Below are 47,819 nucleotides of genomic sequence, written 5' to 3'. Positions count from 1 at the left end.
GGCTCTTCGGAATCAAGGGTGTAGCGAGGGTCTGAAACCTCCGGCCTCGAGCAGGCTCCTGGCTGTGTAGTTCGCGAGGTTGCGGAAGCCGAGCGCGGAGCCGCGGAGGTGCTCGAGTCGGCCGTTGATCGCCTCTGTCGGACCGTTGCTCGTGCCGGGCAGGTCGAAGAACGCGAGGACGTCCGCGGCGCGCTGCTTCAACGTCCGACCGAGCCGGCGAATCTCGGCCAGCATCGCGGGGACGCCGCTGCTGACGGAATCGATCACCGACCGCATCATCTCCTTCGCCTTCTTCTTGTCGGGTTCGCGGTAGGCGGCGACGATGCGCTGGTAGATGCCCCAGGTCGCTTCGACCTCGACGTGCTCCTCGACCGCGAACACCGCGTCCAGCCGTGCGGTCTGCTTCTCGGTGAGGAAGCTCACGCCGGTGTGGAGGGTGCGGCGGACCCCGTAGAGCGGGTCCCCGGCGTGACCGCGGTGCCCGAGAGTGTCCTGCTGAACCCTCTGCCGGGTCCGGTCCAGGGCGTCACCGGCGAGCCGGACGACATGGAACGGATCCATCACCGGGACCGCGTCGGGGAGTTCCTCGGACGCGGCGGTCTTGAACCCACTGAACCCATCCATCGCGACCACTTCGATCTGCTTCGACCACTCCTTGGGCCGGGCGGCGAGCCACTGCTTGAACACCGCCTTCGACCGACCCTCGACCATGTCCAGCAGCCGTGCGGGACCTGTCTTGTTGCGGGCGGGCGTGAGGTCGATGATCACGGTCACGTACTTGTCACCGAACCGGGTGTGACGCCAGACGTGCTCGTCGACGCCGATCGTGGTGACGCCGTCGAACCTGGCCGGATCGTCGATCAGCCGCCGCTTGCCCTCGGCGAGGATCGCGGTGTTCGCGGTGTGCCACGACACACCCAGGCCTGCCGCGGCGCGGGAGACGGTGAGGTGGTCGACCACGATCGCCTTCAGCGCCCACCCGACCCCGCCGCGGGAGATCTTCGCCCGCGGCGCCGCCGCGTTCGTCGTGTCCTGCCGCCAGGTGCGGCGGCAGTGGCCGCACCGGTAGCGGCGCACCCGCACCAGCAGCGTCGTGGGCCGGTGCCCGAACGGCTCGTGCGCGAGCGGACGCGTCACGGTGTCGCGCGGCACGCCCTCGGCGCCGCACTTCCGACACCACGGGTCATCGTCAACGACGCGGCACTCGAGTACCGCCCGGTCGGGCTCGATCAACTGGCCGATGGCTTCGAGGCCGAGCTCATCGAGACGGCAGAACGTGGTGAGGTCAGGGGTCGCGAACGTAGGGTGGTGCAAGTCGAGGTCTTCCGGCAGATGGGCAGTGTGAGAACTTCCATCCTGGAAGACCTCGACGTCTATCCACGAACCAGCCGCCGACCCTCGACTACACCCTCAACTGCGAAGAGCCGGTTTGACCCTGTTTCTGGCCCAAGTATTTAGACGCCAGCCATGACATCACAATCGGTGCCAGGATCGGAAGAACCTTGCTGATCAATGTTCCGCCCGCACCGCCGAGGTTGGCTGCGCCGGCTAGTTGGCTAGCCACCTGATCTTGCTGGCCCCCAAAAACGTGGCTCACAATCTTTTCGCCGTCTGTGGTGTCCACCTGTGCAGCGTCGATCTCACCGTCAGAAAGATCATTTTGGTGCTGAGTCAATGCTGACTCCAGGTTCGCTGCAGCAGAGGGATCCTGGGCATTGTTCTGCATTCCAGCGAGCAAGGTAGGTACGGCGGCCTCTACGGCAGCCTGAGCACTAGCGGAGTCCGTCCCCAGCATCTGGGCGATCTGATCGATGGGAAGCTTTCCCAGAATGTCTTCAAGCGCAGTCATAGCTACTCCTTTGGCCAGCAGATGCCAGCATTGGCGAAAACTGAACGCTGCCGTACTGGCAGCCATTGCTCTTGCATCGTAGCCCCGGCAAAGTCGTGGCGGAAGTAACTCGGCGCGGACAAACGGCTTAAAGGTGTGGTTGCCGCACCCGTCAATCGCGGTCCCTCCGCTGCGCTGCGCACATGGTTGCCAGCCACAGCGGGTAATCTTAGTGAGGTCCGCCGTCGGTCTCTGATCGGCACCGGTCTGTGCCAAAGGGTCACACCGTTGGCACATAGATGAGCTGTCACACGAGGAGCGCAGGGCACTATATATGGTTCAGATCTGGAGCGATCTCGCGGAAGTTCCCGAGGGCTACGGGCCATCGGTAGTAACCATAGGCAATTTTGACGGCGTCCATCAGGGCCATCAACAAGTCCTTGCCCAGTTAGTTGGGGTTGCTCGGGACGCGCACGCCAAGGCTGTAGCGGTAACTTTTGACCCGCATCCTTCGCAAGTGCACCGGCCGGAAAGTGCACCCGAGCTCATTATGGGTTTGGAAGACCGGCTCGAAGTACTCGCTGACAACGGACTCGACGGCGTACTGGTGATGCACTACACCCTTGAACTGGCGGCCTTAACGCCCAGTGATTTTGTTCGCTCTGTGCTCGTTGATACTTTGCACGTCTCCCATGTGGTGATTGGGCGAGACGTACGCTTTGGCAAAAATAACTCCGGTGATCTGAGCACCATGCAAGAGCTCGGAGCTGAATTCGGGTTCGACGTTGTTGTCACCACAGAATTCGGTTCCCCAGAGAGTCACGACATGCATGGGGAGGGGCGCCGCTGCTCCTCAACGTGGGTCCGCGAAGCACTTTCAGAGGGAGATGTGGCTACTGCCTCATCCGTCTTAGGACGACCGCACCGAATGCGCGGAGTGGTGGTGCACGGGGCAGCCCGCGGGCGTGAACTCGGTTTTCCCACGGCAAACCTTGCTACTGATGCGAGCGGCTACATTCCGGGTGACGGAATCTACGCGGGCTGGCTCACCGACGAGACCGGCAAAAAATGGCCGGCGGCCATATCGGTGGGTTCAAACCCCACCTTTGAAGGCGTGAGCCGGCAGGTGGAAGCTCACGTGATTGATCGTCCCGCAGAAGCGGTGGAGGACTTTAACCTCTACGGACAAGCAGTTGTCCTCGAATTCGTCACCCGGTTGCGCGGCATGGTGGCCTACCGCGGCCCTGAAGCGCTCGTGGAACAAATGCGCCTGGATGTCCAGCAGGCACGAACAGTTTTGGAGAACTGATGAGTGTCGAGAAAAATACTCGCGATTTGGACCAAGGAATCGTCAAGGATTTCAGCTCCACCATGAGCTACGGCTCCTACCTGCAACTAGGTACGCTGCTCTCAGCACAGCAACCAGTCAGCACTCCGGAGCACCATGATGAAATGCTGTTTATCATCCAGCACCAGACCACGGAGTTATGGCTCAAATTGGTTCTGCATGAATTACGCAGTGCCAAAGAACAACTGCGCCAGGACCACTTGGCCGGCGCGCTCAAGGGCATTGCCCGGGTTAAGCACATCCAAAAGACCCTGACTGAACAGTGGTCCGTCTTGGCCACGCTCACTCCCACCGAGTATTCGGAGTTCCGTGGTTTCTTGGGGAAGTCCTCGGGATTCCAGTCAGCCCAGTACCGGGCTGTTGAGTTCATTTTGGGCAACAAGAACCGGGCAATGCTAGAAGTCTTTGCTTCTGATCCGGACTCATACGCCATGCTTGAAGACCTTCTAAACTCGCCAAGCATCTATGACGAGTTTTTGGGGCACCTCCACCGCCAGGGTCACAGCATCCCTACCGCTTTGCTGGAGCGCGACGTCACCCAAGCCCATGTGTTCACGGCCGAGCTTGTCCCTGTTTTCAAAAGGATTTATGAAGACGCCAATACCTATTGGGCCGCCTACGAGGCTTGTGAAGAACTCGTGGACTTGGAAGATAACTTCCAGCTGTGGCGTTTCCGGCACTTGCGTACCGTGCAACGAACCATCGGGCTCAAAACCGGTACGGGTGGATCCAGCGGCGTCAGCTTTTTGCAAAAGGCCCTCGAACTAACCTTTTTCCCCGAGCTTTTTGCGGTCCGCACAGAGATTGGACGCTAGCCGTGCGCCAGGAACTTCAAAGCCTCAACCAAGCCGCACAGGAGTTGGATTCCGCTGACCCGCTAGCCGAGGTTCGCAAGGAGTTCATTGGCAGTGAGACGCCGTTGAGCTACCTCGACGGCAATTCCTTGGGCCGGCCCTTGCGCCGAACGGCCGAGGACATTAACGCCTTTATCCACCATTCTTGGGGCGGCAGGCTCATTCGTGGCTGGGACGAACAATGGCTCGAATTGCCTCAAGTCATTGGAGATCAGCTTGGCTCGGTGGCGCTCGGTGCAGCGCCGGGACAAACCGTCATTGCCGATTCCACCACGGTGATTTTGTACAAGCTAGTCAGGGCAGCTGTAGCGGCTACACAAAACCATGGAGCTGGAGGAGCGCCCTCGAGAACCGAGTTGGTTGTAGACACCGATAATTTCCCCACGGATCGCTATGTGATGGAAGGAATTGCCGAGGAACTCGGTATGACATTGCGGTGGATTCAAGCTGATCCGCTGAGCGGAGTGAGCCTTGAACAGGTGCAAGCGGTCGTCGGCGCCAGCACCGCCGTCGTCCTTCTTAGCCACGTTAGTTACCGTTCCGGATATATTGCTGACATGGCTGCGATCACCGCCGCCGTGCACGACGCCGGGGCACTAGTGGTGTGGGACCTATGCCATTCCGTGGGCGTACTAGAGCTTGCCCTGGACGAATGCGGGGTGGACTTCGCTGCTGGGTGCACGTACAAATACCTCAATGGTGGTCCAGGGTCGCCAGCCTTCGCGTACGTCAACCAGAGGCATTTGGCAACGCTGAAACAGCCAATCTGGGGTTGGATGGGACGCCGTGATGCCTTTGAGATGGCCCCTGGCTACCAAGCCGCCGACGGCATTCGAAGCTTCCTGAGCGGCACACCACCGGTATTTGGCATGCTTGCCGTCCGTGGAACCCTAGAGATCCTCGCTCAGGTGGGTATGCCAGCCGTGCGCGCCAAAGCCATAGAGCTGACCGAATTTGCGCTGCGCTGTTCTGAGCAGTTACTTGCCCCCTTGGGAGTTACCGTGGGCACACCCGGTGACCCAGCCCAGCGTGGTGGCCACATCACCATTAGCCACCAAGAATTTAGGGGCATGCTGGGTGGATTGTGGGAAGTCGATGTGATTCCGGATTTCCGTGCTCCGGATGCGCTGCGCATTGGACTATCACCGTTGAGCACTTCCTTTGCCGAAGTCTTGCGTGGAATGGTGGAAATCCGTGACCGACTGCACTTGCTGACTTCGACAACTTCGGGCCCCACCCTGTAAACTGGCATGTGGATCCGGCTGCAGTCCGTGGTTGCCTGATCCTGCATTTGCTATAAGCCGCTTTGGCGGTGGCAATGCAACCCGGCAGTGATCTACTGATCCGGGCCTCACGGCACAACTCTAGGAGTTATTGTGGCACTTGACGCCGCCATCAAGCAGCAGATCATGAAGGAATACGCAACGGGCGAAGCCGACACCGGCTCACCCGAGGTTCAGATTGCTGTGCTGTCCAAGCGCATCTCTGACCTGACGGAACACCTGAAGATGCACAAGCACGATCACCACACCCGCCGTGGCCTTATGGGCTTGGTAGGTCGTCGTAAGCGCATGCTGCGCTACCTGCACGACACTGACATCACGCGCTACCGTACGCTCATTGAGCGCCTCGGCCTGCGTCGCTAGTTAGACTGAGGGCGGTTCTTTCCCCATGGGGAAAGACCGCCTTCTTTCGCAGCACGGATAGCTTTCCGAGCTAGTAATTCAAAAAATCAATAGGAGTTTCAACCAGAAATCGCGCATTCGCGGTCCTCGGTAGTGATCTCCGGGAAGTGCTGGCCCGCTGGGCAGCACATAGGCCCGTGGATCTCGATCGAAGACCGGGTGTTGTACAGGCAGAACGTTCTGATCCTGGGCTGATTATGGTGGCTCCGCTAAGCAGAAACGGAGGTGACTCTCTTGGAGGGTCCCGAAATCCAGTTCTCAGAAGCCGTCATTGACAATGGCCGCTTCGGCAAGCGCGTTATTCGCTTTGAAACAGGCCGTCTTGCCAAGCAAGCAGCCGGTGCAGCAATGGTGTACATCGACGATGACACCGCGCTGCTTTCCGCAACCACCGCAGGCAAGTCCCCGCGCGAAGGGTTCGACTTCTTCCCGCTGACCGTGGACGTCGAGGAGCGTATGTACGCTGCTGGCCGTATCCCGGGCAGCTTCTTCCGCCGCGAAGGTCGCCCGTCCACGGAAGCCATTTTGGCTTGCCGTTTGATGGACCGCCCGTTGCGCCCGGCATTCGTCAAGGGCCTGCGCAACGAAGTACAGATCGTTGTTACCGTGTTGGCCATCAACCCGGACGAGCTCTACGACGTAGTAGCTATCAACGCTTCCTCGATCTCCACCCAGCTCTCCGGTTTGCCGTTCTCGGGTCCCATCGGTGGTGTTCGTGTTGCACTCGTAGCTGACGAGCAGGGTTCACAGTGGGTCGCTTTCCCCAAGCACTCTCAGCTGGAGAACTCGGTCTTCAACATGGTTGTTGCCGGCCGCGTTGCCGGTGATGACATCGCCATCATGATGGTTGAAGCCGAAGCTACTGACAATGCTTGGAACCTCATCAAGGAACAGGGCGCAACTGCTCCTACCGAAGAAGTTGTTTCTGAGGGTCTCGAAGCTGCAAAGCCGTTCATCAAGGCGCTGTGTGAAGCACAGGCAGACTTGGCTGCTCGCGCTGCCAAGCCCACCGTTGAATTCCCGGTCTTCTTGGACTACGAAGATGACGTCTTTGCCGCTGTTGAGTCCGCTGCAGCCGAAAAGCTCGCCAGCGTCTTCCAGATCGCTGACAAGCAAGAGCGGGACAACGCCTCTGACGCGCTCAAGGACGAGGTCATTTCTGGCCTAGCCGCTGAGTTCGAAGGTCGCGAGAAGGAACTCTCCGCAGCATTCCGCTCGGTCACCAAGAAGGTTGTGCGCCAGCGCATCCTCAAGGACCAGATCCGTATTGACGGCCGCGGCTTGACGGACATCCGTCAGCTCACCGCCGAGGTTGAGGTTCTGCCGCGCGTACACGGTTCGGCAATCTTCGAGCGTGGCGAAACCCAGATTATGGGCGTCACCACCTTGAACATGCTCAAGATGGAACAGCAGATCGACTCGCTGTCTCCCGTCAAGACCAAGCGCTACATGCACAACTACAACTTCCCGCCGTACTCCACCGGTGAAACCGGCCGCGTTGGTTCCCCCAAGCGCCGCGAAATCGGTCACGGTGCCTTGGCAGAGCGTGCACTTGTGCCGGTATTGCCTTCACGTGAAGAATTCCCGTACGCCATCCGTCAGGTCTCCGAGGCACTCGGATCCAACGGTTCCACCTCCATGGGTTCGGTCTGCGCCTCAACGCTGTCCTTGCTCAACGCTGGCGTTCCGCTCAAGGCACCGGTTGCCGGTATCGCAATGGGCTTGGTTTCTGACCAGGTCGACGGCGAAACTCGCTACGCTGCTTTGACTGACATCCTCGGCGCCGAAGATGCCTTCGGTGACATGGACTTCAAGGTTGCCGGTACTTCTGAATTCGTTACGGCTATCCAGTTGGACACCAAGCTGGACGGTATCCCCGCTTCGGTTTTGGCCGCCGCACTCAAGCAGGCTCGTGAAGCCCGCTTGCACATCCTCGAGGTTCTCAACGCAGCGATCGATACCCCTGACGAGCTCTCTGAGTTCGCTCCTCGTGTTATCGCAGTGAAGATCCCCGTGGACAAGATCGGCGAGGTCATTGGCCCCAAGGGCAAGATGATCAACCAGATCCAGGAAGATACCGGCGCTGACATCTCGATCGAGGACGACGGAACCGTTTACATCGGTGCCACCAATGGTCCTTCGGCAGAGGCTGCACGCTCCGCTATCAACGCGATCGCCAACCCGCAGGTTCCGGAAATTGGCGAGCGTTACCTCGGTACGGTTGTCAAGACCACCACCTTCGGTGCATTCATCTCCTTGACCCCGGGCAAGGACGGCCTGCTGCACATCTCCGAACTGCGTAAGCTCGCCGGTGGCAAGCGCGTGGATAACGTGGATGACGTTGTTGGCGTTGGTCAGAAGATCCAAGTGGAAATCACCAAGATCGATGACCGCGGAAAGCTTTCGCTCTCTCCTGTTGTTGCTGAGGAAGAAGGCGCAGCGGTTGAGACCGAGCGCGTTCACTCCGAGGACGCTGCAGAAGGCGAAGACGCGTAATACATGACAATCATTCATTTGCCGCTGACCCCTGGCCACCACGGAGAAAGCACTGACGGCTCAGCCGTTCAAGGCCACTCCAGCCTGATCCACGGAGAAGCCGGTGGCGCACAAGTGCGTCGCTCGGTCCTCCCCGGTGGAGTGCGTGTCCTCACTGAGGCCATGCCAGGTCAGAGGTCAGCGACAATTGGATTTTGGGTTGGTGTTGGCTCGCGGGACGAAGCCGCGGGCCAACACGGCTCAACCCATTTCCTTGAGCACCTGCTGTTCAAGGGCACCAAAAAGCGCACAGCGCTAGAAATTGCCTCGGCTTTTGACGAGGTTGGTGGCGAATCAAACGCAGCCACCGCGAAGGAAAGTACCTGCTACTTTGCTCGCGTTTTGGATTCTGATCTGCCCATGGCCATTGATGTTATTGCGGACATGATCACCTCCGCGGTTTTGGATCCGGAAGAGCTTGAGCAAGAGCGCGACGTCATTCTTGAAGAGATCGCCATGGATAGTGACGATCCCACCGACGTTGCTCACGAAAATTTTGTTGCAGCAGTACTCGGTGCACACCCCCTAGGACGCCCCATTGGCGGAACGCCCGAGGCCATCAAAGCGGTTGGCCGCGAGGCTGTGTGGGAGCACTACCAGCGTTACTACCGGCCGGAAGAGCTAGTTATTACTGCTGCTGGTGGCCTAGACCATGATCAACTGTGTCAACAGGTCTTGGAAGCACTGCATCAAGCCGGTTGGAAGCTTGATCCTCAGGCTGCGCCAGTAGCCCGCCGCTCCACTGAGCCCGCTACTGTGACGGGTACCGAAGGTATGCACGTTATCAAGCGCCAAGTTGAGCAGGCCAACATCATTATGGGTTGCCCTTCAATTGTGGCCACTGACAGTCGCCGCTACGTGATGAGTGTGCTCAACGCTGTTCTGGGCGGCGGAATGTCTTCACGCCTTTTCCAAGAGATCCGCGAGAAGCGCGGTTTGGTTTACTCGACGTACTCCTTTGCGTCCGCTTACGCCGACGCTGGTTACTTTGGAATGTATGCGGGTTGCTCCCCAGCAAAAGTCCGCCAGGTGATTGAGCTTCTGGGCGTTGAGCTGGATAAGCTTGCCGAGCATGGCATTACTGGCGAGGAACTCCGCAAAGCTGTGGGGCAGCTCAGTGGCGGTATTGTTTTGGCCCTAGAAGATACCGGATCACGTATGTCCCGTTTGGGGCGCGCCGAGTTGGTTTCCGGTGAGTTCCAAGACATCGAAGAAACCCTCAGCCAGATCCGGGCCGTCACCGTTGAACAGGTGCAAGAGCTGGCGCAGTGGTTGGCTAAATCGCCGCGCACTGTCACTGTGGTTGGACCGTTCGAGGAAACTGAAGACTTCGGCCTCTAAGCCGAGTAGCCCTACTTTCGCTTAGCCGCCCGCAAAGGGCGGTAAAACATCAACCGTGTCATCGGCGTCGAGCATTATCTGATGGTGACGCGTTGCCACGCCGTTGAGCAAAAAACTGCTGCGCGCAAGCACCGTAGAAAGTGCCGGAGCGTTTGGGTCCTGAACGGAACGTTCGACGCCGAGGATCGCCTTCAAGAGGCCCTCCAAGGAGGTGCCACTAGGCAATTCCAGACGTTCTTCATCCGTGCCGGCGGCAGCGCTGGCCGCGGCAAAGTATCGAATCAGCACGTGCTAACCACCAATCGCGCTCATCGAGCGGTCAGGTTGTACAAATTCAGTGTCCCCAAGGCCCGTGTGACCCATACCGTGAGCCTTGGGTTTGGACCACATAGCGTTTTGCCACACGGCAGCTACGTCCTCATCCGAGGCACCAGAACGCAAGTGGGCCATCAGGTCGGTTTCCTCGCGGGAAAACAGGCAGCTCATGATTTTCCCTTCGGCAGTGACCCGAGTGCGTCGACAATCGGCGCAGAACGGTTCGGTAACCGAGGCAATAATCCCAACGGTCCCTAGAAGATCACCACCGGTGGTATCACTAGCACCTCGACGATGCCGTACCTCATACCGTTCGGCGGGGGCGCCGTCGCGCTCTCTTGGGTCCGGGCTCAAAACAAAGTCTTGTTCTAGTCCGCCACGGATTTCAGCGGCCGTAATCATGTCCGTCCGTGTCCAGCCGTGATCTGCATCCAGAGGCATCTGCTCAATAAAACGAAGTTCATAACCACGCTCCAGTGACCACTGCAGTAGCTCAGGGGCTTGAGCGTCGTTGATCCCGCGCATCAGCACTGCATTGATTTTGATCGGGCCCAATCCTGCGTCGCTGGCAGCCTCAATCCCCGCTAATACCCGGTCCAGAACGGGCCTGCGGGTGAGTTCAGCAAAGGTTTCGGCATGAATTGAATCTAAGGAGACGTTGATTCGGCTCAGGCCAGCGGCTTTGAGCGCTACTGCTTTGCGGTCCAAACCCACAGCATTGGTAGTCAGAGAGATCGGCAACTCCGGGTGAGCGTTCCGTAAACGCGTGATAATTTCCACGAGGTCAGCGCGCACCAGCGGCTCCCCACCGGTGAGGCGCAATTCGCGCACACCCAGCATCTCCACACCGATCCGGACAAGGCGCACAATCTCATCCGCGCTGAGAACGGCCTCGCGTTTGAGCCAATCTAGGCCTTCCGCGGGCATGCAGTAGGTGCAGCGCAAATTGCATTTATCCGTGAGCGAGAGGCGCATATCAGTGGCCTTGCGGCCAAAGCGGTCAATGAGACCGGCGGAAAGCTCTCCCGCAGTGCGCTGTATGTTCATCACTTCAGGCTACGCCACTTGCTGCCAAGGTGACCGGTGTGACGAGTTCTACCGGAAACTGCCATCACAGATTCACATCCTCCCATCAGCTAGACGGAGCATAGTGTTGTTTTATGCACAAGATCCCAACCGCCCGGCTGAAAAGGTGGGCCGCCGTGTCCGGAGTGATAGCAGTGGGTGGGGGTGTTGCCGTTGGAGAGCTCGTGGCGGCGATTTTTTCGCCGTCACTCTCGCCGATCACAGCCGTAGGTGGGGCAGTGATCGATTCTTTTCCTCCTGGGGTTAAAGACTGGGCTGTTGGGCTTTTTGGCACCGCTGACAAACTTGTTTTTATTATGGTTCTTTGCGCTGTGCTGCTGGGGATGGCAGTTATCGCGGGGGTGGCCGAGTTCTCGCGCCGGTGGGCGGGGGTGGCCATTGTGGCCGTTTTTGGGGCCATTGGAATCGCGGGTGTTGCTTCACGGTCAGGAAGTAGCGCGCCCAGCCTGCTGCTACCAGTGCTCGACGCCGTGCTTGCAGCAGTGCTATTAACCTACTTTTCTCGTGCGGCACAACGGTCGGGAATGGCTCTGGGTGACGGCTCCGCTCCTGCCGTTTCTGCAGCACCAGCTCCCGCGGCAGCTACTGCTGCACGGCGGAAGTTCCTTGGTTCGCTCGCGTTTGCAACGGCAGCGGGTGCTGTGGCGGCTATTGCGGCGGGGACTGTCCGTTCAGCTGGGGCTGTAACAACATCTGCCAGAAACCTCATCCGGCTCCCTAAGCCGGCAGTAGCCGCGAAAGCACCGGCGGTGAGCGCAAATATTAACCTCCCCGGGTTAACTCCTTTGGTGACTGACAACGCTAATTTCTACCGGATAGACACTGCCTTGGTAGTGCCGTTTGTGAATCCTGATGGGTGGAAATTGCGCATCACCGGGATGGTTGATCATCAATTGGAGTTCACCCTGGACCAGATTTTGGCCATGCCGATGATCGAGCAGTACATCACTATCGCGTGTGTCTCCAACGAGGTGGGTGGGGACTTGATTGGCAATGCGCGCTGGTTAGGTGTTCCCGTTAAGAGTTTGTTGGCACAGGCCGGAGTGCAGCCGGGCGCAAACATGATTTTTTCCACGAGTGTTGACGGTTTTACAGCCAGTACTCCGCTCGAAGCTATGACGGATGGACGCGCGGCTGTCCTGGCGGTGGGCATGAATGGGGAGCCATTGCCAGCGGAGCATGGGTTTCCAGCCCGACTTATTGTGCCGGGTCTTTACGGCTTTGTCTCAGCCACCAAATGGATCAGTGAGATCAAGGTCAGTAGCTTTGGCAAAGATGTGGCCTATTGGTCCACACGTGGTTGGTCAGATCACGGGCCCATCAAAATGTCCTCGCGGATTGACACACCACGCCCGGGAGCTGTTGTTACTGCCGGGGAACTAGTCCTAGGCGGGATGGCGTGGGCTCAAGGAGACGGCGTATCTGCTGTGCAAGTCCGGGTGGATGGCGGCGAATGGATCGATGCGGTTCTTGCTACCGGCATCTCCAAAAACACTTGGGTTCAGTGGAGAGCCACCGTAACCTTGGCTGTTGGTGCACATAACGTTCAAGCGAGGGCAAAAAACGTCAGTGGGCAGTGGCAGATTGAAGCTGAGACGCCGGTAGCACCAGACGGTTCAACTGGCCTCCATACTGTCAACGTCACAGCAAAATAGAGCACAACAAGTTAGACCACCAGCAAATTTGATCATTCGAGCTGCCGGCACCCCGGCTACAGTGGAATCGAAATTATGGTGCTGAATATTTGAGAGGCTCGGTCCATGCGCACAGTCCTAGAGCACAGCACCGCCGTGCTTGAGCTTTTGAGTTCCCTTCCCAACAAGCTGGGGACTCAACAGTTGCCGCTGGTTCAGGCTTTGGGACGTGCGCTGGCAAACGACGTCCACGCGCCAGTGTCCTTGCCACCTTTTGATAACTCACAAATGGATGGGTACGCCATCCGGGCCGCGGATCTGGGCCCCGATGGTGGCCCTTTGCCCCTAGTTGCCACCATTGCGGCAGGGACGGCAGCGTCAGATTTGCCGGCAGGTTACGCGGCACCGATTATGACTGGTGCCATGATGCCACCAGGTGCTGATGCGGTGATCCCCGTGGAAGCGGCCGCCCCCAATACCTTCGATTTCCTGAACGGGACTAATGAGGGCCTCACGGTAAGCCTGCCTCCTGTTACACGTGGTGCTTTTGTGCGCGAGCGCGGTGGTGACATCTTGGCGGGGGATGTGGCGTTGCGCGCCGGAACAGCTCTGGGCGCTGCCCAATTGGGGCTCCTCGCAGGTTTAGGTATTGCCACGGTTGAGGTCACAACCCTGCCCACAGCGCTGCTTTTGGCCACGGGAGATGAAGTTGTCCAGCCCGGCGGCGAACTCAATGCAGGTCAAATCTTTGACGCCAATTCAACCCTCTTGGCCGCGTCCATGGAGGCTGCTGGAGTGAAAGTTATCCAGTTGCGCGCTAGTGCGGATAACCCCGATGCCCTGCGAGCCCACTTGGATGAGGCCTTGGATGGTGTGGAGCTGATCGTCACAAGCGGTGGGATCAGCAAGGGTGCGTTTGAAGTGGTTCGCCAAGCGATGGCGGGGGATTCCGCCGTCGTAGACTTTGTCAGCGTGGCCATGCAGCCAGGCGGGCCGCAGGGCCTAGGCACGTACCGAGGGGTTCCGTTGCTGGCTTTCCCCGGCAACCCGGTGAGTTCTTTGCTTTCCTTCGAGATGTTTCTTCGCCCGGCCCTGACCTCACTCTTTGGCTCGCCAGCGCCGCGACCTGTGGTCCGCGCCAAACTTCGCGAACCGCTCAGCTCGCCCCGGGCAAAACACCAATTGCGGCGGGCCGTCTTGCACGCGGATGGCACAGTGGCAGTTATGGGCGGGCCGGGTTCACACCTGCTGAGCGCAGCCGCTGCATCCAATGCTGTGGTTCATGTCCCGGTGGATGTTCAGGAGCTTAAGACCGGCGCCGACGTGGAAGTATGGATGTTGTGAAGCCAGCAGATTCCTCCCGAACTCCAGCAACGCAGCCGTCGTTGACGCATCTGCGTGCCGACGGCAGCGCGCACATGGTTGATGTGAGCGCCAAAGCCGCCACAACGCGCCAGGCCACCGCGCAGGCAGTGGTGAACACTACCGTCGAAGTGTTGAGCCTGCTCACCAGCGGCGGGCTTCCCAAGGGGGATGCGTTGTCCGTGGCTCGGATCGCCGGCATTATGGCAGCGAAAAAGACTCCCGAGCTGGTTCCGCTGTGCCATCCTCTGCCATTGAGCAAAGTCACTGTGGACTTTGAAACCGGCGAAACCTCGGTGACTGTTTTGGCCACCGTCAAGACCTTGGGTGTGACAGGTGTTGAGATGGAAGCGTTGACGGCCGCTAGTGTTGCAGCGCTGAGCGTTTACGACATGATCAAGGCCGTGGATAAACATGCAGTGATCACCGACATTTTGGTCCAGGCAAAAAGCGGCGGCAAAAGCGGGGATTGGAAACTATGAACAGCACCATCAGGCGCGCTGGCGTTGTGATCGCCTCCACTCGAGCTGCGAGCGGTCAGTACCAGGATCTCACCGGGCCGGTGATTGTTGACTGGCTAGTTGAGCACGGTTTTGAGATCCACGCACCAGTTGTAGTGCCCGACGGCGGGGCGGTGGGTGCTGCTCTTCGCGGACTTTTGCTAACTAAACCCTCGGTGATTATCACCAGTGGCGGCACGGGCTTGAGCCCGGATGATCAAACCCCGGAGCAAACGTTGCCTCTCATTGACCGCCAGATCCCGGGCATTATGGAGGCGCTACGAGCTGCTGGGCGTGAGAACACACCGATGGCTATGTTGAGCCGCGGCTATGCCGGAATGGCGGGGAACTGTTTTGTAGTGAATCTGCCTGGCTCCCCGCACGCAGTAATGGATGGGCTCAGTCTGTTGGACCCCGTTTTAGCGCATTTGTGTGAGCAGGTGGACGGCAGTCATGAGCACTAACGTTGCACACGCTGTTTTGTCAGCAGAGCCCATTTCCGTTGATCAGGCTAGTGCCGCCGTCGCGCATTCCACGGCTGGTGCAGTGGTTGGTTTTTCGGGTGTGGTCCGCAACCACGACGGCGGCAAAGCCGTCACACGTCTGGCGTACAGCGCCCATCCCAGCGCCGAAGCCGTGCTTGCCAAGGTTCTGGCCGAAGTGGTTGCAGAAGCCGGAGATGGAGTCCGCATTTGGGCCGCCCACCGGGTGGGCGATCTGGAGATTGGTGACACTGCTCTGGCGTGTGCTGTCTCGGCGGCGCACCGTGGCGAGGCCTTCCGTTGGTGCTCCGAATTGGTTGATCGGATCAAGGCCGAAGTGCCCATTTGGAAGCAACAATTTTTTGCGGACGGCACCCAAGAGTGGGTAGGCGTAGGGGAGTAGTTGAGCTCGACGGTAGGCTTGGAACCATGAGCAAAACGATTTCCGTGGCCCTGCTTGGTGCCTCAGGACGAATGGGTGCTGAGGCCGTTAAGGCCATCGAAGCAGCACCGGATCTGAACTTAGTTGCAAGCTTGGGGCGCAACGATTCGCTGGAGTCTATTCTGGCCAGCGGCGCCACCCACGTGGTGGACCTTACCGTCCCGGAAAGCACTGAAGCTAACGTTCGCTTCGCTGTGGAGCACGGGCTCCACGCGGTGGTTGGCACCACGGGATGGGACGCCAAGCGCTGCGATGCCCTGCGTGAATTACTGGCAGAACACCCAGAGACCGGTGTGCTCATCGCCCCGAACTTTGCTCTTGGATCGGTGTTGGCTTCAGCATTTGCAGCCAAAGCCGCGCAATACTTCGAATCAGTTGAAGTGATTGAACTACATCACCCCAACAAGGTAGACGCACCTTCTGGCACAGCCGTGCGCACCGCTCAGTTGGTGGCTGCAGCGCGTGCCGAGGCGGGGGTGGCCAAGAGCCCCGATGCCACAACCAGTGACCCTGACGGCGCACGTGGGGCCGAAGTGGATGGTATTCGGGTCCACAGTGTTCGCTTGCGCGGACTCGTGGCCCACCAAGAGGTTCTTTTAGGTTCAGCCGGAGAACAACTGACCATTCGTCACGATTCCTTTGACCGTGCCTCATTTATGCCAGGCGTCCTGCTGGGGCTTCGTGAAGTCGCAGCTCACCCCGGTCTAACCGTGGGCCTAGATGGCTACTTGGATCTGGGCCTCTGAGGCGTGAGTACTATTCTGGAAACTTTTAAACGGAACCGCACCAAAATTTGGGTAGGAGCCATCACGCTCTTGCTCGCGTTCTATCTGGTGGTGACCTTCCAACGGGCTGTGCTGTTTTTGTTGGATCCTAGCTGGATCGCCAAAGCCATTGGTCTTGCGTACCTACTGTTACCCATTGTTGGCGTTTGGGCGTTGGCTCGTGAACTAATCTTCGGTGCCCGCACCGAGCAAATGGCTCGCATCCTTGAAACAGAGGGTGGGCTGCCGGTGGATAACTTGCCGCGTACCCCCGGTGGACGAATTGTGCGAGCAGCGGCAGACGCCGAATTTGCCAAATATCAGGCAGAAGCTGAAGCAGATCCAGACAACTGGCGCTCTTGGTTCCGGCTCTCGTGCGCGTACGACGCCGCAGGGGACCGTAAGCGTGCCCGTTCGGCGATGCGTGACGCCATCAAACTCTTCCGTAACTAGCACTACCCTCGGCAGGCTCAGAGAAGATCGGGCCGAACATCAGTAATATGACACATTCGGGCATGCTTTGACGTGGATCACGTGTGCCCCATTGCCGCATCTGAGCAGATTCAAGGTAACGTTTTTTACATGGCCGAATCTAATCTCCGCACCCACACCTTTGGAACCTTGGCGACCGCAATGGTCACCCCGTTTTCCGAGGACGGAACCGTTGATTACAAACAAGCCCAAGAGCTCGCCACCAAGCTTGTCGACGACGGCTGTGACGCCCTGGTGGTTACCGGAACCACAGGCGAGACATCCACTCTGACGGATGAAGAAAACCTGGGTATGTTCCGGGCTGTTAAAGAAGCAGTTGGTTCTCGCGCCACCATTATTGCCGGTACAGGTACCAATGACACTGCACACTCCGTTCATTTGTCCCAAGAAGCGGCAAAGCTCGGTGTGGACGGTCTGCTCATTGTCACCCCTTACTACAACAAGCCCAGCCAAGCCGGTGTCAAAGCACACTTCGAGGCTGTGGCCTCGTCCACTGACCTTCCTGTGATGGTTTATGACATCCCGGGCCGTTCCTCCATTGCCATCGCTCCGGAAACAATGATCGCCTTGTCCAAGCACCAGAACATCGTGGCCGTCAAGGATGCCAAGGCTGACTTTGCCGCTGCTACCCGCGTGATGGCAGAAACGGATCTGGACTTTTACTCGGGCGACGACGGACTGACCCTGCAGTGGATGGCCCTAGGCGCCGTCGGCCTTATTGGTGTCACCACGCACGTAGCCACCGCGAAGTTCCGTCAGTTGATCGATGCGATCAACGCGAACGACCTTGCCACGGCCCGTACGCTAAATTTTGAACTGGAACCCGTGGTGCGTGCCACCATGACGCGAGTCCAGGGCGCTGTAGCCGCCAAACAGATTCTCAAGTGGCAGGGAGTCCTGCCCAACTCGGTTGTTCGATTGCCCCTCGTGGAGCCGGACGAGACTGAGACAGCAATCATCCGCGAGGACTTGGCAAGTGCCGGTTGGGTGTTGGGCGAATAGTCCAGCAGCTGGCCAGCTACTGCCTGGAAAGTAGCCAAATATGACTCAAACTGCCCTGCCTAGTCTGACGACCCCACCCAAACTCAAAAACGGCACTCTACGAATTGTGCCGCTGGGTGGTCTCGGCGAGATCGGCCGCAACATGGCTGTATTCGAGATCAACTCCAAGCTCCTGATTGTTGACTGCGGTGTGCTCTTCCCCGAGGAGACACAGCCCGGTGTTGACCTGATCCTGCCGGACTTCTCCTACATCGAAGACCGCCTCGATGACGTAGTGGGTGTTGTTCTGACTCACGGTCACGAGGACCACATCGGCGCTGTTCCGTACCTTTTGCGCCTTCGCAAAGACATCCCGCTCATCGGCTCGCAGCTGACCCTGGCCCTGATTGAGGCCAAGCTTCAAGAACACCGGATCAAGCCGTACACCTTGACCGTTGAAGAAGGCCAGATTGAACAGTTCGGTCCCTTTGAATGTGAGTTTGTAGCGGTTAACCACTCCATCCCGGATGCTCTCGCTGTGTTTATCCGCACCGAGGGTGGCACAGTGCTGCACACTGGCGACTTCAAGATGGACCAGTTGCCTCTTGATGGCCGCATCACCGATCTGCGTCACTTTGCCCGATTGGGTGAAGAAGGCGTTGACCTGTTTATGGCTGACTCCACCAACGCTGACGTTCCTGGTTTCACCACGGCCGAACGCGAGATTGGCCCCACCCTGGATCGTCTCTTCGGCGAGGCCAAAAAGCGGATCATTGTGGCATCGTTCTCTTCACACATTCACCGTGTGCAGCAAGTCCTTGACGCTGCTGCAAAGCACAACCGCTCGGTAGCCTTTGTGGGCCGTTCCATGGTCCGCAATATGCAGATCGCCGCCAAGCTGGGCTACTTGAACGTACCCAAGGGCATCTTGGTGGACCTCAAAAACGTGGACAACCTTCCAGACCACAAAGTGGTTCTGATGTCTACAGGTTCACAGGGTGAGCCCATGGCCGCACTCTCCCGTATGGCATCCGGTGAGCACCGCGTGAACGTTGGCGAGGGGGACACTGTCATCCTGGCCTCAAGCCTGATCCCGGGTAACGAGAACGCCGTCTACCGTGTTATCAACAGCCTGCTCAAGCTTGGTGCTGACGTTATTCACAAGGGCAACGCTAAGGTTCACGTCTCCGGCCACGCCGCCGCAGGAGAGCTCCTCTACTGCTACAACATCCTTGAACCGCTCAACGCTATGCCGGTCCACGGTGAAACCCGCCACCTGATTGCCAACGGCAAGATCGCCGAAGTGTCTGGTGTTCCTGCCGAGAGCGTGATCCTCGGCGACAACGGAACCGTTGTAGACCTTCGAGATCACGAGGCCAACATTGTTGGTCAGGTTGAAGTCGGGTTTGTCTACGTGGATGGATCCAGCGTTGGCGAAATCACTGATGCAGACCTCAAAGATCGTGTCATCCTCGGTGATGAAGGCTTCATTTCGGTGATCACGGTCATCAACCGGACCACCGGCCAAATCTTGTCCGGTCCGGAGATCCACGCCCGTGGTGTGGCAGAGGATGATTCGGTCTTTGACGAGATCATCCCCAAGATCAACCAGGCTCTGCAGGAGGCAGTACTCGCGCACAACGATCACACTGCGCACCAATTGCAGCAGGTTGTTCGCCGCGTTATTGGCACCTGGGTAAACCGCCGTTTGCGCCGCCGTCCGATGATCATCCCGGTGGTTCTCGAAGCATAAAACTACTCTGCGAGGAGTTCAGCTCTCCGCTTAGCTGTGGCAACACAGCCGCCCAATGGCCCTGAAATCCGCGGATTTCAGGGCCATTTCCGGTAGCGTGGCGAGTATGGCGACTCGTACTTCCTCCGCGCCAAAGGGAAATCCACGCGGCAAAACCAGCACCACCCCAGCTCGGAGCCGCTCCGGCGCCGGGGCTAAAAGCGGTGCCCCCACGGCTCGCACGCGCCAAGTGGCCGTCGTCGAACCTCAATCAAATGCACTGGTCAGAGGCATAACCGGCGCGTGGCTGGGCCTTGGCCACGTCATTGGTGCCGGTGTGCGCAGGATTGGGCATGACGTTAGCGGGATTGAACCGAGTGAACGCCGCGATGGTGCAGCCCTCTTCAACCTCGTGCTAGCTGTTTTTATCGCCACCTTTGCATGGTGGGGCTTCACCGGATGGTTTGCCGAGGCAGTTGGAAATATTGTTGAGGGCACCTTCGGCTGGATGTCACTTGTGTTGCCCTTGATACTCCTAGTCTGCGCTTTCCGGTTGTTCCGCAAGCCACAGGACGGCCGAGGGAACAACCGCATCGGCATCGGTTTTTTGGTCATGACCGTTTCGGGGACCGGAATAGCCCACATGATCGGTGGCCAACCATCTGTTGCCGATGGCTTTGCAGGATTGCGCCAAGCCGGAGGTATCCTCGGGTTCTTGGCGGCCTCGCCCTTTGCCGCGATCCATAGCGTTGTGCCGTATGTGATCTTCATTGCGCTGGCATTTACCTCGTTGCTGATTGTGACGGCTACTCCTTTTGGAGCCATTCCACGCCGTATCCGTGAGGGCTACGAGCACCTGATGGGCTTGGACTTGGAGGAGCCCAACCCGGATGAACACGATCGTAGTTACCTCGAAGAGCACAGCAATCGCGGATCCAAGGTCAAAGCTCCGCGCAAAAAGATGCGCCTCTTTGGCAGGGACCAGGACATTGACCCAGCTTTGGATGGCTACGTGGGTGATGAGGCCTTCGAGCGTGCCGTTATCGAGGAGGCTGAAGCAGCGGAAGCTGCGAAAGAGCCTCAGGTTGCGCCCGGTGTTCGCCGTCCTACCCAGGCGGAGATCGCCGTGGAGAAGATCAAAGCGGCCCAAGGGTTGGGCAAGGTCAGTTCAGCACCGGCACCTGTTGACCCGGACGCCACTGCAGCAATTCCCATTGTTCCTAGCGCAGTACCGGTGGTTCCCTCCACACCGGTGGCACCAGTGCCACCTACTCCCATTCCGCAACGCACCGAGCAACTTTCCTTGGCTGGGGACGTGACGTACACCCTGCCTGACTCAGAAATTTTGGTGCCGGGAAGTGCCCCGAAGGAACGCACCGAAGCCAACGACGCTGTTGTGGCTGCTCTCACGGACACTCTTGAGCAGTTCAACGTAGACGCCAAGGTCACCGGATTTAGCCGTGGACCAACCGTGACTCGCTACGAAATTGAGCTGGCCCCGGGCACCAAGGTGGAGCGTGTGACGGCGCTGTCCAAGAACATCTCCTATGCCGTTGCCTCAAGTGATGTTCGTATCTTGAGCCCCATCCCCGGCAAATCAGCCATTGGTATCGAGATTCCGAACACGGACCGTGAAACGGTGTCCCTGGGTGACGTGCTGCGAAGCCACAACGCGCGCCGAACTGATCACCCCATGGTGATGGGTGTGGGTAAAGACGTTGAGGGTGGTTTTGTTGTAGCCAACCTTGCCAAGATGCCGCACTTGCTGGTGGCTGGTGCTACTGGTGCAGGTAAGTCGTCCTTTGTGAATTCGATGATCACCTCGTTGCTGATGCGCGCCACACCGGACGAAGTCCGAATGGTCATGGTGGACCCCAAGCGAGTGGAACTGACAGCCTATGAAGGTGTTCCGCACCTGATCACGCCGATCATTACCAACCCCAAAAAGGCCGCCGAAGCACTCCAGTGGGTTGTGCGCGAAATGGACGCCCGGTACGACGACCTCGCCAACTACGGCTTCAAACACATTGATGACTTTAATAAGGCAGTGCGCGCAGGGAAGGTTCACCCGCCGGTGGACTCCAAACGTGTCATCCGCCCGTACCCTTACTTGCTCGTGATTGTGGATGAGCTTGCGGACTTGATGATGGTTGCGCCGCGCGACGTTGAAGATTCGATTGTTCGTATCACCCAGCTGGCGCGTGCTGCAGGTATTCACCTAGTTTTGGCTACTCAGCGCCCGTCGGTGGACGTAGTAACGGGTCTGATTAAAGCCAACGTTCCCTCCCGTATGGCTTTCGCAACCTCATCCGTCACAGACTCCCGAGTGGTCTTGGACCAGCCGGGTGCTGAGAAACTCATCGGTCAAGGTGATGCCCTGTTCTTGCCTATGGGCGCGTCCAAAGCTATGCGTGTTCAAGGCGCGTGGGTTACGGAATCGGAAATCCACCAGGTGGTTGAGCACGTTAAGGGTCAGCTGAAGGTTAGCTACCGTGAAGACGTTGCCGTCGAGACGCAAAAGAAACAGATCGACGACGACATCGGAGACGATCTGGACGTGCTCCTCCAAGCCACTGAGCTTGTGGTCACCACCCAGTTTGGTTCCACCTCGATGCTGCAACGCAAGCTCCGTGTTGGTTTTGCCAAGGCCGGACGTCTGATGGACCTGCTGGAGTCTAGGGGAGTGGTTGGTCCTTCTGAAGGTTCCAAGGCCCGGGACGTGCTGGTTAAGCCCGATGATCTGGCGGCTGTGATGGCCGCGATGCGAGGAGATGATGCTCCGGCAGCTGCTGCGGCACCTGACGCAACCACCGCCGCGCTGCAAGACAACGCCAACGCCAACCACCAAACCGGTGGCTACGGTGAGGACCTTGTGGCTCAGGATCTGGAAGCTCGCGCACAAAGCGTTCAATATTACGACGGCGCCGACGACGATGATGAGTCCGGCGAAGACGCTTGGTCACTCACCGGCCGCTAATCGGTCAGTTCCAGCCCAACAAGCAAAGGTAGCCTTGAGACGTGAGCACTAGCGAGACTTCCCCCGCAAAGATCTGGAACCTGCCGAATATTTTGACCATGCTGCGCATTGCACTGGTGCCATTTTTTGTGTGGTTCCTACTTGCCGATGCGCCGGGCGGGTCACCCATGCACGGCGGATGGCGTTGGGCGGCTGTTGTGGCGTTTGCGGTGGCCATCTACACCGATAAGTTGGACGGCGATATTGCCCGAAGTCGTGGGCTTGTGACCGACTTCGGTAAAATCGCAGATCCCATTGCGGACAAACTGCTCATTGGCTCAGCGCTGGTAGTGCTCTCGATCCTGGCTGAACTACCCTGGTGGGTCACGATCGTTATTTTGGTCCGGGAGTGGGGCATTACGGGCTTGCGCTTTTTTGTGATCCGCTACGGTGTTATCCCAGCTTCCCGCGGTGGCAAGCTTAAAACGGTTGTCCAAACCATCGCCATTTTCTTGTACATCATGCCCTTGGGCTCGATCGCATCGTGGCTCGGTGTTGTGGCGTTTATCGTGATGCTGGTGGCAGTACTGATCACCGTGTGGACTGGTGTGGAGTACGTGGTGGCAGCAATGCGTTTACGCGCTGCCGGAAAGGCAGCCGCAGCCGCCGGCCCTGCTCCTCAAACGAAGGACGGCGAAGCGTGAGTTTGAGCGCCGTAGATCAACTAGCCGCCGACGTCGTTCTTTCTGCGGTGCGTCAAAATCTGACCATCGCCACGGCGGAATCCCTCACGGCCGGCCAAGTCGCAGCGACCCTTGCCAATATTTCTGGTGCATCAGCGGCCTTTCGCGGAGGTGTGGTCGCCTACCACAACGACGTCAAGGCGAAGATCCTCGGAGTTGATTCAGAGTTACTGGCTACCGCGGGCTCCGTGGATCCGAACGTAGCGCTGGCTATGGCAGCTGGCGCCCGTGAGGCGTGCGGGGCAGATCTAGCGGTCAGCACTACAGGCGTTGCGGGGCCGGATCCACACGATGGCAAAAGTGTGGGGACAGTTTTTATAGCGGTGGCCTCGGCAACCAGCGCGGAAGTATTCGAGTACATGTTCGACGGCGACCGGGGCCAGATTCGTGCGGAAAGCACAGAGGCAGCGCTTCGGCGTCTTTTTCAGGCGCTGGATGGGGCACTAGATAACGCCTGAAACCGAGGGTAGAGTCTTTGGGAACAAATCTTGCACGCCGTTAGTTGTTACATTGTGTCGCTTCTAAGAACCGAAGCGATCTAGGATGAAACCAAGAAGTCGTACCGCAAACGAGCGGACGATGTGTCAGAGGAGCAAGACGATACAGATGGTAAAGCAGCCCGTATCCGTAAACGGCGTGGTGCGCTGGAAGGATGTGGGTTTGGCTCAGCAGACTAAAAGCGAGCAGAAGGAGCGCAAGATGGTAGTGCTACGTCACGAGATCGGTGATGTTCTCCGGGATGTCCGCCAACGTCAGGGCCGTACCCTCCGCGAAGTCTCCCACAGTGCCCGCGTGTCCTTGGGGTATTTGAGTGAGGTAGAACGCGGCCAAAAGGAAGCATCCTCGGAATTGTTGTCCTCAATCTGCACCGCACTGGATGTTCCCTTGTCCACGATGCTGCGTGAAGTGAGTGACCGTGTTGCGGTGGCCGAAGGCGTAGCTGTCCCGGACACCGTTCCTCAGGAATTCGCACGCCGCTACGGCCATGACCTCAACGCTGAACTGCGTGAGGAACTGGATAAGAACCTGGTGACGTCCGTCCGCTAACAGTTCCGGGACTTATTCGTCCCGGCTGAAGCCGTCGCGCTCGTACAAGGTGTTGAGCTTGGCCATGTGCTGAGCCAACGCCTCGAGCTCGACGACGGGCCACTCACCCAAACGCTCTCGAAACACTTCTCGCCGAGCGTCTTGTACATGGTGCATTTTCTCCTCACCGGATTCGGTGAGGCTGATGGTCTGCGCCCTGCCGTCGAGCGGGTCCGCCCGCTTAACCACCAGGCCAATCCGCTCCAAGAAAGTGATTTGCCTGCTGACGGATGGTTTTCCAACACCCAAATAGGCTGCGAGCTCAGTGAGGCGCATGGGCCCCTCTTTGCGCAAGATGGTCAACAATCCATAAGCGGCGGGGTCCATATCAGGATGAACCTGACGCGAGAGCCTGTGCGAGATGGACCTGCCTCGACGCCACAAAACACTCAGCTGTTGTTCTACTGAACGGACAATGGCGTCCCGAGCTTCATCGCTTTCACCGTTGCCAGTTGGTTCGCTTGGCGGCATACTGGCGGCGGGCGTGGATGAATTGCTCATACTCACCATTCTAAAGTGGCGTGCCGTGAGAGACTGACTCAGTGCGAATGAGTGAGTTTTGGCGATTGATGGATGACGAATTTGGTGCAGGCTACTCTCGTGTAGTGGCATCGACCATAACTCTCGCTGCTTTCCCCGGGAAGACCGCTATGGAAGCCCTCGCAGCGGGGGAGCGCCCCAAAAGTGTTTGGTTGGCAGTGTGTGACGTCCAAGACGTCCCCGCCTACCGCCGGCTCGGCCGGGACATAAAACCAAAGGATATCTAGGCCTGACCTTTGACACGCCCAGCGGATTGTTCGAATATCTGTTCGGATAGATATATGCTCCTTGAGAGAAGTTGAACCACGGACTCCGCGAGATTTTCCAAGAAATTTTCGACGTTTATCCACATAGGGAGTCTGGGCCGTTCAAATTGTCTTAGGCCGCGGATAGCTTCGGTTAGGACAGCAAATACAAGGATCGCCGCTGCGGCGCTGGTCCAGAGCAGAAAGCATTAGAGGTGGACCATGGCGGCAGCACCAGATCGTGAAAAAGCGCTTGAAGCAGCGCTTGCACAGATTGATAAGCAGTATGGCAAGGGCTCAATCATGCGGCTCGGTGATGAGATTCGTGCGCCCATTGAAGTGATCCCTACCGGTTCCATCGCCTTGGATGTGGCTCTGGGTATAGGTGGCCTGCCTCGCGGTCGTGTTGTAGAGATCTACGGCCCGGAGTCATCAGGTAAAACCACTGTGGCTCTTCACGCTGTGGCCAACGCTCAGCGCAATGGTGGAATCGCCGCATTTATTGATGCCGAGCATGCCCTAGATCCCGAATACGCTGCCAAGCTTGGTGTGGACACTGACGCACTCTTGGTCTCTCAGCCTGACACCGGCGAGCAAGCACTTGAAATCATGGACATGCTTATTGGTTCAGGTTCCTTGGACATTGTGGTCATTGACTCCGTAGCGGCCCTTGTTCCTCGCGCTGAAATCGAAGGCGAAATGGGTGACAGCCACGTTGGTCTGCAGGCCCGCTTGATGTCGCAAGCGCTGCGTAAGATCACCGGCCGTTTGAGCCAGACCAAAACCACTGCAATCTTTATCAACCAGCTGCGTGAAAAGATCGGCGTTTTCTTTGGCTCCCCGGAAACCACCACCGGTGGTAAGGCGCTGAAGTTCTACGCCTCGGTTCGCATTGACGTTCGTCGAATCCAGACCTTGAAGGAAGGCGCCGATTCGGTCGGTAACCGCACCAAGGCCAAGATCGTTAAGAACAAGATGGCCCCGCCCTTTAAGGTCGCCGAGTTCGATATCATCTATGGTTCCGGTATTTCCCGTGAGGGCGGCATCATTGATGTGGGTGTTGAGCATGGTTTGATCAAGAAGTCCGGCTCATGGTTCACCTATGACGGTGACCAGCTGGGCCAAGGTATGGAAAACTCTCGCCGCTTCTTGCGTGACAACCCCGAGCTGGCAGATGAGCTTGAGCGTTTGATCAAGGAAAAGCTGGGTGTTGGAGTGAAGCCCGTCGCTGCTGACGAGGGCAAAGACAACCCTAAGCTGAAGGCCGTTGACGGCTTCTAAGGACTGGCGAAAGCCAGTAGAGCTGGATGAAGATGCGGGCCCCGTTGCGGTAGCGCGCGCCATCGTTTTACGTCAGTTGACCGCGGCTCCTCGCAGTCGCGGTCAACTGGCTACGAAGCTTGCGCAGCGCGGTGTTCCAGAGCATGCTGCCGAGCAAGTTCTTGACCGCTTTGAAGAACTAAAACTTATTGATGACGCTGAGTTTGCGCAGTTATGGGTTCGAAGCCGTTCTGAGCATCGTTCTCTAGCCAAAGGCGCCCTTCGCCGCGAGCTTGCGGATAAAGGTATTGCTCCCGAACTCGCCGAAGAAGCACTGGGGCAACTCAGTGACGAGCAAGAAGTACAGCAAGCCAAGGAGCTGCTGACCCGCAAGCTCCGTTCAGCGAAGGCCCCGGAGGGGCGCGAGGAGCGGGACAAATTGGTTCGTAGACTTGCCTCCATGCTTGCCCGCAAAGGCTACGCTCCCGGCATGGCCTTCCAGCTCACGAATGAAGCCTTACAAGAGTGGCAAGGCAGCGAACTTTAGGCCTCAGATAAGCCGGTACCCTTAATGGGTGAGTTTGACCCAGCCTGAAACCATGACCGAATCTTCCGAAGCTACGTTTGTTCAAGCCGTGACGGATGCAGCAGCCTCCGCTGGCCAAGAGCGCCAACGCACCTATCAAGTGCGCACTTTCGGCTGCCAAATGAACGTCCACGATTCCGAGCGTATGGCCGGCCTTCTCGAAGACGCAGGTATGGTGGCCTCCACCGATGACGTGGCTGACGTTGTGGTTTTTAACACCTGTGCAGTACGCGAAAACGCTGACAACAAGCTCTACGGAAACTTAGGAATGCTGGCCTCGGTCAAGGCCGCTAACCCAGGCATGCAGATTGCCGTGGGTGGGTGCTTAGCCCAGAAAGACCGCGACACCATCTTGCGCAAAGCCCCTTGGGTAGACGCAGTATTTGGAACGCACAATGTTGGCGCCCTGCCCACGCTCTTGGAGCGGGCCCGCCACAACAACGAAGCGCAACTGGAGATCCTCGAATCCCTCGATGTTTTCCCCTCCACCTTGCCCACTAAACGTGACTCGGTCTACTCCGCGTGGGTTTCCATCTCGGTTGGCTGTAACAACACCTGCACGTTCTGCATTGTCCCTTCGCTGCGAGGCAAAGAGAAAGACCGTCGCCCCGGGGAAATCTTGGCAGAAATTCAGGCACTCGTTGATGACGGTGCCATCGAAGTCACTTTGCTGGGACAAAACGTAAACTCCTATGGCGTCGAGTTCGGTGAGCGCGATGCTTTTAGTAAGCTCTTGCGAGCCTGCGGCGAGATCGAGGGTCTAGAGCGGGTGCGCTTCACTAGTCCCCACCCGGCTGCCTTCACAGACGACGTGATTGATGCCATGGCTGAAACTCCCAACGTGATGCCGCAACTGCACATGCCGTTGCAATCGGGCTCGGACAAAATCCTCAAGGACATGCGCCGGTCCTACCGTTCCACCAAATTCTTGGGCATCTTGGACAAAGTCCGCGAGCGTATGCCTGACGCTGCCATTTCCACGGACATCATTGTGGGTTTCCCCGGAGAAACGGAAGAGGATTTCCAAGCAACTTTGGACGTTGTGGAAAAATCCCGGTTCGCCACAGCCTTCACCTTCCAGTACTCCAAACGTCCTGGAACACCTGCCGCGGAGCTCGAAAACCAGCTGCCCAAGGCAGTGGTTCAGGAGCGCTTCGAGCGCCTTACGGCCCTGCAAGACCGTATTGCTGCAGAAGAGAACGCAAAACAAGTTGGCAAGCGCGTAGAAGTTATGGTGACGGCTCACGCGGGCCGTAAGTCTGAGCAAACCCACCGCTTGACTGGCCGTTCCAAAGATCAGCGGCTTGTTCACTTCTCTGTACCGGAAGGCGCTGAACAGCCCCGTCCGGGCGATCTGGTGACAGTGACCATCACGGACGCCGCTGCCTTCCACCTGGTTGCAGATCCGGCCAACGCCTCCGAATACACTCTGCGGCGTTCCCGTGCAGGCGACGCTTGGGGCCGTTCGCAAGCAGATTCATGTGGTGTCCCGGTTGCCCCCGGTACTCCGTCAAACGCAACGCGCAAGGGCGTTTCTTTGGGAATGCCGTCGCTGCCAGCACCCCGCAAGTGAGTACAGCCGCACCAGAGGTGATTGCCGTCGTCGGACCTACCGGCTCTGGCAAGTCCGATCTTGGGGTGTCCTTGGCGCTGGAACTCGACGGCGAGGTGATTAATGCTGACGCCATGCAGTTCTACCGAGGTATGGACATCGGCACAGCCAAAATCACCATAAAAGAACGCCGAGGGGTCCCACACCACTTGCTGGACATCTTGGACATTCGCTCCGAGGCGAGTGTGGCGGACTATCAAAGCTCCGCACGCGCGATTATTGAGGACATCCATTCCCGCGGTAAGCGTGCCATCTTGGTGGGTGGATCCGGCCTCTACATCCGTGCTGCTTTGGATCATCTTGAGTTTCCTGGTCATGATCCTGAGGTCCGCAAAAGACTTGAAGCGGAACTGGAATCCGAAGGGCAAGCAGCACTGCTGGATCGCTTACGTAAGGTGGATGCGGTCTCGGCTGAACGCGTGGGCGATGCTCGGCGCATCATCCGCGCACTAGAGGTTTTTGAAATCAGCGGCCGGCCGTTCAGCTCCTACATGCCCGAACGCAACTATTTCCAAGCGGCGATACAGATTGGGCTCAACACCGAGCGCGAGCTGCTCCGCGAACGCCTTGGTGCCAGGGTCCACGCGATGGTGGATGCAGGGCTCCTCGAAGAAGTTCAGCGCCTAGATGCGCTTGGTCTGCGCGAAGGAAAAACGTCATCCCGCGCTTTGGGGTATTCACAGTTTTTGCAAGTGATCGACGGTCAACTGAGTGTGAGTGAGGCTATCGAGCAGACCATTGTGGCAACACGCCAATTTGCTCGCCGTCAATCAACCTGGTTCCGCGCTGATCCTCGTATTACTTGGCTCGACTGGCGAGATCAGAACCTTCTGGACAAGGCCCTAGCTGTAGTCTTAAGGGCATGACTTTAGAGCCGACTCCCATGACCTCAAGTACTGAGCTAGAAGCATTGCGCGGCCTTGCTTTTTCCAAAGGACATGGCACCGGCAATGACTTTGTTCTGGTCTCAGATCCTGAAGGAACTACGGAGATCTCAGCCAGCGCTGTAGCAGCACTATGCGATCGCCACATCGGGATCGGAGCGGACGGACTCATCCGGGCCGTACCCAGCGCCTTGATCACTGAAGGTCAGCAGCTCCTAGCGTCTAATCCTGCCGCCCAATGGTTTATGGACTACCGCAACGGTGATGGCTCCATCTCCGAAATGTGTGGCAACGGCGTCCGGGTATTTGTGCACTTTTTGACCGTCCAGGGCTTAGTGGAACTGGCGGTGGGGCAATCGCTCACCATTGGTACCCGGGCCGGGGTGCGCGAGGTTGTTCGCACCGCCACAGGTTACGCCGTTGACATGGGTGCTTGGAGCTTTATCGCACCCGATGAAGCTGATGCCAAGGGCATGGATGCCATGGTCACCGCACACGGTTTGGACGTGGCCCGGCCAGCCCTTTCCGTCAGTATGGGCAATCCACACACGGTAGTGGCACTTGCTGAGAACAAAGAACTCGAAGCTCTTGAACTTTTCACCGCACCAGGCGTAGATCCTGTCCCTGTTGCCGGAACCAACGTGGAATTCGTGGTTCCCGCCGAGCCGCTAGTTCACGATGGTGTAGGCCACATTTCAATGCGTGTTTTCGAACGCGGTGTGGGCGAAACACAGTCATGCGGTACCGGTGCCTGCGCAGCGGCAACGGCAATTCGTTACTGGGCCGGTGACGGCGCCCCGGATCATTGGAGCGTTAAAGTTCCCGGCGGCGTTGTAGCTGTGAAGTTCTTTGCTGTGCCAGGGGATAGCGAACACGTAGAGCTCAGCGGCCCGGCCGTGATTGTGGCTAGCGGGACAATCGCGTAACGCGTAAAACGCGGAAAGATTTCGACGTCGACGCGCGGCTAACGCTGAACTCCTCACCAAGATCATCGGCTAGCCAGCGTTGCAAGGAGTCAGCACCCAAATTTTTCTGCACCACGAGCCATGCATTGCCTTCCGGTGCCAGTCTTGGCAGCCACAAACGCAAAAGCGAGTGCAGCTCCTCTTTCCCAATCCGGATCGGGGGATTGGACCAGATGGTGTCAAAGCGAAGCTCTGGATCAACCTCATCTGGAAGGCTCGCCTGGACGTTACTCAGGCCCAACGATGCAGCATTTTCTTGGGTTAGCGTGACGCAACGGTTATTAACGTCCACTGCGTAGACCTGGGCCTCGGGGGAGTGCAATGCCAAACTCAAGGTGATGGGGCCCCAGCCACAACCAATGTCCAGCAGGTTCCCGGTGCTCGAGGGCGGTGGTACGTCAGCCAAGAAAACGGCTGTACCTTTGTCGATCGCATCGGGGCTGAAAATCCCAGAAGACGTCTGTAGATGACGCTCTTCACCGAGCAAAGTGACAGTCAATGGCTTGCGAATAAAGGGACCAGCCGGTTCGGCGCTGAAGTAATGTGCGGACTCCATAATGCGCCCACAGTATCGCCTTGGCAGTCCTTAGTGCACCTTGGGAGCGTTCACGCGGAGCGAAGACTTGCCCTAATGCTGATCAAGTGTCGGTAGAGAAGACTACGATGGAATGCACACCCCTCTAAGGAGAATATGACCAAGCAGCACGATTCCGGCATGAATTCGGCCCCTCAAGATCTCGGACCTGATGAGATTCAGGCCGTCATCGACCGGATCCTGTCCACTGGACCTAAACAGGCCATCACCGTTGAAGATGATGCCCGTTCAGTGTTCGGCACCAAGGCTCAGGCGCTTTCCGCCTCCAGCCGTGAGCACTCTGATTTTGACGGTGAACAGCAAGACCTGGCAGAGCGGCGGGCCCTGCGTCGCGTAGCCGGTCTCTCTACCGAGCTAGAAGATGTCACAGAAGTTGAATACCGCCAATTGCGTCTTGAGCGTGTGGTCTTGGCTGGCTTGTGGACCGAAGGCACACTCGCCGATGCTGAGAATTCTTTGCGTGAGCTAGCCGCCCTTGCAGAAACGGCTGGCTCTGAAGTTCTAGACGGTATTGTTCAACGCCGCAGCAAACCGGACCCCGGCACCTTTTTGGGTTCGGGTAAAGCCGTGGAGCTAAAAGACATTGTGGCAGCCACCGGTGCGGACACCGTAGTGGTTGACTCCGAACTTGCTCCTTCGCAGCGACGCGCCCTCGAGGACATCGTTAAAGTCAAAGTTATTGACAGAACTGCCCTCATTTTGGACATTTTTGCTCAGCACGCCAAGAGCCGCGAGGGTAAGGCGCAAGTTGAACTAGCGCAGCTCGAGTACTTGCTGCCGCGCCTGCGCGGCTGGGGTGACTCTATGTCCCGCCAGGCTGGTGGCCAGGTGGGTGGCGCCGGCGCAGGTATGGGCTCACGTGGTCCTGGTGAAACCAAAATTGAGTTGGACCGTCGGAAGATCCGCAACCGGATGGCCAAATTGCGCCGCCAAATTGCGGGAATGAAACCAGCTCGTGAAGCTAAGCGAGCCAACCGCAAGCGCAACGAAATCCCCTCGGTAGCCATTGCCGGCTACACCAACGCCGGTAAGTCCTCATTGCTGAACCGGCTCACTGAGGCCGGGGTATTGGTGGAGAACGCCTTGTTCGCCACCTTGGACCCTACGGTTCGTAAGGCACGTACGCCGGATGGCCTCACTTACACCCTCGCAGACACTGTTGGTTTCGTTCGCGCCCTGCCCACTCAGCTAGTTGAAGCGTTCCGTTCAACGCTTGAGGAAGTCGCTGACGCAGACCTGATACTGCACGTTGTTGATGTCTCGCACCCGGACCCGGAAGGCCAGATTGCGGCAGTTCGCACTGTGTTCAGTGAGGTTGATGCACGCAAGGTTCCAGAGATTATTGTGCTCAACAAGGCCGATGCGGCTGACCCGTTTGTTGTTGAGCGCCTACGCCAGCGCGAGCCGCGGAATGTTGTTGTCTCCGCCCGGACAGGTGAAGGAATCGACGAGCTGCTAGCCATGATTTCGGCAGCTATTCCGCGCCCCAGTGTCAGCCTAGAACTACTGATTCCGTACAGTCGTGGGGCGATGCTCAACAAGTTGCATGAATCTGATGCTGAAATTCTGCGCATTGATCACGTTGAGGATGGCACTCGAGTGAGCGTGAGAGTTCGCGAAGGTCTTGCAGCGGAGCTGGCTGAGTTCGTTATCGATGACTGATTCTTCGGGGGAGCTGATGGAAGCGAGCACAGGCGAGCAGGAAGCCATCGCTGTCCTCGATAAAGCTGTGGAAGCGATGGGCGGACAGAGCCGTCCGGGGCAGCACGAGATGGCACGTCAAGTGGTACGTGCCATTGAATCGGGGGACCACCTTTTGGTCCAGGCTGGCACCGGCACCGGTAAGTCTTTGGCGTACCTCGTGCCGCTCATTTTGCACTCCTTGGAGAGCGAAAAGCCGGCTCTGGTTTCCACCGCAACCCTCGCCCTGCAAGCACAGATCGTAGGCCGAGACTTGCCTCGCTTGCTTGAATCGATCACGGATAAGTTGTCACGGCCCGTAAAAGTCGCCTTGGTCAAGGGCCGCGCCAACTATGTCTGCCAGCACAAGCTCGACGGCGGGTTCCCCAGTGACGAGCCCAGTGAAGGCGCACTGTTTTCGCTCGGTGAGGACACCTCCGTCCCGCATCTGCCCGCCGCTAGTGGGGGCCCGGCGTCGGCCCTTGGTAAAGAAGTGGTTCGGTTACGTGAGTGGGCGCACCAGACTGAGACGGGGGACCGGGACGAACTGGTCCCGGGTGTGACGGACCGCGCATGGCGTCAGGTTTCCGTGACTTCTATGGAGTGTTTGGGCGCGCAAAAATGTCCCATGGCAGATGAGTGCTTCAGCGAATTGGCGCGCCATCGCGCTGCCGAATCAGATGTAGTGGTCACCAATCACGCAATGCTGGCCATCAACGCCTTTGAAGGTCTGGCAGTTCTCCCGGAACACGATGTTGTGGTGGTTGATGAGGCTCATGAGCTTCAGGACCGAGTGACGGGTGCTGTTTCCGGGCAGCTCTCAGCGGCCATGTCCCACGCTGCAGCTACGAGCGCGCGCAGACATACCGGTATCACCGTTGACGCGCTACACGCAGCCACTGAAGCTCTTGAGATGGCCCTTGCGGGAGTCCCCAGCGGACTCTTGCCATCTGGACTAAACGATGATCAGCTCGCGGCAGTTGAGGCGCTACGTGAAGCCAGCCGTGCGGCGCTGTCAGACTCGAAGGGTGATGGTTCTCAGTCGGCCGATGGCGGCCGGCAAATTGCCCGTTCTCGACTGATGGCCGTACTGGAGCTATCCGAGCGGCTTCTAGCTGCCAAAGAGAACCGTGAAGTGGTGTGGATCTCCCGAAACAGTTCATTTGACCCGGTGCAGGGTTACAGCCAGCCGGATGATTCGATGCCTGCCCTCATTAACGTTGCCCCGCTCAGTGTGGCTGGCCGGCTACGTGAGGGATTGTTCGCCGACCACACAGTGATTCTGACCTCCGCGACCTTGGCCATCGGATCAGCATTTGAACCCGCGGCAGGAGGACTCGGCTTGTTGGGCGACGGGGCACCGTCCTGGACTGGGATCGATGTTGGATCACCTTTCGATTACCCACGCCAAGGCATGCTGTACGTGGCAAAGCACTTACCTAAGCCCGGCCGTGGAACCTCCGCTGAGGCTTTGGATGAGCTCGAAGAACTCATCAAAGCATCAGGTGGTGGCGCTCTCTGTCTGTTTTCTTCGCGTCGTGCTGCCGAGGATGCAGCTGAGGCGCTTCGGCCGCGGATTCCCCACAGCATTTTGTGTCAGGGTGAATCAACCATGACAGCTCTTGTGAAGCAGTTTGCCGATGAACGGGACACTTGTTTGTTCGGAACCATGTCATTGTGGCAAGGCGTGGATGTTCCCGGTGATTCATGCCGGCTTGTGGTGATTGACCGGATCCCTTTCCCGCGTCCTGACGATCCACTGATGACAGCGCGTTCTCGTGCCGTGGCCCAGGCGGGCGGGAACGGGTTTATGAGCGTTTCAGCCACGCATGCAGCAGTCCGCTTAGCCCAAGGCGCTGGACGCTTGATTCGTTCAACCGGGGACAGGGGAGTTGTAGCAGTTCTTGATTCAAGGCTTGCTACGGAGCGGTATGGGGCTTTCCTTCGGGCAGCACTGCCGCCCTTTTGGTCCACCGTGGATCAAACGACAGTGCTAGCTTCGCTCAAACGCCTAGCTGTAGGAACATCCGAAGCAACGGCGCAGACAACTTAGCAGTGGGATTTGGGCCAGGCCGCGTCCTGGCTGATGGAGTTTGCTAGGAATCTAGAGAGAGCGCAGTACCGAAACTACCTTGCCCATGATGGTGGCGTGGTCGCCGAGAATGGGCTCGTATTGCGTGTTCTGAGGTAGCAACCACGTGTGCCCGTCACGCTGACGGAAGGTCTTGACGGTGGCCTCATCATCCAAGAGTGCCGCCACGATGTCTCCATTGTGGGCATCGCTTTGACGGCGGACCACCACCCAGTCACCGTCACAAATGGCGGCGTCAATCATGGAATCACCAGCTACTTTGAGCATAAAGAGCTCACCGTGGCCCACCAACTGCCGAGGCAGAGGCATAACGTCTTCAACTGATTGCTCAGCCAAGATGGGACCGCCAGCGGCAATCCGGCCAACCATGGGCACCATGGCCGCTTCCACGGAGGAGGAGAGCTCTGTAACGCTTGCCGAATGGCTCGTAGCCGCCGGGTGCGGGGAGTGGCTACTGGTGCCGGCCTGACCATTTGAGCCTGGACGATCATGCGGTCGAGATCGGTTCTGGCGCAAAACTGTTGGAGCAGTCAACTCCTCTGATTTCGGACCTACAGCGTCTTCGTTGAGGGCAAGAGGAATCAGAACTTCCATGGCGCGGGGGCGTTTCGGATCACGGCGGAGATAGCCCTGGCGTTCTAACTGGCTCAACTGGTGGGTCACGCTCGAGAGCGAGGCCAGCCCTACTATGTCACCGATTTCCCTCATGGACGGCGGGTAGCCCTTAGACGAGACCGAACGCTGAATGCACTCCAAGATGCGCTCTTGACGCGCGGTTAGAGCCTTCGCAGCGCCACGTGACGCTGGACCTTCAGACGCTTTCGGTGCCATGTGCCGTCTTCCCTCGCTGCTTCGTGTGGCCCTTTGACTTCGGTTCTCAGCAGAGGACCAAAGGGGCAAAACCAAAAATGTCAGACCCTGCTGTTGTACTGATTTTGCACTGGCCCGCTTCTCAAAGGTAAGCGAGTCGAACATAGTAATCAAACATTTGTTCTAGCGAGTCTCGACAAAATTCGTAGATAAGTGCTAAAAATGAATCAGAACATTCGAAGATGTCTTCGAGTAAAGAGCTTGTCAGGCGGTCTATTCGAACATCGTGTTCGAATACGGAGCTTGCCGTGGGCTCGCACCGAGCACACATCAAGACAGTCAGTAGCAAGGAAAGGCGCAGGACATGTCAGCAGTAATCGCAGCACCTGTCTCCCTGGGCGGTACCTCCTCTCAGCGCAAAGTTGCCGCCCCGGCCGGTGGTACAAAGCTCACCCTCACTCGGCGGGGCCGCGCCATTTTCATCGGCGCCCCACTGATGCTGTTGGCAGTTGTGGTCTTGATGTTCGCCGGAATGCTCTTGCAGCCCGCCAAGGCCTCTGAAGGGGCGGGATCCTTGCAGCCCACTTCGGCTGTTCAGGTGACTGTGCAACCCGGCCAGTCTTTGTGGTCCATTGCCGCCAAAGTTTCTCCGGAGCGGGACCCGCGCGATGTAGTGACTGAAATCCTGCAGATCAATAACTTGCGCTCGGCTGAGCTCAGTGCCGGTCAGCAAATCTTTGTGCCTAGCGCACGCTGACCGACTCTAGGCTCGTCACAGTTTCTTGGCAGCGGGTCTGCGGACTTAAACTGCTGAGGTGAGTGAGCAACTGGAACGACTTGGAAAACTGCCGCTGCGAGACAATCTTCGCGGGATCAGCCCCTATGGTGCACCCCAAATAGATGTCCCCGTTCTTCTCAACGTTAACGAGAACACTCATGGTGTCCCGGTAGACGTCCAAGAGGCTATAACCAAAGCGGTATCTGAAGCTGCAGTGTCGCTGAATCGGTACCCTGACCGTGAGTTCACCGAGCTCCGCACGGCGCTGGCTGAATATCTTGGCCATAATTTAGTAGCCGATCAAATCTGGGCTGCCAATGGTTCAAACGAAGTGCTCCAGCAAATTCTTCAAGCCTTCGGTGGCCCAGGACGGTCCGCATTGGGATTCCCTCCCACATATTCCATGTATCCGCTCCTTGCGAGTGGCACTGACACAAGCTACATCGCTGGCACACGAGAAGCGGACTACGCGTTGTCAGCTGAATCAGCCGCACAACAAGTAGCCGAACTGGCACCGAACATTGTGTTCCTGTGCTCGCCAAATAACCCCACAGGAACGGGCCTTGGTCTGGACGTTGTGGAAGCGGTTTACGAGGCCGGCGAGGCTAGTCAGACCATCGTTATTGTGGACGAGGCATATCACGAGTTCGCCCACCAGGGCACCCCCAGTGCCCTGACGCTGTTGCCCGGCCGTGAACGGCTGATTGTCTCGCGCACCATGAGTAAAGCCTTTGCTCTGGCCGGCGCGCGGATTGGTTATATGGCTGCTGCTCCCGAGGTCACCGACGCTTTGCGGCTTGTTCGATTGCCGTACCACTTGTCCGCCATTACGCAGGCAACGGCTTTGGCAGCACTGCGTCACCGGACGGCTTTGATGGCCGATGTTGAGGACATCAAGGTACAACGTGATCGGATTGTCTCCGAGCTCACCCGTATGGGGCTAACACCTGCCGCGTCGGATTCAAATTACGTATTCTTCGGTGGACTTGAGGACTCACATACCGTGTGGCAAGGGCTACTGGATGCTGGCGTGTTGGTTCGCGACGTTGGGATCGCAGGTCACTTGCGTGTCACAGCCGGAACCGAGGCCGAGACAACTGCCTTTTTGGTGAAGCTAGAAGAACTGCTGAATTCGACACCGAGCAGCAACTAATAGACTAGGGGTATCCCAAACTGGGCATCGCTCCGCGGTGCAAGGTGATGAGAACTGCCTCGCGCAACAATTTCTGTATCAAAGGACGCATCCACATGAGTGAATCTGTTTCGGCCACGGCTGATGCACGAACGGCCACGATTGAACGCAGCACGAGCGAATCATCCGTGTTCGTTTCGATCAACCTCGACGGAACAGGTAAAACGGACATCAGTACCACAGTGCCGTTCTACGACCACATGCTCACGGCTTTGGGTAAGCACTCATTGATTGACCTCACCGTTAAGGCCACCGGCGACACTCACATTGACGCGCACCACACCGTTGAAGATGTAGCGATCAGTTTCGGTGAAGCTCTGCGTATTGCACTGGGGAACAAGGCTGGAATTCGACGTTTCGGTGATGCCACAGTTCCGCTGGATGAAGCCTTGGCACACGCTGTTGTTGACGTTTCTGGCCGCCCGTACTTGGTCCACTCAGGTGAACCTGCTGGCCAGGAGTATCACCTGATCGGGGGCCACTTTACTGGCTCGCTCACGCGCCACGTTTTTGAAGCCATTACGCTTCACTCAGGAATTTGCCTGCACATGAACCTGCTCGCTGGCCGGGACCCCCACCATATTGTTGAAGCACAGTTCAAGGCATTCGCCCGCGCCCTGCGCTCAGCCGTTGAATCGGATCCCCGGGTCGAGGGCATCCCATCCACTAAGGGCCTCCTATGAGCGAACACGTCCTCAACGACGGTGCTGTGGAGGACGCTGCGCTGAGGCGTAAACCCGTCTCAGAAGCAGGCTTACCCACTGTCACGGTGCTGGATTACGGCTCTGGTAACGTCCGGTCGGCTGTGCGTGCTCTTGAAAGAGCTGGCGCTCATGTGATTCTGAGCTCCAAACCAGAAGACGTTTTGAACGCCGATGGTCTGGTGGTGCCCGGAGTTGGTGCCTTTGAGACAGTGATGAAGGAACTCAACGCTGTTGATGCAGTTCGGATGATCGGCCGCCGCGTTGCTGGTGGACGGGCAGTGCTGGCAATTTGTGTTGGCCTGCAGGTTCTTTTTGAAGCCGGTGTAGAACACGGTGTCGCCTCCACTGGAATGGGCGAATGGCCCGGAACCGTTGAATTGCTTCCAGCACCCGTAGTTCCGCACATGGGATGGAATACCGTTGACGTTCCCGAGGGGTCGGTTTTGTTCAACGGCGTGGAATCCGAGCGCTTCTACTTTGTGCACTCGTATGGAGTGCAAAAGTGGGACTTTGACGTGGTCCAGCCGTTGATGGCACCGCCCCTAGTGACTTGGTCTGAGCACGGTGCGCCCTTTATTGCTGCGGTGGAAAACGGACCTCTATGTGCTACCCAGTTCCACCCGGAAAAGTCTGGCGACGCTGGTGCGCGGCTCCTGAAGAACTGGGTCGATTCCCTCAGGAAGGTTGCCTGATGTGGTCTGTAGTTCTGATGGGCGTCGGCGGCATATTGGCCGGCGGTGGAATTTCCTTTATGCAACAGCGGAAGCCCAAATGGCTTTCGGTCTCCTTTTTTGTGCTCGCAGCCATGGCGTTGCTAGCCGCGTTCTTACTCACTCTTCCTGGAAACTGAGGTTTCGTTAATGACCAGCGCACCCATGCCCGTTCTTGAATTATTGCCCGCAGTGGACGTTGTTGACGGCCACGCGGTTCGCTTGGTGCAAGGCGAAGCCGGCAGCGAGACGAGCTACGGGACGCCCTTGGACGCCGCGCTGAACTGGCAAAATGCTGGAGCTGAATGGGTGCACCTGGTTGATCTGGACGCCGCCTTTGGCCGTGGAGACAACACAGTGCTGCTCCAAGAGCTGGTGGGAAAGCTGGACATCAAGGTTGAGCTTTCCGGCGGTCTCCGGGATGACGCGAGCCTTGAGCGTGCCATAAACCTGGGCGTGGCACGGGTTAACTTGGGTACAGCAGCGTTGGAGAACCCTGAATGGACAGCGCGGGTCATCGACCGCTATGGCGACAGGATCGCCGTCGGCCTTGACGTTCGCGGTACCACCTTGGCTGGCCGCGGTTGGACGCAAGAGGGTGGGGACATCTGGGAGGTTCTCGAACGACTAGAAGCCGCAGGCTGTGCACGTTACGTGGTCACGGACGTCACCAAAGACGGCACACTTCAAGGCCCCAACGTTGAGTTATTGCGCCAAATGGTTGCAAAAACAGCCAAGCCGGTGGTGGCTTCAGGTGGCATCTCCAGCTTGGACGATCTGCGGGTGCTCCGGGAGCTCGTTCCGGCCGGTGTTGAGGGTGCCATCGTAGGCAAGGCACTCTACTCAGATGCGTTTACGCTGCCTGAGGCACTTGACGTTGCCGGTCGCCGCTAGTCGTGGAGTCGGAGCACAAACACGGTAATCACCGGGAGCTACCGGGCCACATCGCAGCAGCACTGGCCGGCGCCGGGGGACTAACTGACTCGGCCGGTCAGCCATGGGCCGGCCGGAGTTTGGCTGGCGAAGATGCCAAGATTCACAACTTTGAGAACGACGACGGCACGGCCGATGCTGACTATCTCGCCGCTGTGGACCGACTTCAGGGTGGTCGAGGATCCGAGGCCGAGGTGGTGGCGTCGCTCGCAACAGCCCGGGTGTTTATACCGATTGTGGCTCAATTGGCCGAAGAAGCGGAACAAAGCAACGGTCTGCACGCTGACAAGCAAGCAGACATGGCAATGGTGACGCTCAAGGCGCCGGACGGTAGAACGGCAATGCCAGTTTTTACTTCAAGTGAGGCGCTTTCTGCATGGCATCCAACAGCGCGGCCTGTGGCTGCCTATGCAGCCAGGGCAGCATTGTCTGCTGTGTCGGAGGACGCTCAACTCTTGGTCATTGACCCAGGGCAGGCATTCACCTTTGTGGTGAGACGCCCGGCCCTGTGGTCACTTGCCCAACAAAGGGAATGGACGCCGTCGTACTTGGACGCTGAGGTTGAAGCATCGGTGCGTGAGGTGGCCGGCGGGTTTCCTCAGATCAGGGGCGTAGGTCTTTCCGCCGGCCACGGCGTATATACCAAGGACGCGTCTGGCGCTGTGTTGCCCGGTGGCGGAGCAGGTCCAGAACTCTGCTTAGAACTCGCGCTGGAAGATGGACTGGATGCCGCTGCGGTACAGTCGCTGGTGGCCGGGGTTCAACAGAATCTGGCCTCCAATGAGGTTTTTGCCGAACGGGTTGACTCCCTTGAATTGAAGTTGCGCCGCGCCCAAAACTAGGGATCCTTAGCCCGGGGCGGCTTGCAGTTTCCCTTGTTGTTCCATGGCAGGAACAATGGGCTTGTGAACTTTGCCCTGTATCAGAAGATTTTGGCCGTAAAACCCATTCGTCGTCTCTTCCTTGTGGGCATGATCGCCAGAATTCCGCACTCGGCAGCGGGTCTTTTGTTGACCCTTCACATCGTTCTCACCCAGCATCGAGGATTCGCGGCCGCGGGTGCTGCTGCAGCAGTGCTGACAATTGGTATTGCCGTTGGTGCGCCGTGGCGAGGACGCCGGGTGGACACCGTGGGGCTGAGGCGCGCGTTGGTGCCATCGGTCATTTCAGAGGCGATTATTTGGACGGTAGTACCCCATGTTCCATACGAGTGGGTTTTGGTGCTGGTGTTCGTTGGTGGCTTGTTGTCGCTTCCTGTTTTTAGTGTGGTGCGCCAATCGCTGGGAGTCCTAGCAAGCGGTGAGCAGCGGCGCACGGCATTCGCCTTGGACTCGATCGCCACCGAAATGGTGTTTATGATCGGCCCAGCCGCCGGGGCTGTGGTGGCCACACAATTCTCCACAGCGCTGGGACTGACCATCGTTGGGCTTGCCACCTCGCTGGCCGGACTGTTTCTGATTTGGTTCAATCCACCGACCCGTACTTCGGAGCGGGACCTGAGCCAATCTGAGGTGGAAATCAGTGAGGCTGAAGACAGTGAAGCGGCGTGCGAGGTGTTGGTTGCAACAGCACCGGCGCATGTCCAAGAGGCTGCGGGGGAGTTGATCCACTTGCCGGCGTCCAAGGCTGGAGCGCAAAAACGGGCTCGGCTGACGGGTGGCCGCCTCATGCAGAGCTTCTCCTGGTTCACAGCTGCCGTTGCCGCAGTCTTCCTAGCGGCAGCCGGAGCTGGAATGGTGCTTTCAGGTACTGACGTGGGCATCGTGGCTCTTTTGCAAGTACATAACACCGCCTCTGACATTGGTCTCGTGATGTTTTTTTGGTGCGCTGCTTCGGTGGTGGGTGGTTTGGTTTATGGTGCGATGGATAGGCCCGTTTCTCCGCTGCTGCTGTTGTTTGGTATGGCGGCGCTGACGATTCCGATGGGGTTCGCCCAGGATTCTTGGAGCTTAGCTTTGTTGTCCATCCTGCCGGGCTTTTTGTGCGCACCGGTGCTTTCGGCCGCATCAGAGAAAGTCGCCGAGCTTGTTACCGAGTCACGTAGGGGAGAAGCGATGGGCTGGTACGGGTCCGCGCTCACCGCGGGTGTGGCCTTTGGCTCACCGATCACCGGGGTTTTTATTGACCTGCAGGGGCCGTGGGTTGGCTTTGTAGCTGTGGGCTTCGTGGGTGCCGTCCTAGCACTGTGCGGAATCGCACTCCAAACACTACGACGACGACGCCGGCGCCTGAGTCACTAGGGTCACTCAGGTCGCCCGAGTGTTGGTCAGCTAGGGGGACGGCGGGTGATTCAGGGTTGCCCGGACGGGTTTGAGACGAGAATGGCTCCCAACGGTAGCGTTGGGAGCCATTCTGCTGGGGCCGCCTAGTTAACCGGGCCAGTGAACTTCTCGCCCGGACCCTTACCCGGTGCATCCGGGATCGACGAGGCCTCACGGAACGCCAATTGCAGGGACCGAAGGCCATCGCGCAAGGGACCAGCATGTTGTGATCCGATCTCGGGGGCAGCAGCTGTTACAAAACCGGCGAGGGCTGTGATCAGCTTGCGTGCCTCATCGAGGTCAACGAGTTCCTCGGCGTTTTCCTCTGCGGCCAGGCCAAGCTTCACGGCAGCTGCACTCATCAAGTGAACTGCCGCCGTCGAAATAACTTCGATGGCAGGGACTTCGGCAATGTCTCGGGCCTGTGAGGCTGCACTGGGCGCGGAGGTAGTGGTGTCTTCCGGATTACTGTCTGTAGAGCTCATAATGCTAAGCTTGTCACAGACCAACTGATGGTCGTTACCTGCGCATGGATCAAGACACGTTGTATTCGTTACATCGTCTTGTACCAAGCGCAGATAAACTAGACATTCAGTTTGCAAGCGGAGTTCTCTCCCACCCGCGTCGACCGACGTCTTTTGGTGAATAGTCACTAGAAATGAAAATAAAGGTCGCCGGGTATCTGGTCGGACGGAAGGCAAGAGTTCGCTCTTGAATTCCGGTGTGGTCTCTTTAGAGCCCCCCGCCAGCCTCGAGGCCTCTGATTGCACCCGCAATGAGAGGCCTTCTTTCGTTGTGAGGGTAAAAGTTTCAACGAATACAGGAGCTACAACATTAGCGAGCCAAGAATCAATGAGCGGATCCGCGTCCCAGAGGTGCGGCTTGTAGGGCCGGCAGGTGAGCAAGTAGGGATCGTCCGCATTGAGGATGCCCTGCGTTTGGCAGCCGAGTCGGACCTTGATCTCGTTGAAGTTGCACCTCAGGCGAAGCCTCCGGTGTGCAAGCTGATGGACTTCGGCAAGTACAAGTACGAAGCCGCAGTCAAGGCACGTGAAGCCCGGAAGAACCAGACCAACACTGTTCTGAAGGAAATCCGCTTCCGCCTCAAGATCGACACCCATGACTACGAAACCAAGCGTGGACACGCACTGCGCTTCCTCGGTGCCGGTGACAAGGTCAAGGCCATGATCCAGTTCCGCGGTCGTGAGCAGCAGCGCCCCGAGATGGGTATTCGCCTGTTGCAGCGCTTCGCTGAGGACGTCTCTGAAGTTGGCGTGGTTGAGTCCACCCCGCGCATTGATGGCCGCAACATGGTGATGGTCATCGGTCCTCTGAAGAACAAGGCCGAGGCAAAAGCTGAGGCTCGTCGCGCTGCACAGCGTGCCGAGGCTAAGGCGCAGAATGCTGCCAAGGGTGAAGGACGTGTAGACGTGGATGCAGATAACTCTGCTCCGATGACTCAGAGCCTCGCGGACCTGCTTCCTGAAGGCCTGCACCTCGGCGAGGATGCAGCCAAGCAGGCGCAGAACGATGCTGCAGAAGCACCTCAGGCGAATGTCGAAGAAGCCAAGGTTGAAGAGACCAAAGCTGAGGACGCTGCGCCGGTTGAAGAAGCCAAGGTGGAAACAGTTGCAGTAACTGCTGCTGAGAAGCCAGTCGAAAAACCGGTTGCCGCTAAGGCTGTTCCTGCCAAGAAGCCTGCTGCTAGCAAGCCTGCCTCCGCTGCAAAGCCAGCGGCAGCGGCGAAACCCGCTGCAAGCGCAAAGCCCGCGGCGGCCCCCAAACCTGCCGCAGCTGCAAAGCCTGCAGCATCCGTGAAGCCTACGGCTGCAAAGCCCACCGCTACACCCAAGCCGTCGGGAGCTGCAAAGCCTGCCGCACCGAAGCCGGCGCCTAAAAAGACCAACTAGTTCCAACGGACGGGACGGCCACCGCCTCCCTGAAGTAAGCAACCAGACGGTTTCCCGAAAAGGAAACCGCATAGTGATCCGCAGCTTGTCTGCGGCAATGTAAGGAGATCGGTTCCCATGCCGAAGATGAAGACCCACAGCGGTGCTAAGAAGCGCTTTAAGCTGACCGGTACCGGCAAGCTCAAGCGCCAGCAGGCTAACCGCCGCCACTACCTGGAGCACAAGTCCTCCCGCCTGACCCGCCGTCTGGCTGGCGACAAGATTGTTGCCAAGGGCGATGCAAAGGTCATCCGGAAGATGCTCGGCGTCTAACTTTCCCCCGAATATTGGCTGATAGCACCTACTGCATCAGCTGTTTTCTCAAAGCCTTCTCAGGCCCGCTGAATAACTTGGCGGACATCGCTTGGGATAAGAATTCTGAAGGAGTACGCACGTGGCACGTGTGAAGCGGGCGGTCAACGCCCACAAGAAGCGCCGGGTTATCCTCGAACGCGCAAAAGGTTACCGCGGACAGCGTTCACGCTTGTACCGCAAGGCGAAGGAGCAGTTGCTCCACTCGTTCGTATACAGCTACGGCGACCGTCGCAAGCGTAAGGGTGACTTCCGTCGCCTCTGGATCCAGCGCATCAACGCTGCATCCCGCGCCAACGGCTTGACCTACAACCGTCTGATCCAGGGTCTCAAGGCTGCTGAGATCGAGGTTGATCGCCGTATGCTTGCCGAGCTCGCAGTGAGCGACGCTGGTGCTTTCACCGCGTTGGTTAAGATTGCCAAGGATGCTCTCCCGGCTGACACTTCCGCACCGGCCGTCAAGGCTGAGGTTGCACCGAAGGCTGCCCCCAAGGCTGCAAAGGCACCGAAGGCTGAGAAGGCCGCTCCGGCTAAGGCTGAGGCTTCCCCCAAGAAGGAAATCGACGGCGCCATTGTTGCTGTTGACGGCCAGGAAGCTCCTGAGGGTCACTCCATCAAGGGCAACGCTGAGTCCAATAAGTACCACGTTCCCGGTTCCACCTGGTACGACGTAACTGTTGCTGAGTACTGGTTCTCCACCGTTGAAGCAGCTAAGGCTGCAGGCTTCGAGCCTGCCGGTGGCGAAGCTCGCCAGCAGATCAAGAACTAGTCGCGAAAGCCACTAAAGTTCTTATATGAACCAAAGCGGACGCCCCCAAGTATTGCCCATGACCAACCCCCGAGCTGATCGGGTACGGGATGTGGCAAAGCTTGGTGGGCGTCCGGTTCGTTTAAAGCGCGAACAGTTCCTCGTCGAGGGCCCTCAGGCCGTTCGTGAAGCCCTAGACCTTGACCGTCGGCGTCGTGACGCGGGTGCCGCGGGTGTCGTCGTCGAACTATTCGCAAGCGAGGCCTGCCTCGAGAAGCACCCCGAACTTGCCCAGGCAGCGGCCGGCGTGCCGTTACGGATCGCCACCAACGAGGTCCTTGCGGCTATGGCGGACACGGTCTCTCCTCAGGGAATTGTGGCCGTATGCCGTTTTGTGGACGTCACCTTAGACTCTGTGCTCGACGCTGGGCCCCGGCTGATTGCCGTGCTTTGCCAAGTGCGGGACCCCGGTAACGCAGGGACGGTCCTACGAGCCGCTGACGCTGCCGGAGCGGATGCTGTTATCTTGACCGCTTCGAGCGTAGATATTTACAACCCTAAAGCCGTACGCTCCACGGCAGGTTCGCTGTTTCACTTGCCAGTGGTACTCGGGACAGATGCTCACGAGCTCGCCGCAGCGTGCAAGGAGCGGGGGATTGGTGTGTTAGCTGCCGACGGTTATGGCGACGTAAACCTCGATGAGCTGCAGGATGCCAGTGCTGCACGCAGGCTAGGTGGCGTTGAGAGTAGCGGATATCAACTCGAGAAGCCCACTGCCTGGCTGTTTGGTAACGAGGCTCAGGGTTTGTCAGAGGACGAGCTTGCTCTGGCGGACCATCGTGTTGCTGTTCCCGTGTATGGGTCAGCGGAGAGTTTGAATCTTGGGACGGCAGCTACCGTTTGCGTGTATGCAAGTGCCAGGGCACAGCGTCGTTAGCCTGGCTTGCCCCTATGGGAGTGCAAGAATCCAACGTTAAATCAGAAAGCCCCCAGCGCCGAGGCGCCGGGGGCTTTCGTCATTCAGCTACTTAGGCCTTATTGCGACCAGTGACGGCGCCGTATACACCGGCAACTACTAGACCACCAATAATGGCGAAAATCCAGGTTCCCAAGTGGAAGAAGCCTTGAATAGAGCTTGCTCCGAATACGAGGCTGGACAACCAGCCACCAACAATGGCGCCAACAACGCCGAGGACCAAGCTGGTAATCCAGCCGCCACCGACTTTGCCGGGCATGATTGCCTTAACAATCGCGCCAACAATAAGACCAAGAATGATCCATCCTAGAAAACCCATAATATGCCTCCTATGAAAGGGCTCAACTGACGTTGTAACGCTAGCATCTTTTACAGGCTCTTCACGGTTCGTGGTGAATGTTCTGCCGTGGTGAATGTTCATGCCGCTGTTCTGGCGGCACTGCGCAACAGAATACGCGTTTTGTAGTTGCGTGCGTTGGTGAATCCGCGGCCTGTCCTTTTTATGTGCTTGATCGCGGTGTTGTTAGCTTCCACTTTCGCCGTTGTCGCGCCGGTGACAATGAGGACTTCAATCTCTTGCCACCACCGGCAGACCGTGCGCCAGAGCCGGTTCGTTTCCGGCTGAGCGGCGCGTTCGACCAGGGCCTGCAGGCGCTCTTTCGCGGCGGCCGCGTCGGCAAGGGATCCGGTGGCGAGCAGCGTCCGGAGCTGCTCTTTGACCAGCCATGCGGCCTGCAATTTTCCGGTGGCGTCGTCGGTTGCGAACACGGTGCTGAGCCTGTTCCGGGCCCGGTCAGAGAGTGATTCCCCGGCGCGCAGGAGCAGGCGCCGGTTGGCCCAGACCGGGTCGATGGAACGTCCCCGCCGGCCATGGACCTGCTGGGTGAGACGTTGCCGGACCTCGGTGAGCATGTCGTTGCCGAGCTTGACGAGGTGGAACGCATCGACCGAGACCGCGGTGCGAGGGAGCCACATCCGCAGGGCCTTGCGGAACGCGGCGGAAGGGTCGATCGCGACGACCTGCACGCCCAGACGCCACTGAAGCGGGCGGGCGAACAGCCATTCTCCGACGCCCTCACTGTCGCGGCCGTCCACGATCCCGAGCACCTGGCCGGTGTCCAGATCAACAATGGTCGTCATCCAGGGTTCGTAGCGTTTCCAGGCCTTGGTGGAAGGGTCGCGGAAGAACCGCACGGAACGGTAGCGGTGTTCATCGATGCCGAGCATCCGGGGTGCCAGGGCATCAACATCAGGCAGGGTCAGCGCCGCGGAATCCAGAGCCCGCTGGACCAGCCACCATGAGACACCGAACGAGGAGGCCGCTTCCGCGGCGGCCCTTCCGGATCCAATGACGGCGGCCACGAGGGCATCGCGGAGCCGGCGGGTGGACCGAGCGCGGCGCGGGACCTGGGCGGTCTCCTCGGCGAATGTCCGCCGCGGGCAAAGGTACTCATCGCAGAAGAATCTCCGCTTGGCCCAGATCACTTCGACTGGGCCGGCGACAGGGATGTCGCGCAGACGTTGTGGGCGGCGGGAATGCACGCGGGTGCTGATCACACCACAGGATGGGCAGCCGGACTCGGCAGTGGCTTCAACGCTGACCCGTCGCTGCCCGAAAGTGAGGATCTCAGTGTCTGTGACGCGGTAGTCGGGCAGGTTGAAAATGGCGGTGGCAGCATCGGGGCGCGGGGAAGTAGGCTCGATCAAGGCTCGTAGCTCCTGACTCTTGATGAATGCGTAGAGAACATCCATCACAGCAGGGCTACGAGCCCTTCAGCTTTCAAGACACGGAACCCGTTTCACCACGAACCACGGAGAGCC

Annotated in this window: 49 protein-coding genes; 39 read left to right on the top strand and 10 right to left on the bottom strand. The window is 58.4% G+C overall.

Annotated features, from left to right (window positions below):
• Nucleotides 1–12: 12 nt before the first annotated feature.
• Nucleotides 13–1,314: an ISL3 family transposase gene (locus tag ACQQCD_RS12930; RefSeq protein ID WP_364275828.1), complete on the bottom strand. Its 1,302-nt coding sequence runs from the start codon at nt 1,312–1,314 to the stop codon at nt 13–15.
• An 88-nt stretch (nt 1,315–1,402) separates the two neighbouring features.
• On the bottom strand, nt 1,403–1,849 hold the full coding sequence (locus tag ACQQCD_RS12925; RefSeq protein WP_430268754.1) for a DUF937 domain-containing protein: 447 nt from the start codon (nt 1,847–1,849) through the stop codon (nt 1,403–1,405).
• Between the two features lie 313 nt (nt 1,850–2,162).
• On the opposite strand from ACQQCD_RS12925, the gene ACQQCD_RS12920 reads away from it, so the two are divergent.
• The 6 genes from ACQQCD_RS12920 (at nt 2,163) to ACQQCD_RS12895 (ending at nt 9,591) form a co-directional block, all read left to right on the top strand.
• On the top strand, nt 2,163–3,137 hold the full coding sequence (locus tag ACQQCD_RS12920) for a bifunctional riboflavin kinase/FAD synthetase (RefSeq protein WP_430268753.1): 975 nt from the start codon (nt 2,163–2,165) through the stop codon (nt 3,135–3,137).
• Nucleotides 3,137–3,991, top strand: a complete 855-nt coding sequence (gene kynA, locus ACQQCD_RS12915) for a tryptophan 2,3-dioxygenase (protein WP_430268752.1) — start codon at nt 3,137–3,139, stop codon at nt 3,989–3,991. Before ACQQCD_RS12920 ends, kynA begins: the two co-directional genes overlap by 1 nt.
• Nucleotides 3,992–3,993: 2 nt before the next feature.
• Nucleotides 3,994–5,274, top strand: a complete 1,281-nt coding sequence (locus ACQQCD_RS12910; protein WP_430268751.1) for a kynureninase — start codon at nt 3,994–3,996, stop codon at nt 5,272–5,274.
• Between the two features lie 132 nt (nt 5,275–5,406).
• Entirely contained in the window at nt 5,407–5,676 is a 270-nt protein-coding gene (gene rpsO / locus ACQQCD_RS12905; protein WP_430268750.1) for a 30S ribosomal protein S15, read from the top strand.
• A 273-nt stretch (nt 5,677–5,949) separates the two neighbouring features.
• Nucleotides 5,950–8,211 carry a polyribonucleotide nucleotidyltransferase gene (locus ACQQCD_RS12900; RefSeq protein ID WP_430268756.1) on the top strand — a complete coding sequence of 754 codons (2,262 nt, stop codon included), beginning with the start codon at nt 5,950–5,952 and terminating at the stop codon, nt 8,209–8,211.
• Between the two features lie 3 nt (nt 8,212–8,214).
• Nucleotides 8,215–9,591: a M16 family metallopeptidase gene (locus tag ACQQCD_RS12895; RefSeq protein ID WP_430268749.1), complete on the top strand. Its 1,377-nt coding sequence runs from the start codon at nt 8,215–8,217 to the stop codon at nt 9,589–9,591.
• A gap of 21 nt (nt 9,592–9,612) precedes the next feature.
• Here ACQQCD_RS12895 and ACQQCD_RS12890 read toward each other — a convergent pair whose 3' ends face one another.
• A complete protein-coding gene (locus ACQQCD_RS12890) occupies nt 9,613–9,879 on the bottom strand; it encodes a MoaD/ThiS family protein (RefSeq protein WP_430268748.1) in 267 nt (88 codons plus the stop codon).
• 3 nt (nt 9,880–9,882) lie between these two features.
• Complete coding sequence (moaA, locus tag ACQQCD_RS12885; RefSeq protein WP_430268747.1) at nt 9,883–10,953, bottom strand: GTP 3',8-cyclase MoaA; 1,071 nt, start codon at nt 10,951–10,953, stop codon at nt 9,883–9,885.
• Between the two features lie 113 nt (nt 10,954–11,066).
• On the opposite strand from moaA, the gene ACQQCD_RS12880 reads away from it, so the two are divergent.
• The 13 genes from ACQQCD_RS12880 (at nt 11,067) to ACQQCD_RS12820 (ending at nt 24,127) form a co-directional block, all read left to right on the top strand.
• On the top strand, nt 11,067–12,647 hold the full coding sequence (locus tag ACQQCD_RS12880) for a molybdopterin-dependent oxidoreductase (RefSeq protein WP_430268746.1): 1,581 nt from the start codon (nt 11,067–11,069) through the stop codon (nt 12,645–12,647).
• A gap of 105 nt (nt 12,648–12,752) precedes the next feature.
• A complete protein-coding gene (locus ACQQCD_RS12875) occupies nt 12,753–13,970 on the top strand; it encodes a molybdopterin molybdotransferase MoeA (RefSeq protein WP_430268745.1) in 1,218 nt (405 codons plus the stop codon).
• Nucleotides 13,958–14,470, top strand: coding sequence for a cyclic pyranopterin monophosphate synthase MoaC (moaC, locus tag ACQQCD_RS12870; protein ID WP_430268744.1), 513 nt, complete (start codon nt 13,958–13,960; stop codon nt 14,468–14,470). Before ACQQCD_RS12875 ends, moaC begins: the two co-directional genes overlap by 13 nt.
• Nucleotides 14,467–14,952: a MogA/MoaB family molybdenum cofactor biosynthesis protein gene (locus tag ACQQCD_RS12865; RefSeq protein ID WP_430268743.1), complete on the top strand. Its 486-nt coding sequence runs from the start codon at nt 14,467–14,469 to the stop codon at nt 14,950–14,952. The genes moaC and ACQQCD_RS12865 overlap by 4 nt, the downstream gene beginning before the upstream one ends.
• Nucleotides 14,942–15,373: a molybdenum cofactor biosynthesis protein MoaE gene (locus ACQQCD_RS12860; protein ID WP_430268742.1), complete on the top strand. Its 432-nt coding sequence runs from the start codon at nt 14,942–14,944 to the stop codon at nt 15,371–15,373. The genes ACQQCD_RS12865 and ACQQCD_RS12860 overlap by 11 nt, the downstream gene beginning before the upstream one ends.
• A gap of 26 nt (nt 15,374–15,399) precedes the next feature.
• Nucleotides 15,400–16,158 carry a 4-hydroxy-tetrahydrodipicolinate reductase gene (gene dapB / locus ACQQCD_RS12855; RefSeq protein WP_430268741.1) on the top strand — a complete coding sequence of 253 codons (759 nt, stop codon included), beginning with the start codon at nt 15,400–15,402 and terminating at the stop codon, nt 16,156–16,158.
• Nucleotides 16,159–16,161: 3 nt separating this feature from the next.
• Entirely contained in the window at nt 16,162–16,629 is a 468-nt protein-coding gene (locus ACQQCD_RS12850; protein ID WP_430268740.1) for a hypothetical protein, read from the top strand.
• Nucleotides 16,630–16,758: 129 nt separating this feature from the next.
• Complete coding sequence (gene dapA / locus ACQQCD_RS12845) at nt 16,759–17,670, top strand: 4-hydroxy-tetrahydrodipicolinate synthase (RefSeq protein WP_430268739.1); 912 nt, start codon at nt 16,759–16,761, stop codon at nt 17,668–17,670.
• Between the two features lie 40 nt (nt 17,671–17,710).
• Nucleotides 17,711–19,402: a ribonuclease J gene (locus ACQQCD_RS12840; RefSeq protein WP_430268738.1), complete on the top strand. Its 1,692-nt coding sequence runs from the start codon at nt 17,711–17,713 to the stop codon at nt 19,400–19,402.
• Between the two features lie 106 nt (nt 19,403–19,508).
• Nucleotides 19,509–22,358: a DNA translocase FtsK gene (locus ACQQCD_RS12835; RefSeq protein ID WP_430268737.1), complete on the top strand. Its 2,850-nt coding sequence runs from the start codon at nt 19,509–19,511 to the stop codon at nt 22,356–22,358.
• Between the two features lie 41 nt (nt 22,359–22,399).
• Nucleotides 22,400–23,041, top strand: coding sequence for a CDP-diacylglycerol--glycerol-3-phosphate 3-phosphatidyltransferase (gene pgsA, locus ACQQCD_RS12830; protein WP_430268736.1), 642 nt, complete (start codon nt 22,400–22,402; stop codon nt 23,039–23,041).
• Nucleotides 23,038–23,538 (top strand): CinA family protein, encoded by a 501-nt coding sequence (locus ACQQCD_RS12825; RefSeq protein WP_430268735.1) that lies wholly within the window; start codon nt 23,038–23,040, stop codon nt 23,536–23,538. Before pgsA ends, ACQQCD_RS12825 begins: the two co-directional genes overlap by 4 nt.
• 148 nt (nt 23,539–23,686) lie before the next feature.
• Entirely contained in the window at nt 23,687–24,127 is a 441-nt protein-coding gene (locus ACQQCD_RS12820) for a helix-turn-helix domain-containing protein (protein ID WP_430268734.1), read from the top strand.
• Between the two features lie 12 nt (nt 24,128–24,139).
• On the opposite strand, the gene ACQQCD_RS12815 is transcribed toward ACQQCD_RS12820, so the two are convergent.
• The gene (locus ACQQCD_RS12815) at nt 24,140–24,667 is read right to left on the bottom strand and encodes a MarR family winged helix-turn-helix transcriptional regulator (protein ID WP_430268733.1); all 528 of its coding nucleotides are present in this window, start codon (nt 24,665–24,667) and stop codon (nt 24,140–24,142) included.
• Between the two features lie 41 nt (nt 24,668–24,708).
• Between ACQQCD_RS12815 and ACQQCD_RS12810 the strand changes: the two genes are divergently transcribed.
• From ACQQCD_RS12810 to dapF, 6 genes are all read left to right on the top strand, one after another.
• Entirely contained in the window at nt 24,709–24,933 is a 225-nt protein-coding gene (locus ACQQCD_RS12810) for a DUF3046 domain-containing protein (RefSeq protein ID WP_430268732.1), read from the top strand.
• A gap of 240 nt (nt 24,934–25,173) precedes the next feature.
• Nucleotides 25,174–26,232: a recombinase RecA gene (gene recA, locus ACQQCD_RS12805; protein WP_430268731.1), complete on the top strand. Its 1,059-nt coding sequence runs from the start codon at nt 25,174–25,176 to the stop codon at nt 26,230–26,232.
• Nucleotides 26,219–26,758 (top strand): regulatory protein RecX, encoded by a 540-nt coding sequence (locus ACQQCD_RS12800; RefSeq protein ID WP_430268730.1) that lies wholly within the window; start codon nt 26,219–26,221, stop codon nt 26,756–26,758. The genes recA and ACQQCD_RS12800 overlap by 14 nt, the downstream gene beginning before the upstream one ends.
• Before the next feature lie 52 nt (nt 26,759–26,810).
• The gene (gene miaB, locus ACQQCD_RS12795) at nt 26,811–28,370 is read left to right on the top strand and encodes a tRNA (N6-isopentenyl adenosine(37)-C2)-methylthiotransferase MiaB (RefSeq protein WP_430268729.1); all 1,560 of its coding nucleotides are present in this window, start codon (nt 26,811–26,813) and stop codon (nt 28,368–28,370) included.
• Complete coding sequence (gene miaA, locus ACQQCD_RS12790; RefSeq protein WP_430268728.1) at nt 28,367–29,275, top strand: tRNA (adenosine(37)-N6)-dimethylallyltransferase MiaA; 909 nt, start codon at nt 28,367–28,369, stop codon at nt 29,273–29,275. The genes miaB and miaA overlap by 4 nt, the downstream gene beginning before the upstream one ends.
• A complete protein-coding gene (gene dapF, locus ACQQCD_RS12785; RefSeq protein ID WP_430268727.1) occupies nt 29,272–30,219 on the top strand; it encodes a diaminopimelate epimerase in 948 nt (315 codons plus the stop codon). The genes miaA and dapF overlap by 4 nt, the downstream gene beginning before the upstream one ends.
• Here the strand turns inward: dapF and ACQQCD_RS12780 are convergent.
• Entirely contained in the window at nt 30,200–30,814 is a 615-nt protein-coding gene (locus ACQQCD_RS12780) for a class I SAM-dependent methyltransferase (protein ID WP_430268726.1), read from the bottom strand. The two genes, dapF and ACQQCD_RS12780, sit on opposite strands and share 20 nt — an antisense overlap.
• A gap of 135 nt (nt 30,815–30,949) precedes the next feature.
• Between ACQQCD_RS12780 and hflX the strand changes: the two genes are divergently transcribed.
• Nucleotides 30,950–32,515 carry a GTPase HflX gene (gene hflX, locus ACQQCD_RS12775; RefSeq protein ID WP_430268725.1) on the top strand — a complete coding sequence of 522 codons (1,566 nt, stop codon included), beginning with the start codon at nt 30,950–30,952 and terminating at the stop codon, nt 32,513–32,515.
• Between the two features lie 16 nt (nt 32,516–32,531).
• Entirely contained in the window at nt 32,532–34,586 is a 2,055-nt protein-coding gene (locus ACQQCD_RS12770) for an ATP-dependent DNA helicase (protein ID WP_430268755.1), read from the top strand.
• 51 nt (nt 34,587–34,637) lie between these two features.
• Here ACQQCD_RS12770 and lexA read toward each other — a convergent pair whose 3' ends face one another.
• Nucleotides 34,638–35,456, bottom strand: coding sequence for a transcriptional repressor LexA (gene lexA, locus ACQQCD_RS12765; protein ID WP_430268724.1), 819 nt, complete (start codon nt 35,454–35,456; stop codon nt 34,638–34,640).
• Nucleotides 35,457–35,799: 343 nt separating this feature from the next.
• Here lexA and ACQQCD_RS12760 point away from each other — a divergent pair, with 343 nt between their 5' ends.
• The 8 genes from ACQQCD_RS12760 (at nt 35,800) to ACQQCD_RS12725 (ending at nt 41,992) form a co-directional block, all read left to right on the top strand.
• Entirely contained in the window at nt 35,800–36,192 is a 393-nt protein-coding gene (locus ACQQCD_RS12760; protein WP_430268723.1) for a LysM peptidoglycan-binding domain-containing protein, read from the top strand.
• A gap of 58 nt (nt 36,193–36,250) precedes the next feature.
• Nucleotides 36,251–37,366, top strand: coding sequence for a histidinol-phosphate transaminase (locus ACQQCD_RS12755; protein ID WP_430268722.1), 1,116 nt, complete (start codon nt 36,251–36,253; stop codon nt 37,364–37,366).
• Between the two features lie 95 nt (nt 37,367–37,461).
• Entirely contained in the window at nt 37,462–38,088 is a 627-nt protein-coding gene (gene hisB, locus ACQQCD_RS12750; protein WP_430268721.1) for an imidazoleglycerol-phosphate dehydratase HisB, read from the top strand.
• Complete coding sequence (gene hisH, locus ACQQCD_RS12745) at nt 38,085–38,801, top strand: imidazole glycerol phosphate synthase subunit HisH (protein ID WP_430268720.1); 717 nt, start codon at nt 38,085–38,087, stop codon at nt 38,799–38,801. Before hisB ends, hisH begins: the two co-directional genes overlap by 4 nt.
• Nucleotides 38,801–38,959: a hypothetical protein gene (locus ACQQCD_RS12740; RefSeq protein ID WP_430268719.1), complete on the top strand. Its 159-nt coding sequence runs from the start codon at nt 38,801–38,803 to the stop codon at nt 38,957–38,959. Before hisH ends, ACQQCD_RS12740 begins: the two co-directional genes overlap by 1 nt.
• 10 nt (nt 38,960–38,969) lie before the next feature.
• Nucleotides 38,970–39,713, top strand: a complete 744-nt coding sequence (gene priA, locus ACQQCD_RS12735; protein WP_430268718.1) for a bifunctional 1-(5-phosphoribosyl)-5-((5-phosphoribosylamino)methylideneamino)imidazole-4-carboxamide isomerase/phosphoribosylanthranilate isomerase PriA — start codon at nt 38,970–38,972, stop codon at nt 39,711–39,713.
• Nucleotides 39,714–39,715: 2 nt separating this feature from the next.
• Entirely contained in the window at nt 39,716–40,594 is an 879-nt protein-coding gene (locus ACQQCD_RS12730) for an SseB family protein (RefSeq protein WP_430268717.1), read from the top strand.
• Between the two features lie 63 nt (nt 40,595–40,657).
• A complete protein-coding gene (locus ACQQCD_RS12725; RefSeq protein ID WP_430268716.1) occupies nt 40,658–41,992 on the top strand; it encodes an MFS transporter in 1,335 nt (444 codons plus the stop codon).
• 125 nt (nt 41,993–42,117) lie between these two features.
• Here the strand turns inward: ACQQCD_RS12725 and ACQQCD_RS12720 are convergent, their stop codons facing one another.
• Nucleotides 42,118–42,498, bottom strand: coding sequence for a DUF1844 domain-containing protein (locus ACQQCD_RS12720; RefSeq protein WP_430268715.1), 381 nt, complete (start codon nt 42,496–42,498; stop codon nt 42,118–42,120).
• A 390-nt stretch (nt 42,499–42,888) separates the two neighbouring features.
• Between ACQQCD_RS12720 and infC the strand changes: the two genes are divergently transcribed.
• The 4 genes from infC to ACQQCD_RS12700 all read left to right on the top strand — a co-directional run bounded on the left by infC (nt 42,889) and on the right by ACQQCD_RS12700 (nt 45,959).
• A complete protein-coding gene (infC, locus tag ACQQCD_RS12715; RefSeq protein WP_430268714.1) occupies nt 42,889–43,923 on the top strand; it encodes a translation initiation factor IF-3 in 1,035 nt (344 codons plus the stop codon).
• 117 nt (nt 43,924–44,040) lie between these two features.
• Entirely contained in the window at nt 44,041–44,235 is a 195-nt protein-coding gene (rpmI, locus tag ACQQCD_RS12710; RefSeq protein WP_430268713.1) for a 50S ribosomal protein L35, read from the top strand.
• Nucleotides 44,236–44,356: 121 nt separating this feature from the next.
• A complete protein-coding gene (gene rplT / locus ACQQCD_RS12705; RefSeq protein WP_430268712.1) occupies nt 44,357–45,043 on the top strand; it encodes a 50S ribosomal protein L20 in 687 nt (228 codons plus the stop codon).
• Between the two features lie 25 nt (nt 45,044–45,068).
• Nucleotides 45,069–45,959, top strand: coding sequence for a TrmH family RNA methyltransferase (locus ACQQCD_RS12700; protein ID WP_430268711.1), 891 nt, complete (start codon nt 45,069–45,071; stop codon nt 45,957–45,959).
• A 91-nt stretch (nt 45,960–46,050) separates the two neighbouring features.
• On the opposite strand, the gene ACQQCD_RS12695 is transcribed toward ACQQCD_RS12700, so the two are convergent.
• Nucleotides 46,051–46,317: a GlsB/YeaQ/YmgE family stress response membrane protein gene (locus ACQQCD_RS12695; RefSeq protein WP_430268710.1), complete on the bottom strand. Its 267-nt coding sequence runs from the start codon at nt 46,315–46,317 to the stop codon at nt 46,051–46,053.
• A 98-nt stretch (nt 46,318–46,415) separates the two neighbouring features.
• A complete protein-coding gene (locus ACQQCD_RS12690) occupies nt 46,416–47,705 on the bottom strand; it encodes an ISL3 family transposase (protein ID WP_430268232.1) in 1,290 nt (429 codons plus the stop codon).
• Between the last annotated feature and the right edge of the window lie 114 nt (nt 47,706–47,819).

The sequence above is a fragment of the Pseudarthrobacter sp. J1763 genome (assembly GCF_050490295.1).
Classification (GTDB): domain Bacteria; phylum Actinomycetota; class Actinomycetes; order Actinomycetales; family Micrococcaceae; genus JBNPEO01.
The sequence above is the reverse complement of the archived record's forward strand: the minus strand, read 5'-3'. Positions and strand labels throughout refer to the sequence as shown.

What these genes read in the sequence shown, in the direction of transcription:
- ACQQCD_RS12925 (WP_430268754.1), bottom strand. Translation starts at nt 1,849, where the DNA reads ATGACTGCGCTTGAAGACATTCTGGGAAAGCTTCCCATCGATCAGATC.
- ACQQCD_RS12920 (WP_430268753.1), top strand. Translation starts at nt 2,163, where the DNA reads ATGGTTCAGATCTGGAGCGATCTCGCGGAAGTTCCCGAGGGCTACGGG.
- kynA (WP_430268752.1), top strand. Translation starts at nt 3,137, where the DNA reads ATGAGTGTCGAGAAAAATACTCGCGATTTGGACCAAGGAATCGTCAAG.
- ACQQCD_RS12895 (WP_430268749.1), top strand. Translation starts at nt 8,215, where the DNA reads ATGACAATCATTCATTTGCCGCTGACCCCTGGCCACCACGGAGAAAGC.
- moaA (WP_430268747.1), bottom strand. Translation starts at nt 10,953, where the DNA reads ATGAACATACAGCGCACTGCGGGAGAGCTTTCCGCCGGTCTCATTGAC.
- ACQQCD_RS12880 (WP_430268746.1), top strand. Translation starts at nt 11,067, where the DNA reads ATGCACAAGATCCCAACCGCCCGGCTGAAAAGGTGGGCCGCCGTGTCC.
- ACQQCD_RS12875 (WP_430268745.1), top strand. Translation starts at nt 12,753, where the DNA reads ATGCGCACAGTCCTAGAGCACAGCACCGCCGTGCTTGAGCTTTTGAGT.
- moaC (WP_430268744.1), top strand. Translation starts at nt 13,958, where the DNA reads ATGGATGTTGTGAAGCCAGCAGATTCCTCCCGAACTCCAGCAACGCAG.
- ACQQCD_RS12865 (WP_430268743.1), top strand. Translation starts at nt 14,467, where the DNA reads ATGAACAGCACCATCAGGCGCGCTGGCGTTGTGATCGCCTCCACTCGA.
- ACQQCD_RS12860 (WP_430268742.1), top strand. Translation starts at nt 14,942, where the DNA reads ATGAGCACTAACGTTGCACACGCTGTTTTGTCAGCAGAGCCCATTTCC.
- dapB (WP_430268741.1), top strand. Translation starts at nt 15,400, where the DNA reads ATGAGCAAAACGATTTCCGTGGCCCTGCTTGGTGCCTCAGGACGAATG.
- dapA (WP_430268739.1), top strand. Translation starts at nt 16,759, where the DNA reads ATGGCCGAATCTAATCTCCGCACCCACACCTTTGGAACCTTGGCGACC.
- ACQQCD_RS12840 (WP_430268738.1), top strand. Translation starts at nt 17,711, where the DNA reads ATGACTCAAACTGCCCTGCCTAGTCTGACGACCCCACCCAAACTCAAA.
- ACQQCD_RS12835 (WP_430268737.1), top strand. Translation starts at nt 19,509, where the DNA reads ATGGCGACTCGTACTTCCTCCGCGCCAAAGGGAAATCCACGCGGCAAA.
- ACQQCD_RS12820 (WP_430268734.1), top strand. Translation starts at nt 23,687, where the DNA reads ATGGTAAAGCAGCCCGTATCCGTAAACGGCGTGGTGCGCTGGAAGGAT.
- ACQQCD_RS12815 (WP_430268733.1), bottom strand. Translation starts at nt 24,667, where the DNA reads ATGAGCAATTCATCCACGCCCGCCGCCAGTATGCCGCCAAGCGAACCA.
- recA (WP_430268731.1), top strand. Translation starts at nt 25,174, where the DNA reads ATGGCGGCAGCACCAGATCGTGAAAAAGCGCTTGAAGCAGCGCTTGCA.
- miaB (WP_430268729.1), top strand. Translation starts at nt 26,811, where the DNA reads ATGACCGAATCTTCCGAAGCTACGTTTGTTCAAGCCGTGACGGATGCA.
- dapF (WP_430268727.1), top strand. Translation starts at nt 29,272, where the DNA reads ATGACTTTAGAGCCGACTCCCATGACCTCAAGTACTGAGCTAGAAGCA.
- ACQQCD_RS12780 (WP_430268726.1), bottom strand. Translation starts at nt 30,814, where the DNA reads ATGGAGTCCGCACATTACTTCAGCGCCGAACCGGCTGGTCCCTTTATT.
- hflX (WP_430268725.1), top strand. Translation starts at nt 30,950, where the DNA reads ATGACCAAGCAGCACGATTCCGGCATGAATTCGGCCCCTCAAGATCTC.
- ACQQCD_RS12770 (WP_430268755.1), top strand. Translation starts at nt 32,532, where the DNA reads ATGGAAGCGAGCACAGGCGAGCAGGAAGCCATCGCTGTCCTCGATAAA.
- lexA (WP_430268724.1), bottom strand. Translation starts at nt 35,456, where the DNA reads ATGGCACCGAAAGCGTCTGAAGGTCCAGCGTCACGTGGCGCTGCGAAG.
- ACQQCD_RS12760 (WP_430268723.1), top strand. Translation starts at nt 35,800, where the DNA reads ATGTCAGCAGTAATCGCAGCACCTGTCTCCCTGGGCGGTACCTCCTCT.
- hisB (WP_430268721.1), top strand. Translation starts at nt 37,462, where the DNA reads ATGAGTGAATCTGTTTCGGCCACGGCTGATGCACGAACGGCCACGATT.
- hisH (WP_430268720.1), top strand. Translation starts at nt 38,085, where the DNA reads ATGAGCGAACACGTCCTCAACGACGGTGCTGTGGAGGACGCTGCGCTG.
- ACQQCD_RS12740 (WP_430268719.1), top strand. Translation starts at nt 38,801, where the DNA reads ATGTGGTCTGTAGTTCTGATGGGCGTCGGCGGCATATTGGCCGGCGGT.
- priA (WP_430268718.1), top strand. Translation starts at nt 38,970, where the DNA reads ATGACCAGCGCACCCATGCCCGTTCTTGAATTATTGCCCGCAGTGGAC.
- ACQQCD_RS12720 (WP_430268715.1), bottom strand. Translation starts at nt 42,498, where the DNA reads ATGAGCTCTACAGACAGTAATCCGGAAGACACCACTACCTCCGCGCCC.
- rpmI (WP_430268713.1), top strand. Translation starts at nt 44,041, where the DNA reads ATGCCGAAGATGAAGACCCACAGCGGTGCTAAGAAGCGCTTTAAGCTG.
- ACQQCD_RS12700 (WP_430268711.1), top strand. Translation starts at nt 45,069, where the DNA reads ATGAACCAAAGCGGACGCCCCCAAGTATTGCCCATGACCAACCCCCGA.
- ACQQCD_RS12695 (WP_430268710.1), bottom strand. Translation starts at nt 46,317, where the DNA reads ATGGGTTTTCTAGGATGGATCATTCTTGGTCTTATTGTTGGCGCGATT.